Raw genomic sequence first — 57348 nt, 5'->3', positions numbered from 1 at the left:
GTTGCAGTTGCGGGCGACCTCGTTGGCGGTCGAGGCCATTTCGGTCACGGCGGTGGCGATCTGCTCCAGGGAGTCGCGTTGGTGCCCGATCGCGTCGGCCATCTGGCTGGCGCTGGCGTTGGTGCGCGCCGAAACCCGGTCCATGCTGGTCGAGGTTTCCTTGATGGCGCTCACCAGGTGCTGGGTCGAGGCCACGAACTGGTTGAACCAGCGCGCCAGCTCGCCGGTTTCGTCCCGGCTGTCGACATCGAGCCGGGTGGTGAGGTCGCCTTCGCCCTCGGCGATGGTTTTCAAACGGCCCTTGACCGCATTGATCGGATTGACGATACGGCCGGCGATCACCAGTCCCAGAACCCCGAACAGCAGCACCAGCACCAGGCTGACGATCAGGGTGGTCCGCGTCAGTTGCTGCGCGCCGGCGTACACTTCGTCGCGCTGCATAAAACCGACGAACTTCCAGCCCAGTCCGGGTGATTGGTAGACATTGGCCATATAGTCGACCCCGTCGATGGAGACTTCGGCCAGGCCGGCTTGCTGCGCCCCGAGCGCCTTGAAGTTTTCGAGTTCGGCCAGGGGCTTGAAGTTGTTGGCCGGATTGCCGCCATCGACCAGGACATTGCCGTTGCCTTCGACGATCATGATAAAGCCGGTCTCGCCGAAACGGATCCGCTGCACCATGTCGGTGAGCGCCTTCAGCGAAACGTCGATCGCCACCACCCCCTCGAAGTCGCCGCGCTCGTCCTGGAAGCCTTTCAGCAGGGAGACATAGACCGAATCGTCACCCTCCCAGTAATAGCCGTCGCGCCGTACCAGCTGGTAGTTGCCGTCGCGACCCAGGTCGAACCAGGGGCGCTTGCGCGGATCCCAGTTGCCGTAGTTGTCGCTGCCGGGCCATTCCAGATAGCCGCCGTGCCGGTCGCCCATATAGACGTACCCCAGGGTCGGGTTGTTGTTGCCGATGGCGCTGAACAGTTCGAACAGCCGCTGCTCGCGGCCGCCGTTGGCCATGGCGACCTCGGCGGGCTTGCGGCCCTCGTTGAAATAGGTGCTGATGGCGCCTTCGTGCGTCTGGCTCAGGATCGGATAGTCCGCCATCATCGACACCACGTGGCCCATGGTGTCGAAGAAGTTGCCGAAGGCCTGATCGACGATGGCGATGTCGAGGCTGCTGGCTTCTGCGAAGCGCTGCTTGGCGTCCAGGTTGACGTTGCGCAGCGTCAGCGCCACGACCACGATCACCGGCAACAGGGTGGTGCAGAGAAAAGCCGCGAGCAGTTTGGTTTTAATGCTGGTCATTGAACTGGACTCCGTAAGTAGAACGGCGGGAGCGGCGGAGCGCCTTCGTGCCCGAGCGGATGTTTTTTAAACAACTATCGTGCCCGAATTTGGGAATGGTTGGGTTCTTTTGGGATCCCGGTGTGCGGCGGAGCGAGAATGACGGGGCAGCCTGGGTGACGAGCCCGGCGATGGGCCGCCGATGGATGTTGCGGAGCCGTTCATATTCCTTTCTCCCTGTGAATGATTCACTGCGGTATTGAATAGGGGATCCTTACCCTGTGCCGTTCCATCGGCGGGGTCACTGTAATTAAGGTGCGGTGCCGAGTTCTTATCGAAGCCGGAAATATTTTGCTTCACTATCGGATTTACAACAAGCCCATCTGCGGATGATCGTCGATGGCGTACCCTGTTTCGGGAGGGAACCCCGCTTTCTCCCTGATTCCCGCATTTTTGAGCAGTTTGACTCCGGGCGGTTGCTTAAAAACGACATGGACATGTCCACCAGCCCCACGACTGGTCAGGGAATGACGGCCCCGAAGCAGGGCGGGCCGGCGGCTTCCCTTAGCGCCGGTTTACGATCCTTTGTACCCGGCCAGCGCGGACCAAGAGGCAGAACTCGGATGAAGCCGCTCCCGACCTGTGTCAGTATGGAAACCTGCTTTTTCGACAGTGGATTATCAGGGGGGATTAAGATGATAACCCTGCATTATCTGAACAACTCCCGTTCCCAGCGCATCCTCTGGCTGCTGGAGGAACTGGGACTGGAATACCGGGTCCAGCATCATGAACGGGATAAAGAAACCCAACTGGCGCCGGAAAGCCTGAAAAAGGTCCATCCACTGGGCAAGGCGCCGGTGATCACCGACGGCGACCTGACCCTGGCCGAGTCCGGCGCCATCGTCGACTACCTGGCCCAGACCTATGGCCGGGAAGCCCTGCTGCCGGCGGCGGACTCCCCCGCCTGGTGGGACTATGTGTACTGGCTGCATTACGCCGAGGGCTCGCTGATGCCGCCGCTCTTGATGCGCTACGTGTTCGACAGGGTCAAGGCGGCGCCGGTGCCCTTCTTCGTCCGGCCCCTGGTCAACAGGATAGTGACGGAGGTGGACAAGGCCTTCCTGCGGCAACAGATCAAGACCCATCTCGACTTTGTGGAGGATCACCTTTCCTGCCACGACTGGCTGGTGGACGGGCGCTTCGGCGCCGCCGACATCCAGCTGAGCTTTCCGCTGGAGGCGGCCCTGAGCCGGACCGGCATGGGCGGGCAGTATCCCCGTATCCGGGACTATGTGGCGCAGCTGCAGGCCAGGCCTGCCTACCTGCGCGCGCTCAAGGCCGGCGGCCCCTACGCCTACGGGCCGGCGGTCACACCACCATAACAACGGGAGTCGTGTATGCAGGCGCAAGTCATGAACTGGCTGGAAGCCTATCAACTGGAATTTTCCGATCTCATTGCCTTGCTGCTGGTGCTGGGTTTTATCCTGGCCACCTCGGTCATCATTCACCTGGTGTTGCACCGGCTGGTGCTCCGGGCGGTGGAGACGCTGGCCCGGCGCTCCCGCCACTGGTGGAAGCGGGTGCTGTTCGACAGCAAGCTGTTCAACCGTCTGGCCTTCACCCTGCAGGGGGTCATCATCCATGTGCAGGCCGGGCTCTGGCTGAGCGGTGGCGGCCTCACCCTGGCGGTGATCCAGACCCTCGCCCACCTGTGGATACTGCTGTTCGGCCTGCTGTCGCTGTTTTCCCTGCTCGACGCCCTGCTGGATATCTCGGTGCAGTCGCGCACCGCCCGCAACCTGCCCCTGCGCGGCCTGTTCCAGGGCATCAAGCTGGTGGGCGCCATCCTGGTCGTCATCCTGATGGTGTCGGTGCTGATCGGCAAGTCGCCGGTGATCCTGTTCAGCGGCCTGGGCGCCATGACCGCCGTGACCATGCTGGTGTTCAAGGATCCCATACTGGGGTTGGTGGCCGGCATCCAGCTCTCCGCCAACAACATGCTGTCGGTGGGCGACTGGCTGGAGATGCCCAAGTACGGCGCCGACGGCGAGGTGATCGACATCGCCCTGACCACGGTCAAGGTGCGCAACTGGGACAACACCATCACCACCATTCCCACCTATGCGCTGATCGCCGACTCCTTCAAGAACTGGCGCGGCATGAGCGAGTCCGGCGGCCGGCGCATCAAGCGCAGCCTGCACCTGGATGCCAGCAGCGTGCACTTCCTGGATGAAAGCGAACTGAAGCGGCTGCACAAGGCCCAGTTGCTGGCCCCCTACCTGGACGACAAGGTGCAGGAGCTGGGCCGCCACAACAGCGAGCAGCAGGCGGATCTGTCGTCCCTGGTCAACGGTCGCCGGCTGACCAACCTGGGCACCTTTCGCGCCTATCTCAACGCCTACTTGCGGGCCCATCCGCACATCCACCAGCAGATGACGCTGATGGTGCGCCAGCTGGAGCCGGGCTCGAACGGCGTGCCCATGGAGATCTACGCCTTTACCAACACCACCAAGTGGGTGGAATACGAGGGCATCCAGGGCGACATCTTCGACCATATCTTCGCGGTGCTGCCCGAGTTCGGGCTGCGGGTGCACCAGACCCCCACCGGCTACGACATGCGGGCCCTGGGCGAGGGGCTGGTCCAGATGACGGGCTACCGGGAAGCGGGCTGAGCGTCCGCCGGCGGACATGGGTCGTCCTGGCCGGCCCATGTCTTTACAGTTTCTTTATATCCGTCCCCGCAATCTAAACACCCTCCTTATGCGTGTTTTCGTAGGCTTGGCTCATGGCTTACGGAGACTTCAAACCATGGCAAAAAAACGTATTGCGGTGATCGGCCTGGGCCGGTTCGGCTCGGCCTTCTGCCGGGCGGCGCGGGGCGCCGGCCTGGAGGTGATGGCGATGGACTCGGATCAGGGGCGGGTGCACGCCATCGCCGATGATGTGGCCGAGGCCATCATCGCCGACGGCACAGACCCCAAGGTGACCGCCAGTATCGACTGGCGGCAGTTCTTCGCGGTGGTGGTGGCCATCGGCACCGATCTGCAGAGCAGCCTGATCACCATCCTCAACCTGAAGGAGGCGGGGGTGGAGGCGATCTGGTGCAAGACCCGCGACAGCTATCACCACAAGCTGGCGCTGAAGATGGGCGTGAGCCGGGCCATCAACCCGGAGCAGGCCATGGGCGAGATGGTGGCGGCCTGGCTGGGCCACCCGGAGCTGTGCAGCCGCCAAGTGCTGTCCACCGGCCAGGTGGTGGCCGAGATCGAGGTCACCTCGGCCCATATCGAGCGCAACATCATGTCCCTGCTCGGGCGGCACCAGGTGAAGCTGCTGTCCCTGTCCCGCTACAAGGACTACCAGCCCGAGCAACTGGCCCAGGCGGGCCGGCTGCAGCCGGGTGACAAGCTGCTGTTACTGGCCGGCGAGGAGCAACTGGAAGCATGTCTGCGCAGCTTGTCCTGACCCACAAACGGCTGGGCTCGCCGGCGCTGCTGCTGTTGCAGGGCTACCTGGCGCTGGCCCTGGCCGGCAGCCTGCTGCTGCTGTTGCCCGCGGCCCGGGTCACGCCGGTGGGCTGGCTCGACACCCTGTTCACCGCCGTGTCGGCGGTCACCGTTACCGGCCTGGTGGTGGTGGATACCGGCAGCGACTATTCGGCCCTGGGCCAGATCATCATCGGCTTGCTGATCCAGCTCGGCGGACTGGGCTACATGACCCTGGGGGCGGCGGCCATGCTGTCGTTCAACGCCAGCGTGGGGCTGCGCAACCAGGCCATGCTCAGCTCCTTCTGGCAGGTGGGGCCGGATCTGCGGCTGTCGGACGTGCTCCGCTTCTCCCTGCTGTTCAGCCTGGGGGTGGAAACGGTGCTGACGGCGCTGTTCGCCCTGCACTGGGTGCCGCTGCTGGGCTGGCAGCAGGGCCTGGGCACCAGCCTGTTCCATGCGGTGTCGGCCTTCAACAATGCCGGCTTCGCCCTGTTCGGCGACTCCCTGATGTCGGTGTCGCCGGGCTGGATGCTGCTGGCCCACGCAGCGGGCTTTATCATCGGCGGCCTGGGCTTCGCGGTGCTGTTCGAACTGCTGGTATTGCGCCGTTGCCGCAGCGTCCATACCCGGCTGGTGCTCTGGGCCACCCTGACCCTGTTGATGGTGGGTACCCTGCTGTTGCTGCTGTTCGAACAGGACCACAGCCTGGCCGGGCTGGGCTGGCGGGAACGCCTGCTGCACGCCTTCTTCCAGAACGCCACCGCCCGCACCGCCGGCTTCAACAGCCTGGACATCGCCGCCATGAGCCCGGCCGGGCAGAGCTGGCTGATGCTCAACATGGTGATCGGCGCCGGCCCCGGCTCCACCGCCGGCGGCATCCGCGTCACCACCTTCGTGCTGCTGATCACCGGGGTGGTGGCGGCCCTGCAGGGCCGCACCGAAACCCGCATGCTGGGTCGGATGCTGGGGGTGGAGTACATGCTGCGGGCCGCCGGCATCCTGGTGATCACCCTGATCCTGTTGCTGCTGGTGACCCTGCTGGCCTTCTACCTGATGCCCGGGGCGGATCCCTTCGCGATGATCTTCGAGCTGATCTCGGCCCTGGGCACGGTGGGGTTGTCGACGGGCATGACCGGGGAGTTGAGTCCGGGGGGCAAAGTGCTCATCATGGCAGTCATGATGATTGGCAAGCTGAGCCCGGTGTATCTGTTTACCGCCCTGGCGGGCAACCCGGAGCGTCCGCTGCGCTATGCGGGAGGCCGTATTGCCCTGGGATAATCCACGTCTGCCGCCCTGGCTTGTGAGCCTGGGCGGCCCCCTGCTGGCAGTGCTGCTGTTGCTGCCGCTGCGGGGCTGGCTCACCACCACCGACATCGCCATGGCGCTGCTGCTGGTGGTGGCGGTAATAGCGGTGCGCCAGGGCAGCCGCCGCGCCAGCCTGGCCACGGTGCTGAGCGTGCTGCTGTTCGATGTGCTCTTCGTCGAGCCCTACTACACCCTGCACGTGCACAACCTGGACTACCTGCTCACCTTCGCCGTCATGCTGGCGGTGGGCCTGCTGATCAGCCGGCTCAGCGGCCAGTTGCGCGGCCGGCTGGAGCGGGTGCGCCAGCTGTTGCGCCAGCTCAGGGGCATGTTCCTGCTGGCCCGGGGCCTGCCCGGGCACGGCCGGCCCGAAGCCATGTACGAGTTCGTGACCCAGCTGCTGGGCCGCCGGCTGGGCAGCCCGGTCAGCATCCACCCCGAGCCGCCGGCAGAGGGCGAGGCGCTGCCGGTGTTCGACAAGCAACGGCTGGTGGCCTACCTCTGCTGCGCCACCGGCCCCTACAAGGCCAACCGCACCCTGCTGCGGGTGGCGGCCTCGTTGCTGGGCCAGTCCCTGACCCGGGGCCGGCTGGCCCGGGCCGAGCAGGAGGCCCGGCTGGAGGCGGAGCTGGCCAGCGGCCGCAACGCCCTGCTGCGCTCCCTGTCCCACGATCTGCGCACGCCGCTGGCCAGCATCATGGGCAACGCCAGCATGCTGGCGGACCCCCAGGTGCGCCTGGGCGAGGCGGAATACCGGGAGATCGCCGAGGCCATCTACCAGCAGAGCCGGGTGCTGAGCAGCCATTTCGACAAGGTGATGGAGCTCAACCGGGTGCAGCGCCAGGAGCAGCCGAGCCTGCAGGTGGTGATGCCGGAGGAGGTGGTCAGTGCCGCCCTGCGCCGGCGTGGCAACCTGTTCGACGAGGTGCGCTTCGACTTTACCATCGACGACGACACCCCGGTGCAGGGCGACGCCACCCTGCTGGAGATCGCCCTGGCCAACATGCTGGAGAACGCGGTGCGCCACGGCCAGGCGCCCTTCCGGCTGGAAGGGCACTGGCACGGCGAACTCTACGCCTTTACCCTGAGCAACGGTTGCGGTGGCCGGGCGGTCCGGTTGCAGCGGGACGGCGGCGCCGGCCTGGGCGTGCCCATCTGCCGGGCGGTGGCGGACCTGCATCAGGGCGCCTTCTACCTGACCGAGAGTGATGACGGACACACGATGACGGCCCGCCTGGTGTGGCCGGCCTGGAGAAAAGCAGCATGACGGCCAACCAGCCCCATATCCTGATCATCGAAGACGACGCCTCCATGGCCCGTTTTCTGCAGACCCTGCTGCGCAGCCACCAGTACGGGGTGGAGGCGGCGGCCGGCGGCGCCGAGGGGTTGCGCTGCCTGAGTGGCCGTACCCCGGATCTGGTGCTGCTGGACCTGGGCCTGGGCGACATGGACGGGGTGGCGCTGCTGCGCGAGCTGAGAGCCTGGTCCGCGATGCCAGTGATCGTGATCTCGGCGCGGGAGCGGGAGGCGGAAAAGGTGGAGGCCCTGGACGCCGGCGCCGACGACTACCTGACCAAGCCGTTCGGTGCCCAGGAACTGCTGGCGCGGATCCGGGTGGCCCTGCGCCGCCCCGGGCGGGACGCCGAACTGCCCCTGCAGTTGGGGGACATCACCGTGGATCCGGCGGCGCGGCGGGTGTGCAAGGGCGGCGAGCCGCTGCACCTGACCCCCACCGAGTACAAGCTGCTGTTGTTCCTGCTGCGCCACGCCGAGAAGGTGGTGACCCACCGCCAGATCCTGAGCGCGGTCTGGGGCCCCGCCCACGTGGAGCACCACGAATATGTGCGGGTGCACATGTCCCAGCTGCGCCAGAAGCTGGAGGCCCAGCCCGCCCATCCCCGCATCCTGCTTACCGAGCCGGGCATCGGCTACCGGCTGGTGGTGCCCTGAGCGCGTGACCAGAGTACCCTTCAGTTTAAAAATTGACCAGCATGATGTTTCTTGGGGCGCGGGCGGCCCGCCCGCATGAGGGTGGCACCGAGGTGGGCGATGGCATAGCCCAATCTGCGATGCCTGTCCTGCCTCGCGCCTGTTAAACCTGCGGTGTGGTAAGCCAATCCTCGGGTTCGCGCTGCGCGCGAAGGCAGGCGGGCCGCCTGCGCTCCAAGGTGTCGAACGGCGCTGTTCCTGCGTTGCCGACGGGTTCCCGCGGCTGAAGCTGCGGCTAGGCCCCGCCCAGCAGCAATGCCAGCAGCAGGATATTGCCGAGCAGCAACAACAGCGACAGCCCCCGCCAGAAGGCGAGGGGGTGGCGTTCCACCAGCGGCAGCTGCTCCTCGCGCAGGTAGGCCGGGTTGGGTTTTCTGAGGTCGGCTTCCAGCTCGGACAGGGCCGGGTAGCGCTGGCCGGGCGACAGCGCCACCGCCCGGGCCAGGGCCCGGTCGACCCAGTGGGGCAACTGGGGCTGGTACTGGCGCAGGGAGGTGTAGCGCAACCGGTTGAGCTGGCCCCGGCCGCTGGCGGCGGCCAGCCGCTCGCCGTAGGGCAGCCGGCCGCTGAGCAACTGGTAGAGGATGCAGCCCAGGGCAAACTGGTCGGCGCGGGCGTCGACCGGCTCGCCCAGCAGGTATTCCGGCGCGGTGTATTGCTTGGTGCCGAGCAGGGCCTTGCGGGCGATGGGGGTGGCGATATCGGCGATGCCGGCGATGCGGGCGGAGCCGAAGTCGATGATCTTGGCCACCCCTTCCGTGGTCACCAGTATGTTGCCGGGCTTGAGGTCCTGGTGCAGCATGTCCAGCCGGTGAAAGGCGCGCAGCCCGGCCACCAGCTGGGGCAGCAGCCGACGCACCTGCTCCAGCGGCAGGGGGCCCTCGTCGTCCAGCAACTGCTCCAGGGTGCGGCCCTCCAGGTATTCCAGCACATAGTAGAGAAAGTGCCGGGGCCGGCGCTGCTCCAGTACCCGCACCACATGGGGATGGTTGATGCGCCGGCCCACCCATTCCTCCAGCTGGAACCGCTCCAGGTAGGCGGGATCGTCCTCGAAGTTGACCGAGGGGGTCTTGAGCACCACCTGCTCGCCGCCCTCGGTGTCCACCGCCAGGTAGAGCTGGCTGGTGGAGCTGGCGTGCAGCTCGCGCAGGATGCGGTAGCCGTCGAGCACCATGCCCGGCTCCAGCTCGGGCGGAAAGGGCAGGTCGGTGAGGCGGGCGACCACCTCGTCCATCTCCGGCCGCGGCAGGGCGTCGATGCACAGCAGCTGGCAGCTGAGGTTGTCGTCGCTGCCGCCGGCCAGGGCCGCCTCGCAGATGGCGGCGGCGCAGGCTTCCGGCTCCGGATGCCGGTGCAGCAACTGCCTGAGCTCGGCATCGGGCACGAACTCGTAGACGCCGTCGGTCAGCAGCAGGAAGCGGTCGCCGGGCTCGGCCGGCAGCGACTTGTAGTCGATCTCCAGGCCGTAGTCCACGCCCAGGGCCCGGGCCAGGTATTCCCGGCCCTGACCCAGGCGGATGCGGTGATCCTGGGTCAGGGGTTCCAGATCGCCGTTGCGCCACAGGTAGATGCGGCTGTCGCCCACGTGAAACAGGTGGGCGGTGGTGGACTTGAGCACCAGGGCGGAGAAGGTGGTGGCGGCGGAGCGGGATTCGTTCAGGAACTGGCTGCCTTGGCTGCACAGCCAGAGGTTGATGGCGGTGAGCACCTTGGCGCCGGACTGCTTGACCGACCAGCTGTCCGGGGTGCTGAAGTAGTCGGAGAGAAAGCCGCGCACCGCCGACTGGCTGGCCAGGGCGGCCTGGTCGCTGCTGCTGATGCCGTCGGCCAGCACGCAGGCCAGGCCCTTGGCGTCGAGCAACTGGGGGTTGTCCGGGGCGTAGAAGCCCAGGGCGTCCTGGTTTTCGGCCTTGCGCCCGGCCAGCGAGTGCTGGCCGCAGCGCACCTTGAGGCTGTTGGTCAAAGGGTATCCCTGGTTGGGTTGCTGGGCGGTGTTTTAGTGTACATCTATCATCTGCACGGTGCCGTCGGGCAGCACTTCCGCCATCTGGCCGCGCGGCTCGTCCATCAGCTGCACCACCACCATGGTGAGGGCGGCCACGGTGCAGATCACCCAGAAGAACACCTGGGGCGAGACGAAGGACAGCACGGTCAGGAACACCACCCCGCCCACGTTGCCGTAGGCGCCGGCCATGCCGGCGATCTGGCCGGTGAGGCGGCGCTGGATCAGCGGCACCACGGCGAACACGGCGCCCTGGCCGGCCTGCACGAAGAAGGAGCAGGCCATGGTGACCAGCACCGCCAGCACCAGCGGCCAGCTGCTGTCCATCTGCCCCATCAGGAAAAAGCCCATGGCGGCGCCGGCCAGGCTCAGGGTCAGGGTCCGTTTGCGGCCGAGCCGGTCGCTGAACAGGCCGCCGCAGGGACGGGACACCAGGTTCATAAAGGCGAAGGCCGAGGCCAGTATGCCCGCCTGCACCGCGCTGATGCCGAAGGTGTCGCTGAAGAACAGCGGCAGCATGGACACCACCGCCAGCTCGGCGCCGAAGGTGGCCAGGTAGCCCAGGTTGAGCACCGCCACCTGCTTGAACTTGTAGCGATGGATGGCCGGCACGGGCTTGTGGAAGATGTCCTTGTTGACCTTGACGATGTGATACAGCTGCCAGGCGAACAGCACGGCCAGCAGGGCGTAGATCAGCTGGCTGGCGGTGGCGGACAGCAGGGACACGCCGGCCGGCGACAGCTTCCAGGTGAGCAGGGCCAGGGCCGCGTACAGGGGGATGCTCATCAGGATGTAGAGCACGAAATCGCCCTTGCTGGTCACTTCCATGGCGCCGGTCTTCTTGGGCTTGAAGTAGGTGGAGCCCTTGGGGGTGTCGGACACGCTGAAGTAGTAGATGAAGGCATAGACCAGGGCGATGGCGCCGGTCAGGCCCAGGGCGTAGCGCCAGCCATTGTCGCCGCCGAACAGCAGGGCGATGGCCGGAAGCACCATGGCGGCGGCGGCGGAGCCGAAGTTGCCCCAGCCGCCGTAGATGCCTTCGGCCAGGCCCACCTGCTTGGCGGGAAACCACTCGGAAATCATGCGGATGCCGATGACGAAGCCGGCACCGACAAAGCCCAGCATAAAGCGGGCCAGGGCCATCTGCTCAAAGCTCTGGGCCAGGGCGAAGAAGAAGCAGATCAGGCTGGAAATCCCCAGCAGCAGCGAATACATGACGCGCGGGCCGAATTTGTCCACCAGCATGCCCACCACGATGCGGGCCGGTATGGTCAGGGCCACGTTGAGGATCAGCAGGGTGGACACCTGCTGGCTGGTCAGCCCCATGGAGTCGCGGATAAACACCATCAGGGGGGCGTGGTTGAACCAGACCACGAAGCTGATGAAAAACGCCAGCCAGGTTAGATGCAGGACGCGGCTGTTGCCGCTGAAGGACAATAGTTTGAGTTTGGAAGCAGACATGTGGGTGTTCTCGCTAAGCTCGTGACAATAATGTTGTACGGACCTAAGCCGGAATCATGCCAAGCTGGCAATGCCTTGTTTTTATTGCCTATTGTGTCCAAATGGCTGAGCGGTGGGCGGAGGCGGGAGCACCAAATCAAGGCGCTTTTGCAACGAAATGCACGATCACTGTGCAGAAAAAGGCCTATTGCACCAAAGTAGTACCTCTAAAGTGGTAGTTCTGCGCCATAAAGGTGCTTCAGGCGCTCTTCTGCTGGTCCCGCCACAGCAGCCAGAGCCGGGTGTCCAGCTCCAGTTGGTGATAGGTTGGTTCCATATGGCAGCACAGCTGGTAGAAGGCCTTGTTGTGCTCCTTCTCTTTGAAGTGGGCCAGCTCGTGGACCACTATCATGCGCAGGAATTCCGGCGGTGCCTCCCTGAACAGGGCGGCGACGGTGATGCTGTTGTGGGCCTTGAGCTTGCTGCCCTGCACCCGCGACTGGTAGGTGTGCATGCCGAGCGCCTGTTTGAGCACGTTGAGCTTGCTGTCGTAGCGCACCTGGCTGAGCGGCGGGCTCTTGCGCAGGTACTGGTTCCTGAGGCCGTTGATGTAGTCGTACAGCGCCCTGTCGCTCTGGATCTGATGGCGGGTCGGGTACTTGCGCTGCAGGTAACCGCCGAGCCGGCCGCTGTCGAGCAGCTCGCCGGCCTGGAGTTGGATGCTTTCCGGATAACCGGCGAGGTATTTGAGGGTATTCACCAGAGGCCCCGTACTGCTTGAACCGAGGCCCATTATACGCCGAAGCCGGGCGGCTTGTCCCCGTGGACTCAGGCGTAACGCCGGCCCAGGGCCACGCAGGCCACCACGGCCAGGCAGATCCAGATGGCCTGGGCCGAGATCGGCTCGCCCAGCAGCAGGGCGGCGAACCAGAGGGCGCCGAAGGGCTGCAGCAATTGCACCTGGCTGACCTGGGTCACGCCGCCCAGGGCCAGCCCCTTGTACCAGAAGAAAAAGCCCAGGAACATGCTGCAGCTGCCGAGGTAGATAAAGCTCAGCCAGCCCGCCGGGCTGGTGAGGGCCGGCTCGGGGCGGCTCAGCCAGATCAGCGGAGCCAGCAGCGGCAGCGACAGCACCAGCGCCCAGCAGATCACCTGCCAGCTGCCCAGCTCCCGGGTCAGCCGGGCCCCTTCCGCATAGCCCAGGCCGCACAGCACGCAGGCCAGCAACAGCCACAGATCCGCCAGCTGCCAATGGCCCTGGGCCTGCTGGCCGGCGTAGAGCAGCACCAGCGCCGTGCCTGCCAGGGCGCACAGCCAGAAGACGGGCTTTGGCCGGTGCCGGTGCAGCCAGGCGCCGGCCAGGGCAGTGCACAGGGGCAGCAGGGCGGTGACCAGCACGCTGTGGGTGGCCGACACCGTCTCCAGGGCGAGGGAGGAGAGGATGGGAAAGCCGAACACCACCCCGGCGGCCACCACCGCCAGCCGGGCCCACTGGCGGCCGCTGGGCAGGGACTGACGCGTCGCCGCCAGCAGCAGCAGGGCCAGCACCCCGCCCAGGCCGGCTCGGCCGGCACCCACGAACAGCGCCGGCATTTCCTGCACCGCGATGCGGGTGGCGGGCAGGCCGGCGGAAAAGGTCATGACCCCGAGCAGGCCCCAGGCCATGCCGAGCAGGGGGCGGGTATCGAGGGTAGGCTGGCTGCTGGTCTTCATGGCGGACTCCGGTTGCTTGCTTTTGGCCAGCTTAGCCGCTTTACTACCGGACAATCAGGACACTTCCTATAAAAATGACCCGAGTGTACAGGTAGCCACGCCATGACAATTTCCGCCGCCGATTGGGCTTTCGACAAGGCCGACAACCAGCCCTTCGTGGAGCAGCTGGTGCGCCACGCCACCCAGGCTATCGGCGAGGGGCGCTGGAAGCCTGGGGAAAAGCTGCCCTCGATCCGCGCCCTGGCCGAACAACTGGAAGTGAGCCGCTTCACCGTGGCCGACGCCTACGAGCGGCTGGTGGCCGCCGGCCTGGTGGTCAGTCGCCAGGGCAGCGGCGTTTACGTGGCGCGCAGCCCGCAAACCCGCCGGCTGGTGCTGGAGGTGGATGCCTCCGCCAGCGCCATGGCCCAGGAGGTGGCGCTGCTGCGCCAGGTGATGGATACCGAACGCTTCCGCTACAAGCCCGGCAGCGGCTGCCTGCCGGCGGACTGGCTGGGGGATCAGGACATCCGCTCCGCCCTGCGCGAGCTGGCCCGGCAGCCGGCGCCACTCACCGAATACGGCACCGCCCAGGGCCATCCCGCCCTGCGCAGCCAACTGGTGCTGCGGCTGGAGCAGCTCAATATCCAGGTGGATCCGTCTCAGATCCTGATGACCGCCAGCGCTTCCCACGGCCTGGACCTGGTGCTGCGCGCCCTGGTGCGGCCCGGCGATCGGGTGCTGGTGGACGACCCCGGCTTCTACAATTTCCTTACCCTGCTGCGGTTGATGGGGGCGGTGCCGGTGCCGGTGCCCCGGCGGCTCGAAGGGCCGGATCTGGCGCTGCTGCGCCAGGCCCTGGCCGAGCACCAGCCGGTGCTCTATATCACCAACTCGGTGCTGAGCAACCCGGTGGGGGCCAGCGTCGGCCGCGGCCGGGCCTACAAGGTGCTGAGCCTGCTCGCCGAGCACGGCTGCTGGCTGCTGGAAGACGACATCTACGCCGATTTCGACCCCCAGCAGAGCCTGCGTTATGCCAGCCTGGCCGGGTTCGAGCGCACCCTCTACCTGGGCAGCCTGTCCAAGACCCTGTCGGCGGACTTCCGGGTCGGCTTTATCGCCGGCAACCCGGCGATGATCGCCGAACTGACCGACATCAAGCTGATCACCGGCATGTCCACCCCCACCTCCACCGAGACCATCATGTACCGACTGCTCACCGGCGGCCGCTATCGCCGCCATGTGGAGCAGTTGCGTCGGCGGCTGGACGAGGTGCGGGAGCCGACCCTGGGGCGCTTCGAGGCGATGGGATTCCGGGTGGAGCACCGCCCGGCGGGCGGCTTCTTCTGCTGGCTGCGGCTGCCGGACGGCATTGGTGCCGGCCGGCTCACCAGCCTGGCCGCCGAGCAGAACCTGCTGTTGGCACCGGGGCGGCACTTCAGCCGCCAGCCCGAGGCGGACAGCCATGTGCGCATCAATATCGCCCACTGCCAGCACGAGGCGGTGTGGCGGGGGCTGGACAAGGCCCTGGAACAGGCCGCTCAGTCCGCGGCCAACTGAGCCCGTACCAGTTCGCGCAGGCGCCGGTCCCGGTTTTCCGGGTGTTCCCTGACGCAGGTGGCGCAGTAGCGGCCGCCCTGGGTGGTGTAGAAACGGCAGCAGCCGGCGCGGGTGCGGAAGCTGCGCCGGACCGGCTCGCGTCCGGGGTGGTCCGGGTCCGGCAGGACGATGTCGACAAAGCCGGTCTTGCGGTTGTACAGCGGGGAGCCGGGCTCCTTGAGCACGGCCAGGGCGAGGGCCCTGGCCCGCGCCTCGCAGCCGAGCCGCTGGCCCGCGTGCAGGAAGGCCAGCGCCACCGAGTCCGCCACCAGGCACCAGAGTCCGCGTTCGGGCAGGCCGCAGCGCCGGTGCAGCAGGCTCACCAGCGGGGTCATATGCTCCTCAAGCCCGTGCCGCAGCCGTCGCTCCGTCTCTTCTCCGGCATCGGCCGGGTAGCCGTCGGCAAAGCGCAACAGCAGGCGGTGAGCGGTGCCTTCCTGGTCCTGGTGCCGCCATTGGTACTCTTCCATCTTCAGCGCCAGCTGCGCCGGGCCGAATCCGGGCAGCCGCCCGCCCAGCAGCCGCAGCCCGGCCAGGGGCAGGGCCAGGTACCAGGCATAGCGGCCGAGCAGGAAAGCGCAGCGGGTCTTGAGATCGGTGTCGGGGTAATGGCTGCCCTCGTGTTCCAGCCAACCTTCCAGTAGCGCCGAGCCGGGCGTCATCAACGCCCCGGCCGGGGTCCAACCCGGGTCGGCGGCGCCGCACGACCAGCCGCTTTCTCCCAGCCGGGCCGACAGCTCGGCCAGTTCTTCGGCCAGGGAAGGGAGTGCCAGGGGGATCCGGAAGGAAGGGCTTGCCTGCATGGGGTCCTCGTCGGGAAAAGGGCGGCCGGATTGGACCAGCCTGAATCTGGCACAAATATTAACGATAATTGTTTTTATTTCAATGCTGGAGTTGGGAAGATTAGGCGGCGCCGCTCCGTTGGAGCGCGGGCGGCGCGCCCGCATCTGTGCGTTGTCGGTCAGCCCATCTGTGACTGCAGGTAATTCTCCAGCCCGATCTTGTCGATCAAGCCCAGTTGCTTTTCCAGCCAGTAGGCATGGTCTTGTTCCGTATCGGCCAGCATCTGTACGAGGATGGCCCTGCTCTGGTAATCCTTCTGCTCTTCACAGAGCTTGATCGCGCTTTTCAATGCCTTGTCGACGTCGTATTCGAGCTGCAGGTCGTTTTTGAGCATCTGCGGAACGTTCTTTCCGATTTTCAGGCCGGCACGCTGGGTCATGTCCGGCGTCCCTTCCAGAAACAGAATGCGTTCGATCAGCGCCGCCGCATGGCCTTTTTCATCGTCGAATTCGTGATCGATACGCTCGTACAGCTTGTTTAGCCCCCAGTCCTGATACATGCGGGAATGGATAAAATACTGATCCATGGCCGTTAACTCTCCGGCCAGCAGTTGGTTCAGGGTGTCGATGACCTTCTTGTTGCCTTTCATGCCCTAGTCTCCCTACATCTGTGCCTGCAGATAGTTCTTGATGCCGATGTCCCCTATCAGCCCCTGCTGGGTTTCCAGCCAGTCGACATACTCTTCCTCATATTCGAGGATATCTTCCAGCATGTCCCGGCTGACATAGTCCCCCTTGGACTCGCAGTAGGCGATGGCCTCGCGCAGCAGGGTCAGCTGTTCCAGCTCCAGGGCCAGATCGCACTGCAGCATCTCTTCTGCGTGCTCGCCGATACGCAGCGGGTCGAGCTTCTGGAGGTTCGGCAAGCCCTCGAGGAAGAGTACCCGCTCGATCAGCGCATCGGCCTGTTTCATGTCTTTGATCGATTTTTTGTACTCTTTTTCATCCAGCTCTTTCAGCCCCCAGTTCTTGAACATACGGGCATGGAGGAAATACTGGTTGATGGAGGTCAGCTCTGCCGTCAGGACCTGGTTCAGGTACTCAATGATCTTTTTGTCGCCTTTCATGGGAAAGCCTCTCGTGCCAATCGGGGTGAGGGTGTGGTGCTGTCGCCACTCAAAGCCTAGGCGGGAAATCGGAAGATCTCCATCGGATGAGGGGGGCGTACGGAAAACACCGGGATGGCACCCCAAGCCTTGGTGTCCACAAAATCAGAAAAAAGTTCCCTTGCATATTGCAATAGAAAATCAAATACAAAATAATGCTCAAACAAAAATTATTCTCATTTGATTTAAGGTTTCCTCTCTATGCCAAGGAACAGCGCGCCTTCATTCCCCTTCCGTCATCGCCGCCGCCTTGGTGCCCTCATCGACCGGGCTCGGTTGCCCGGCCGCACCCGTATGCCGGAAGGCTTTTTGACGTTCTGACCCATCGCAAAGGACGGGCGGAAGAGGAGGAAGGTCGCTCTTCGCCTGCCCATGGATATCGGCCTTCAGCACAGAGCAAGGATTATATGAGCAAGATAAGCAAGGTATCGCCGGTGCTGGCGATGATGGTGGCGGCCCCGCTGGCGGTGGTGGCCCAGGCGGCAGAACCCTACGAGCTGGAGACGGTGGTGGTCAGCGCCACCCGCCAGGGCATGGAGGCGAGCGAGCTGGCCCATGCGGTGACGGTGATCGACCGCGAACAGCTGGATACCCAGTTGCAAACCGCCCGCAACCTGGGGGAAGTGCTGGCGAAGACGGTGCCGGGCATGGCGCCGGCCAGCCAGACCCTGACCAACTTCAACCAGACCCTGCGCGGGCGCAACCTGCTGGTATTGATCGACGGTATTCCGCAGAACACCAGCCGTAACATCAGCCGCGACCTGATGAACATCGACCCCGCCAATATCGAGCGCATCGAGGTGCTGCGCGGTGGCAGCGCCGTCTACGGCAGCGGCGCCGCCGGTGGCGTGGTCAATATCATCACCCGGCGCAACAAGGGCGAAGCCGTGACCAAGCTGGGGGTGCAGAGCTCCCTGTCCAGGGTGACGGGTGACGGCCTGGGCTATCGCGGCGAACAGTCCCTGGGGGGCGGCAACGAGACCTTCGATTACGGTTTCAACCTGGCCTGGGAACACCAGGGCGCGGCCTTTGACGGCAATGGCGATCGCATTGCGCCCGAGCCCAGCCAGGGCGACCTGTCGGATACCGACAGCCTCAACCTGGCCGGCAAGGTCAGCTGGCACCTCGACGCCGGCACCCTGACCCTGTCCGCCAACTATCTCGACGCCAAGCAGGACACCGATTACGCCTCGGATCCGGCGGTCAATGCCGTGGCACCGGGAGATGTCCGGGCCAGGGCCATCTCCGGGCTGCAGCTGGACGAGCAGAACCGCACCCGCAACAGCCTGGTGAACCTGGCCTGGAATGCCGACCAGACCCCGCTGGGGGTGGTGGACGCCCAGCTGTACTACCGCGACTACCACGCCCGTTTCACCCCCTTTGATTCCCGTACCTTGCCCTCATCTGCTGCTGTCGCTTGGGGCAACAATGTGGCACAGACCTACCTGGACAGCGAAACCCTCGGCAGCCGGCTGACCATCAACTCGGATCTGAACGACAATACCCTGCTGCGCTGGGGGCTGGATCTGAGCCGGGAAAAATCGGAAATGCCGGTGACCACCTATGACATCGCGGCCTACGACAACAGCGGCGGCCTGGTGTTCGTCGATACCGGAGACCAGTTGTTCATGCCGCCGCTGACCCAGCGCAATATTGGCGCCTTCGCCCAGCTGGAGTACGACTTCAGCGAGCGCCTGCGCGGCGAGGCCGGCACCCGCTACGAGCACGCCAAGGCCTCCTTCGACGACTTCACCACCCTGGGCGGCAACGCCATCGAGGGCGGCGACGTCAGCTTCGACGACGTCCTGTTCAATGCCGGCCTGGTATACAGCCTGACCGACAGCATGGAACTCTACGGCAACTTCTCCCAGGGCTTCGAGCTGCCGGATCTGGGGCTGCAGCTGCGCGTCGCCCCCTCCGGCTTCAACGTGAACGACTCCGAGCTCAAGCCGCTCAAGACCGACAACTACGAGCTGGGCTGGCGGGGCGACTGGGGCTATACCCAGGGCAGCCTGGCCTTGTTCTACAGCACCTCGGATCTGGGCCCGGTAGTGATTCAGGACTTCGCCTTTGCCCAGCGCCGGGCGAAAGAACGGATCTACGGGGTGGAAGCGACCCTGGATCACCGGCTCAACGAACAGTGGCAACTGGGCGGCCTGCTGACCTGGATGGAAGGCGAGAGCTACAACGAGGCGGCGGGCGAGTGGAAGGCGCTCAACGGCTACCGTATCCCGCCGCTGCAGGTGCGCGCCTATGTGGAGTACCGTCCCTTTGAGCAGTGGCTGCACCGGTTGCAGGCCAACTACAGCGGCTCCCGGGACGACGCCTTCAAGGACAAGGTGGGCTTCGGCAGCCGCCAGGTCGACAGCTACACCACCCTGGATTACAGCACCCGCTATGATCAGGGCCGGCACGGCTTCAGCATGGGGGTGGAAAACCTGCTGAACAAGGACTACTACCATGTCTATGGCCAGTTGTTGCGGGACGGCAAGAACACCAGCCATATCCCCGCCAGTGGCGCGACCCTGAAGCTGGGTTACCAGTACCGGTGGTAAGGCGCTTTTTCCTGCCGTTGCTGGTGCTGCTGCACCCGCCGGCCTGGGGCGAAACGGCGGCCGGGTGCCGCCTTTTGCCCCATGCCATGGGCGAGAGCTGCGTGCCCGCACAGCCCCGGCGGGTGGCGGTGCTGGATACCGGCGAACTGGACATGGCCCTGGCGCTGGGGGTGACGCCCATCGCCGCCACCACCCCCTATCAGGTCGGGCAGTTTCCCGCCTACCTGGCGCCGGCGGTACCGCCGGCGTCGCTGGGGGTGGTGCAGGAGCCGGATCTGGAACGGCTGCTGCAACTGCAGCCCGATCTGATCCTGGGCAGCCGGCTGCGCCATGGCCGGCTTTATCCCCTGCTGTCCGGCATGGCACCCACCGTGTTCAGCGAGAGCGTCGGCGCCGGCTGGGCGGAGAACTTCCTGCTGTTTGCCCGGGCCCTCGACCGCGAGCCGCAAGCGGAACGGCGGCTGGCGGCCATCGATGCCCACTGCCGGCGCATCGCCGCCCTCCATGCCCGCAAGGGTCATCCCACCCTGTCGCTGGTACGCTCCATGCAGACCCACGTCCGGCTGTACCTGCGCGATTCCTTCGTCGGCAGCCTGCTGGCGCGTTGCGGGCTGGACCGGCCGGCGTCCCAGGCGGGCGGCGGCTTCGCCCGGCAACTGGCGTCGCCGCGCCATATCGCGGCCCTGGACGGCGATATCATACTGTTGAGCGAATACGCCCCCGAGAAGGGCTCCCTGATCCGGCGCTGGCGGGATTCCGCCTTCTGGTCGTTGCTCGGTGGACGGCTCTACGAGGTGGACGACGGCTACTGGATGCTGGGCATAGGCCCGCTGGCGGCGGAAAAGGTGCTGATGGATCTGGAGCGGATTATCGATGACTACTCGCCCCGTTAGTCCCTGGCGGCGTTGGCTGCCGCTGGCCGTGTTGCTGCTGTTGCCGCTGGCCCTGCTGCTCGGCGGGGATAACCTGGCCGGGTCCGGCTGGCGCTGGCTGTTGGGTGGCGGCGAGGCGATGTCGCCCGTCGATTACCTGGTGCTGACCGAACTGCGGCTGCCCCGGCTGTTGGCGGCCCTGCTGATCGGCGCGGCCCTGGGCACCGCCGGTTGCCTGCTGCAGCGGCTGACCCACAACCCCCTGGCCAGCCCCGGCCTGCTCGGGCTGAACCAGGGCGCGGCCCTGGGGCTGGTGTGCCTGCTGATCTCGCCCCTGCCCTTTACCCTGTGGCATGCCTGCCTGGCCGCCCTGGGCGGGGCCGCCCTGGCCATGGTGCTGGTGTTCGGCGTGGTCAGGCTGGCCACCGGCCGGCTGGCGGCCGACAGCCTGCTGCTGTTCGGCGCCCTGCTCAGCACCCTGCTCGGCGGCCTGGGAACCATGCTGCTGCTGCTGGATCAGCACGCGCTGGACGTGATCCGCTTCTGGTTGGCGGGCTCCCTGTCGCTGGTGGTGCCGGCCCAGCTTCCCCCCCTGGCCGCCCTGGTCTTTCCCGCCCTGCTGCTGGCGCTGCTGTGCGGCCGGCCACTGGAAATACTGGAAACCGGGGGCGACACCGCCCGCAGCCTGGGACTGAACCCGGTGCTGGTGCTGCTGGCGGTGTCGGCCGTGGTACTGCTGCTGACGGCGGCCTCGGTGGCGGTGAGCGGCCCCATCCTGTTCGTGGGCCTGGTGGTGCCGCACATGGCCCGTTTCTGGCTGGGCGAGCGGTTGCACCGGCAACTGATCGGCAGCATGGTGCTGGGCGCCGGCCTGCTGGCGGCGGCGGATGGCCTGGTGCTGGCCGTCGACGAACAGGACCGGCTGCCGCCGGGCATGGCGCTGGCCCTGCTGGGGGTGCCCTGGTTCCTGTGGCTGGTGCGACGGAGGTACCTCGAGCGGTGAAGCGACATCTGCGTCATTACGGTTATCTGTGGCTGCTGCCGCCGGTGCTGGCCTGGTGTCTGCTCAACGGCAGCGTCGACACCCTGTCGCTGCTACTGGCGCCGGAGCATCGCGGCCTGACGTTGCAACTGATCGGCGAGCTGCGCCTGCCTCGGATACTGACCGCGGCGCTGGTGGGAGCCGGGCTCGGGCTGGCGGGGCTGCTGCTGCAGACCCTGTCCCGCAACCCGCTGGCCGATCCCGGCATCATCGGCATCAACCAGGGCGCGGCGCTGGCGGTGGTGCTGGCGTTGCTGCTGATACCCGGCCTTTCCCCCCAGTGGCTGCCGTTGCTCGGGCTGCTGGGCGGCCTGGCCAGCACGGCCCTGCTGTGGTGGTTGAGCCGGGGCACGGCGGCGGTGGCCCTGATCCTGATGGGAATCGGCTTGAGCAGCCTGCTGAGCGCCCTGATCGGCTGCCTGCTGATCCTGGCCGACAGCCAGCAGATCGCCATGGTGATGACCTGGCTGGCGGGCAGTTTCGCCGGCAGCCACGGCGACCCGGCGCTTACCACCCTGGGCTGGGCGGCGCTGCTGCTGCCCGCCGGCTGGCTGCTGTGCCGGCAACTGGCGCCGCTGCAGCTCGACCCCCTGAGCAGCCGCATGCTGGGCACCCCCGTCGCCCTGCTGGAAAGCCTGTGCCTGCTGCTGGCCTGTGCCCTGAGCGCCATGGCGGTGGCGGCGGCCGGTACCCTCGGCTTCGTCGGCCTGCTGGCGCCCCATCTCGCCCGGGCTCTGCATCCGCCCCAGCCCGGCAAACTGGCGCTGCCGGTGATGGGCTACGGCGCCCTGCTGACCCTGCTGGCCGACTGGCTCGGCCGCAGCCTGTTCGCACCGGTGCAACTGCCGGCCGGCCTGCTGCTGGCCTTGCTGGGGGTACCGGTGTTCGTGCTGTTGCTGCTCTGGCAACAACGTTTGCGAGGAAAATAAGAGATGAACGAGGATGCCATCAGGGCCGAGGGTCTGAGCGTCGGCTACCGTGGCCAGCCGCTGATCGAGCGGCAGAACGTGGCGATACCGGCGGGCCGCATCACGGTGCTGCTGGGGGCCAACGGTTGCGGCAAGTCGACCCTGCTCAAGACCCTGGCCGGGTTGCAGCCCGCCCGGGAAGGGCGCATCCGGATCGGGCAAGAGAAGCTCGCCGCCATTCCGGGGCGCCGGCTGGCCCGCCGGCTGGCGTTTTTGCCCCAGCATCCCGCCGCGCCCGATACCCTGACGGTGGCGGAGCTGGTGATGATGGGGCGTTACCCCTACCGCCGTCCCCTGTTGCCGCCGGCCCCGGCGGACCATGGGGCGGTGGCCGAGGCGCTGCGGCAGACGGACATGGCGCCCCTGGCGGAGCGCCGCCTTGCCGCCCTCTCCGGCGGACAGCGGCAGCGGGCCTGGCTGGCCATGGTGCTGGCCCAGCAGACCGACATCCTGATGCTGGACGAGCCGACCAGCTACCTGGATCTCAGCCACCAGTACGAGCTGCTCAACCTGCTCCGGCGGCTGAACCGGGAGCAGGGCAAGACCCTGGTGCTGGTGCTGCACGATCTGAACCAGGCCTTCGAGTTTGCCGACCACCTTATCTACATGAAGCAGGGCCGGCTGGTCGCCGAAGGCTCGCCGGCCGAGACCGCCACCCCCGCACTGGTCGACGCCATCTTCGGCCTGCACTGCGACATCCGGCCCCATCCCCAGGCAGGCTGCCCGCTGCTGATCCCCCTGGCGGGATGCCGCTAGCCGGCGGACGAGCGCATCGAGAGGAGCGTGTGTGATGATGGTCGCGGCGCAATGCCGCGGCCGGGAGGCGCCTCAGGGGCGGAAGGGGGCGATGGGGTTGGCCAGGTTGCCGGCGAACTTGAGGTTCTGGGCGGGGTCGGCCAGGTTGATCATCTGCTGGTTGTTGCCGAGCTGGAGCCGGTTCAGGCAGGAGTGGAGGAACTCGGGCGCGAACAGGTCGTAGCGGGCGAACTTCTCCGCCAGGTGCGGATGGGCCTGCTGGTAGGCGCGCGCGCAGTCGGCCACCAGCTCCCAGAAGCGCTGCTCCGGATAGCCGGCGTGGGCCACCAGTATCTGGTTGAGGTAGCGGAAGATGCCGTCGAACACGTCGGTGAAGATCGACAGCAGCTTGAGCTCGTCGGGCACCGACACCGCGATGCGCCGTACCCCTTCCGGTAGCGTCGCCTCGGGGTCGAGCACCGCTATCTCCTCGGCGATGTCCTTCATGATCGCCTTGACCGGTACCTGGCCGTCGAGCACCAGGATCAGGTTCTCGCCGTGGGGCATGAAGGCCAGATCATAGGTGTAGAAGGCGTGCAGCAGCGGGCTCAGGTAGCAGTCCAGGTAGCGGCGCAGCCAGTCGTCGCCGTCCAGCCCCGAGGCTTCGATCAAGGCCGGCAGCAGGGCCCGCCCTTCTTGATCCACATGCAACAGCGCCGCCATGGTCATCAGCCGCTGCCCCGGGCCGGCCTGGGGCAGCGGGCTTTCGCGCCAGAGCGCGGAGAGCATCTTCTTGTAGGGACTGTCCTGTTTCACCGCCTGGTCGTAGTGGGAGTGGCGATAGCCGATGGAGGCCACCTCCCGCAGCATGGTGAAGCCCTTGGCGGCGAAGTAGGGATCGGCGGCGAGCAGGGCGTGCAGCCACTGGTTGATGGCCGGGGTGGCGCTCATGTAATAGGGCGACAGGCCGCGCATAAAGCCCATGTTGAGGATGGACAGGGCCATCTTCACATAGTGCCGGTCGGGCCGGCTCAGGTTGAAGAAGGTGCGGATCGACTGCTGGGCCTGGTAAGCGTCCGGCCCAGTACCCAGGTAGACGATATGGCGGGCGGCGATGTCGGGGGAGAAGATGCTGACTACCTTGTTGTGCCACTGCCAGGGATGAACCGGCATCAGCAGGTAGTCGGCGGCATGCTCCACCTGGGCCGCCAGGCGCTCGTCGAAGGCGGCCAGGGTGTCGGGGTCGAACTCCCGGCGCAGCAGCTGCTCGTAGCTGAGCTCGTCGAGGCAGGCGAACCGGGCCCGACTCTTGTGCACTCCTATCCAGATCAGGCTCACCGGCGACGCGGCCTCGGGGGCGTAGGCGGCGTAGTCGTTGCCGTCGAAGCCGATGCGGCCGTTGTTGGCGACGAAGGCGGGGTGGCCCTCCATCATCGCCGCCTCCACCTGCTGGAAGTCGGCCTCGAGCAGTTCGGCCACCAGCGGGCCGCCCTTGGCGTGCTTGTAGGCGCTGCCGTACAGGGTGCTGGTGATCTCTTCCATGTAGGTGGGCAGCATGGCGTCCGCAATGCCGAGCCGGTGCTGGAACTCGGCGATGAAGCTGAGCGAGTCGAGGGGGGCGGGCGCGCCCGCCACCCGTTTTTCGATGGACTCGGCGTCGATGTCCCAGTGTTCCAGGCTCAGCAGCCGGGCGCGGAAGCGGTATTCCACCTCGCCCTCGTCGGCGGCCAGCCGGTAGTGGCCCCAGCCGTCCCGGTCGCGCCGCCACTCGGGGGCGAGCAGGCGCTCGTGGGAGAATTCGCTCAGCGCCTTGCGCAGGTGCAGGCGGTTGACCCTGGCCCAGCGCTCGGGTTGCAGGTGGACCACGGCCTGGGCCGGGGAAAAGAAGGGTTGTGCGGTCATGGGATCAGTCCTCGATCAGGGCGGAGTGGTATTGGTCACGGGTACAGAAGGCGAGATGGGCCGTCTTTTCCGGCAGCGGTATCTGCCGCTGGTAGACGAAGCCGGCGCGCCGGTTCAGGGCATGGATCTTGTCGTTGCGCACGTCCGGCTCGACCACCACCCGCTGTACTTCGGGCTGGCTGAACAGGAAGTCCATGATGGTGCGGAACACCTGCCAGGTGAAACCGCGGATCGGCCGTTCGGCCGGGGCCACCAGCACGTGCATGCCGTGGTCCCCGGGTGCCACCGGGTAGTGCTGGCCGATGCGGTCATGGCGGGGATCGTAGCATTCCACCAGGAAGGCGGGGCGGCCGTCGTGCAGCCCCAGCAGGGCTTCGGCGTGGTCGCAGGCGTCCATCTCCCGGTAGAAGGCCGCAACCTGCTCCGGGGTGTGGTCCTGCATGCCCCAGAAGCGGGCGTAGTCCCGGCTCAGCCAGTCGTGGAGCAGGGCCGTGTCCTGCTGCGGGTCGAGCGGGCGCAGGGCCAGTTCGCCCAGGCCGGGCACCCTCTTGCGAAAGCGAATGTCGGTCATGATGTCTCCTCTTGGCGGGGCGGAATCAGGGCGTGGCCACCGCGGCGGGGGCGGCGCGGGTGGCCGTCCTCAGGGTGAGTGAATAGAGCGCCATGCTGGCCAGGAAGCCGAGGGCGGCGGCGAAGAAGGTCACCGTCAGGCCCTGGGCCACCACCAGGCTGCCGGCGGCGAAGGACGACAGCAGTACCCCCAGGTTCTGGCAGAAATGCACCTTGCTGAAGTCGGTGGCATAGTCGGCCGGGGTGCTGAAGCGGAACAACAGCAGGTCCAGCCGCACCATGGCCTGGAACAGCGCCCAGCCGTACAGCACGCGGCCGGCCAGCACCACCGCCGGCTGGGGGGCGGCCTGCAGCAGCAACCCGGCCAGGCCCAGGGCGATGGCCGAGACGATGGCGCCATGGCTGCAGTCCTGGCCCTTGCCGGTGCGGTGATTGACCCAGAGCGCGACGAAGGCCACCAGCCCGGGGATGGCGTACACCGCCCCCGACACCATGGGGCTGGTCAGGCCCGACACCGCCTCCCAGTAGCGGGAGAAGAAGGGGCGTACCAGGAAGGCGCTGAAGTAGAACACCAGCATGATGAGGCCGAGGCGCAGCACCAGCCCGGGCACCTTGGGGGTGCTGGGGGCGTCTTCCGCCGGGGCGGCCTTTGCCGCTTCCAGATGACGGCCCTGGCTCAGCAACAGCAGGCAGATGCCGACCTGGATGAAGTCCCCCAGGGGCATCACCAGGAACAGGTCCCGGGGCGCCATAAACTGCAGCACGGTGCCGCCCAGCACGGCGCCGGCGATGCTGCCCAGGTGCACTATCACCGACAGCAGGCCGATGGTGCCGCCGTGTTTGTCCCGGTGCTCCAGGCTCATCACGTAGGGGTAGATCAGCAGGTAGCTGGCCTTGAACACCAGCATGGTCAGCGACAGCACCCAGAAGCCGGCCAGGGTTTCGGCGAAATAGCACCAGATGCCCAGGGTGCCGGCCACCAGCTGGGTGTACACCAGCAGCTTGAGCACGGCGATCTTCTTCGCCACCCGGGCCCAGACCGGAAAGGCCAGCATCACCGTCAGGCAGATGGCCCCGATATAGAAGCCCACATGGTGCGGGCTGCGCTCCCCGTAGGCGCCTTCGAAGAACTGGGGATAAAAGGGCAGCAGCATAGTGTCGAACACCACCGCCAGCAGGGTGATGGCGATCAGCGCGGGTTTGAGTTTCATAGGGTGATCGCTTCCCGCTCGGGCACCGCCGCCGTGGGGGCGGCAAACTGCTGGAAGGCGATGCGCCTTTCCACCGGATAATGCTCCTGGCCGGTCAGTTCGCGGATCAGCCAGGAATTGCGGTAGCAGGCCATGCCCAGATCCGGGGTCACCAGGCCGTGGGTATGGGACTCGGCATTCTGCACGAAGATCTGATTGCCGCCGTGGTCGATGCTGTAGTTGCGGGCCACGTCGAAACGACCGCACCCGTCCCAGCGGATGCGCCTGGCGATGCCCTGCACAAATTCGGGCAGGCAGGGCCGGTAGCCGGTGGCCAGCACCAGCGCCTGGGTGCGGTGACGGTAGTCGACGCCCTGCTCGGTTTGGCGCAGCGTCAGCGCCAGGTCGCCGTCCACCGGGGTGACCGCCTTCAGCTCGGAGTTGGTGTGCAGCTGCACCCGGATGTCGGCGAGCAGCCGCTTCTGGTAGAGCAGATCGTAGATGTCGTCGATCAGGCTGGCGTTGATGCCCTTGTACAGCCCCTTCTGGCTCTGCAGCAGGCTGTCCCGCTGGTGCGGCGGTAGGGCGTGGAAATAGTCCACGTATTCCGGCGAGGTCATCTCCAGGGTGAGCTTGGTGTACTCCAGGGGGAAGAAGCGGGGCGAGCGGGTGATCCAGCTCAGCTGGTAGCCGCGGCCGTCGATGTCCTGCAGCAGGTCGCGGAAGATCTCGGCCGCGCTCTGGCCGCTGCCGACCACGGTGATCGCCTCCCGCTGCTGCAGCTCCGCCTTGTTTTGCAGGTAGTGGGCGGAGTGGATGACGGGGCCCTCCACCTCGCGGCAGCACTCGGGCAGGTAGGGCCGGGTGCCGGTGCCGAGCACCAGCTTGCGCGCCAGGAAGCTGAGGGCGTCGCCGCTCTGGCGATCGGTCGCCCGGATGCGGTAGCACCGCTGCGGCTCCAGGTACTCGATATGCTCGACCCGGGTGTTGAAGCGCAGGTTGGGCAGCCGGCTCACCGCCCACTGGCAGTACTGGTTGTACTCGTTGCGCAGCAGGAAGAAGTTCTCCCGGATATAGAAGGAATAGATCCGGCCCTGCTCCTTGATGTAGTTGAGGAAGCTGAAGGGGCTGGTGGGATCCGCCAGGGTCACCAGATCCGCCATAAAGGGGGTCTGCAGGGTGGCGTCTTCCAGCAGCATGCCGGGATGCCAGTCGAAGCCCGGTTTCTGATCCAGGAAAATACCCTTGAGCCCTGCTATGGGGGCGGTCAGGCAGGCCAGGCCCAGGTTGAAGGGGCCTATGCCGATGGCGGCAAAGTCGTGGATGCTGTCGTTCATGCGGGGATCTCCGTGGCCAGCCGGGGCTGGCAGGGTTCCGGCTGGGCCAAGGCCTCGCCGTGGTGCGCGATCAGGGTGGCGACGGCGTCGATGTCCGCCAGGGTGGTGGCCGGGTTGAGCAGGGTCAGCTTGAGGTACTGGCGCCCCTCGACCTTGGTGGCGGCGATCACCGCCTCGCCGGAGCGGAAGATGGCCTTGCGGATCTCGGCGTTGATCCGGTCGAGCTGGTCCGGGTCCGCCCCGGCCGGCACATAGCGGAACACCAGGGTGCTCAGGGTGGGCTTGTGCAGCAGCTCGAATCCCGGGCGCCGGGCCAGCAGGCGGTGGGCGTCCCGGGTCAGGGCCAGCAGCTGGTCGAAGGCCTCGCCGAGCCGCGCCGCGCCCATGGTGCGCAGGGTCAGCCAGAGCTTGAGCGCGTCGAAGCGGCGGGTGGTCTGGATACTCTTGTTGACCAGGTTGGGGGTGCCCTCGCGCAGCTGGCTCAGGGGGTTGAGGTAGTCGGCGTGGTGGGTCACCACCGCCAGCTGGCGCTTGTCCTTGACGAAGAAGGCGCCGCAGCTCACCGGCTGGAAGAAGGACTTGTGGTAGTCCACGGTGACCGAGTCGGCGTATTCGATGCCCTTGAGCAACTGCCGGTGGCGGGACGATACCAGCAGGCCGCAACCGTAGGCGGCGTCGGCGTGCAGCCAGAGATCGTAGCTGCGGCAGATGGCGGCGATGTCCTCCAGCGGATCCAGGCTGCCGAAGTCGGTGGTGCCGGCGGTGGCCACCACGGCGATGGGGATCAAGCCCCCGGCCAGGCAGGCGTTGATCTCCCGCTCCAGCTCCAGGGTATCCATGCGGAAGTCGGCATCGCAGGGGATGGACACCACCGCCTGATAGCCCAGGCCGAGGATGGCCGCCGACTTCTGCACGCTGAAGTGGCTGGCGGCGGAGGTGAAGATGCGGAACTTGCCGGCATTGTCCGGCAGGCCGTGGAGCTTGTTGTCGTGCCCCTGCTGCTTGCGGGCGCAGTGGCTGTCCCGGGCCAGCAGCAGCGCCATCAGGTTGGACTGGGTGCCGCCGCTGGTGAAGATGCCGTCGGCCTCGGGGCCGAGCCCTATCTTGCCCAGGGTCCAGTCGATCAGCTTCTGCTCGATCAGGGTGCCGCCCACGCTCTGATCCCAGGTGTCGAGGGAGGAGTTGACTGCCGTCAGTATCTGCTCCGCCAGCAGCGCCGGCACCACCACCGGGCAGTTCAGGTGCGCCACGTAGCGGGGGTGGTGGAAGTAAACGGCATCGTCGAGGTAGAGCCGTTCCAGCTCCGCCAGCGCCGCCTCGGTGCCGGACAGAGCCTGGTCCAGATCGATGCCGGCGAAGTCGGGCGCCAGCTCCCGGGGCAGTATGCCGGTGAAGGGGCGGCCGGCGCCGGCGGTTTTCCGCTGCACCAGTTCGATGCCGCTGTGCAGGCTGTCCCGGTAGTGGGCGAGATTGCGGTGGTTGAAGAGAAAGTCGGTGGGGGACGCTGTCGTCGGATCCGCCGCCGCGGCCCGGGTGGTCCCGTGCTGAATTGTGTCCGTCATGGTGTTTTCCTTGTGCTCCGCCCTCTCTGAGGCCTTGTGCCTGGTTCTGTTCGTCACTGTCGCCGATGGTGTGGGGCCCTATCGGCGCCCAGCAAGATAATTAAATGCAAAGATAAATGCAAATGGTTATCAATAAGTATTGCGTCTGTTTTCGACGCCTGACCGGCCGCCCGCGCTCCAGCAGCAAGGTGCCAGCCTGCAAACGGCGGAGGTTCAGTGCCCGGCTGCCTGATTTTTAAACCATGTGGTGCTCTGGGCTAAGGAAGAGGAAAGCGCGCCAGGGGGCTGGAGGAGGTAGGGTTGTGAACCCCGGCGCCGGGGCCGGGGAGCTGCGCTCAGCCGGCCTGCCAGCCGCCGCCGAGGGCCTTGAACAGGTTGAGGGCGCCGTCCAGCCGGTTCTGGCGCAGGCCGGCCAGTTGTTCTTCGGCGCTGAACAGGGTGCGCTGGGCATCGAGCAGGGCCAGCAGCTCGTCGGCGCCTTCCCGGTAGCGGGCCTCGACCAGGCGCAGGGTTTCCCGGGCTTCGTCGACGATCAACTGCTGCTGGGCTTCCTGGTCCCGGTACAGGGCGGCGTTGCCGAGGGCGTCTTCCACCTCCTTCAGGGCGGTGAGGGCGGCCTTGCGGTAATTCTCGGCCAGCTCCCGCCGGCGGGACTCGTTCAGCCGTACCTGGGCGCGCAGCCGGCCACCGTCGAACAGCACCTGGCCGAGCGAGGCCCCCAGGCTCAGGGTGCGGGTGGGATCCGCCAGCGACAGCAGGGCATTGCTTGCCAGGCCACCGCTGCCGGTGAGGCTGATGGCAGGCAGCAGGGCGGCGCGGGCCGCCGCCAGGTTGGCGTCGGCCGCCAGCAGCGCGGCTTCGGCGCTGGCCAGATCGGGGCGGCGGCTCAGCAGCTCCGACGGCAGGCCGGGGCCGACCGCCGGCACCGCCAGCGCCATCAGCGCGCCGGCGCCGAGTTCGAACGACTGGGGCGTGCGGCCCAGCAGTATGGCCAGTGCCGAACGGCTCTGGCGGGCCTGTTCCCGCAGCGGCAGCAGGGCCGCCTCCTGGCTCAGCACCAGGGTGCGCTGGCGGCGCAGGTCGCTCAGGGCGGCGGCGCCGTAACGGTACTTGGCGTCCACTATCGCCAGGTTGTCCCGGGCCAGGGCCAGGTTGTGCTCGTTGATGCGGATGCGCTCCCCGGTGGCCAGCCACTGGAACCAGGCGCTGGCCACGGCGGCGGTGAGGGTCAGGCGGGCGCTCTCGTAGTCGTGGCGGCTGGCGTCGAGGCCGGCGTCGGCGGCCAGCCGTTCGGCCCGGTTCTTGCCCCAGAGATCCAGCTCGTAGCCCAGGGTCAGCCCCAGGCTGCTGCGCTCGCCCACGTCGCCCGGGTCCGACCAGGTACGGTTGCTGGCGGCGCTGGCGTTGAGGCTGGGGAAGAGCGAGGCGCCGGCGGCGGTGAGCTGGGCCTCCGCCTGGGCGATGCGTTCGGCGGCGATGCGCAGATCCGGTGCTTCGGCCAGGGCTTGCTCGATCAGCGCGTCCAGGGTGGGCGAGCCAAAGCCCCGCCACCACTGGCGATCCAGCTCGGCGCCGTCCTCGGCCGGGCTCAGCCACTGTCCGGCCAGGGGTAGCGCCGGCGGGGCACTGGCGTCGGGCAGGGCGCAGCCGGTCAGGCTCAGCAGCAACAGCAGGGACAGGGGACGCAAGGGGGTGGCAATCATGATTACTCCGAAGCCAGGGCGATAACGGGATCCAGCCGGGCCGCCTTGCGCGCCGGCAGCCAGCCGAACACCAGGCCGGTGACGAAGGCGCAGCCGAAGGCGAGCAGCACCGGCGACAGGGAGACATACACGGGGAGATCGAAGCGGGCCACCAGGGCGGCGGCGCCCAGCCCCAGCACCACGCCGATGGCGCCGCCCAGGGCCGAGACCACCAGCGCCTCGGTGAGGAACTGCTGCAGTATGTGGCGAGTGCGGGCGCCGGTGGCCATGCGGATGCCGATCTCCCGGGTGCGCTCGGTCACGCTCACCAGCATGATGTTCATCACCCCGATGCCGCCCACCAGCAGCGAGATGGCGGCGATGGAGCCGAGCAGCCAGGTAAAGGTCCGGGTGGTGGCGGAGACGGTGTCGATGATGGAGGACATGTTGCGGATCTGAAAGTCCTCCACCCCGTGGCGGGCCAGCAGCAGCCGGTGGATCTCGGTTTCGGTGTCGCCGATACGATTCACGTTGTCCACCGCCACCACCAGGTTGCGCAGGAAGCGCTGGCCGAACAGGCGCAGGCCGCCGGTGGTGTAGGGCACGAACACCACGTCGTCCTGATCCTGGCCCCAGGGCGAGGCGCCCTTGGGCGCCATCACCCCTATCACCTGGAACAGGATGTTGTTGACCATGACGTACTGGCCCAGGGGATCCCTGTCCGGAAAGAGGGCGTCCACCACCGACTGGCCCAGCACCGCCACCGTGGCGTAGCTCTGCTCGTCGTCCTCGGTGAAGAAGGTGCCGGCGCTCAGGGCCCACTGGCGGGCGAAGGGGAAGTCGGCGGAGGTGGCGTTGATCTCGGGGCTGTGGTCCAGGTTGCCGGCGCGCAGGGTGGCGGTGCCGCCGATCTCCGGCACCGCCGCCGCCACGTTGGCCACTTCCCGGATCGCCTCCATGTCCTCCGCCACCAGGGTGGAGGCGCCCCGCCGGCCCCACTGGTTGGGGGCGCCGGGGCGCACCACCAGCAGGTTGCTGCCCATGGCGCTGATGCTCTGCACCACCTGTTGCTGGGAGCCGTTGCCGATGGCCAGCATGGTGATCACCGAGGCCACCCCGATGACGATGCCGAGCAGGGTGAGGGCGGCACGGAACAGGTTGCTGCGCAGGGAACGAAAGGCGGTGCGCACCGCCTCCAGCAGTTCGGTGGCAAGCGAACTGCCGGCGCGGGAACGGGCGGGGGGCGCATGCTCCCGCCGCCCCTGGGCCGGGCCCGGATCGGCGATGATGCGGCCGTCGCTGATCTCGATGATGCGGTCGGCCTGGGCCGCCACCTTGGGGTCGTGGGTGATCAGTATCACGGTGTGGCCCTGGCGGGCCAGGCCGGTGAGCAGGGCCATCACCTCGGCGCCGCTGTGGCTGTCGAGCGCGCCGGTGGGCTCGTCGGCGAGGATGATGTCGCCGCCGTTCATCAGGGCCCGGGCGATGGACACCCGCTGCTGCTGGCCGCCGGAAAGCTGGCTGGGCCGGTTTTTCAGGCGGTTTTCCAGCCCCAGGGTAGTGAGCAGTTGCTCCGCCCGGGCATGGCGCTCGGCGCGGGGCAGGCCCGAGTAGAGGGCCGGCACCTCAACGTTTTCGCGGGCGCTCAGGCCGCCCAGCAGGTGGTAGCTCTGGAACACGAAGCCGAAGGTGTCCCGGCGAAGCGCCGCCAGCTCGTCGCCGCTCAGGCTGGCGACGTCCCGGCCCATCAGCCGGTACTCGCCGCCGCTGGGCTGGTCCAGGCAGCCGAGGATATGCATCAGGGTCGACTTGCCCGAGCCGGAGCTGCCCATGATGGCGACGAACTCGCCCCGGTGGATGACCAGATCGATGCCGTGCAGCACCCGGGTGGCCAGTTCGCCGCTGCCGTACTGCTTGGTGATGCCATGGAGGGAGATCAGTGGCGTGTTCATCAGAAACGCATCCTTATGCCGCCGCCGGAGCGACTGTCCGCCGTGGCTGGCGCCACGTTCAGCACCACCTGCTCATTCAGGGCCAGGCCGTCGCGGATCTCGGCCTGGATGCGGTTGCTCACGCCCACCTCGACCCTTCTGGTTTCCAGGATTCCCGCCGCAGTGAGCACTCGCACCTCGGCCTGGCTGCGGTCGCGCCGGTCCGGAAAGGTCAGCGCCGACATGGGCACCAGCAGCACGTCCTCGGCCTCGGCCAGCACGAAGAACACCTGGGTGGTCATCTGGGACATCAGCCGGCCCTGGGGGTTGTCGATGTCGAACAGGGCGTTGTAGAGCACCACGTTGTTCTCCACCACCGGGCTCGGCTCCACCTTGCGCAAGGTGCTGTACCAGCGCCGGCTGGGCTCGCCCAGGGTGGTGAAGTACACCTTCATCCCGGGGCCGAGCTTGCCCACGTCGGCCTCGGATACCCTGGCCTGCACCGTCATGGTGGCCAGGTCGGCGATGCGCATCAGGGTCGGCGCCTGCTGGGTGGCGTTCAGGGCCTGGCCCTGGCGCGCCTCTATGCTCACCACGGTGCCGTCCATGGGGGCATAGATGCGGGCGTAGTCCAGGTTGGCCTCGTCGGCGCGCAGGCTGGACTCGGTCTGGCTGATCTGGGCCTTGAGCGCCTCTATCTGGGCCTCCGCCGAGCGCAGGCCGGCCTCGGCGGTCTGCAGCGCCTCGCGGGAGGTGGCGTTTTCCGCCATCAGGTTCTGCTGGCGCCGGTGCTGGAGGCGGGCCAGGGTGAGCTGGGCTTCCCGGTCCTTGAGCTGGGCCCGCTGGTTGCGCAGCTGGGCGCGGCTGGCGTCCACCTGGGCCAGGTAGACGGTGGGGTCTATCTCCGCCAGCAGGTCGCCGGCGCGGACCTTGTCGCCCACTTCCACGTGGATCACCTTGAGCTGGCCCGAGACCTGGGCGCCCACGTCCACGTAGTCGCTGGGCTGGAGCACGCCGGTGGCGGTCACCTGGTCGACCAGCTCGCCCTGCAGTACCGCCACCGTGACCGGGGCCGAAGCGGCCTTGCCGCCGAACAGGCGGTCGGAAAACACATAAGCGCCGAGGGCGACAGCCAGCAGGGGCAGGCCCAGCCAGAGCAGGGTGGTTCTCTTCATATTGTGCGGATCCCGGGTAAACACCGGTGGTGTTGGACCATGGTGGATGGGTGATGTTCGGCTATTCAAACACTTAAATGTCACCAGAGTTTGTCAATGTTTCACAAATCCGGTTCTTTGACAAAGTTGCCCGTTGAGATGGAAAAATCGGCCCATCGTTTTCCTTTCCCGACAGGCTTTGTCTCGAGCACTATATAGCCTAAAACCTGGGCAGTGACGATTCCTGGTGCGTGGGCTGTCGCCATGGCTTGGGTGTTGCGCGTCACCTTGGGGCGCGGGCGGCCCGCCCGCATGATGATGGCACCGAGATGGACGAAGGCACACCCAACCCGCGATGCCTGTTCTGCCTTGAGTCTTTTTGAACCTGTTGTGTGCTATGCCAGCCCGAGGGTTCGCGCTACGCGCGAAGGCAGGCGGGCCGCCTGCGCTCCACCGGCAAGGCGCACACGCCAGAAAGCTTGATTTTTAACCATGTGGTGCTCTGGGGTTGGAGGAGGTTGGTCGGGTGCCTCACCTTCTATACTGGGGCTGAACAGGCTGAGCGAGGAGGCCGCCATGGACAACCAGACTCCCGATTTCGTCGACCAGGATGCCTTCACCCTGGACCAGGCGCTGGTGGAGGGGGTGATGCGCGAAGGCGCCGCCTGGGCCCGGCCCGGGCTGGAGCAGTACGGCCGCTGGATCACCCGTCCCGACATCATCGCCGCCGGCTTTGCCGCCAACCGCTGGCCGCCGGTGCTGCACGGCCTGGACCGGCAGGGTCGGCGGCAGGACAGGGTGAGCTACCACCCGGCCTACCACCAGCTGATGCGCCACGCCCTGGAGGCGGGCCTGCACGCGGCCCCCTGGCGCGAGCCCGGCACCGGCGCCCAGGTGGCCCGGGCGGCGCGCTATTACCTGCACAGCCAGGTGGAGGCCGGCCACTGCTGCCCGCTGACCATGACCTTCGCCGCCGTGCCGGTGCTGCAGCGCTACCGTCCCGACTGGCTGGGCAAGGTGCTGGCCCTGGCCTACGACGGCGACGACAAGCCCCCCGAGCGCAAGCCGGGCCTGACCCTGGGCATGGCCATGACCGAGCGCCAGGGCGGCTCGGACCTGCGCGCCAACACCAGCCGGGCCGAGCCGCAGCGGGACGGCAGCTACCTGCTGCGCGGCCACAAGTGGTTTATGTCGGCGCCCATGTCCGACGCCTTCCTGGTGCTGGCCCAGGCGCCGGCCGGGCTCGGCTGCTTCCTGGTGCCGCGCTGGTGGCAGGGCGGGCGCAACGGCCTGGAGCTGCAGCGGCTGAAGGACAAGATGGGCAACCGATCCAACGCCTCCGCCGAGGTGGCCCTGGCGGGGGCGAAAGGCTGGCTGCTGGGGGAGGAGGGCCGTGGCGTGCACACCATCATCGAGATGGTGGCGCTCACCCGCTTCGACTGCATCCTGGGCTCGGCGGCGGGCCAGCGGCAGGCGGTGGTGCAGGCGGTGCACCATGCCCGCCACCGCAAGGCCTTCGGCGAGCGGCTGATCCGCCAGCCGCTGATGCGCCGGGTGCTGGCGGACCTGCAGCTGGAGGTGGAGGGCAGCCTGGCATTGGGGCTGCGGCTGGCGCGGGCGCTGGACGACAGCACGGTGCCGGGCGAGGCGGCCCTGGTGCGCCTGGGCACGGCCATCGGCAAGTACTGGGTATGCAAGCGCACCCCCCAGCACGCGGCCGAGGCCATGGAGTGCCTGGGCGGCAACGGCGCCATGGAGGACTTCATCACCGCCCGGCTGTACCGGGAGGCGCCGATCAACGCCATCTGGGAGGGCTCGGGCAATATCCAGGCGCTGGACGTGCTGCGGGTGCTGGATAGCAATCCCGATGCCCTGGCGGCGCTGCGCGGCGAACTGACCCCGGTGTTGGCGGCCTTTCCCCGCCTGGGCCGGACCTGGCGGGCGCTGGAGCCGCTGCTGAAGCATCCGGCGCCGGAGTTGGCCCGCCATGTCACCGAGCGGCTGGCGCTGCTGTGGCAGGGCGCCATCCTGGCCCGGGGCGCGCCCGAGGGCGTGGCCCGGGCCTTTATCGACAGCCGGCTGGGGGAAGGCGGCCTGACCTTCGGCACCCTGGCGCCGGGCTGCGACCTGGAGCTGCTGCTCGGCCGGGCCCTGGCCGGCGACTGATCAGGCCGGTTCCTGGCCGGGCGAGAAAGGCGGAAATGAAAAAGGCCCTCGGCAGAGGGCCCCGGCAGGCAAGCGTCAGGAAGGATCAGAATTTTACGTCCAGCCCCACCCAGTAGGTACGGCCGTCCAGCACCCGGTTGTGCCTTTCTTCGCTGATGTCGGTGTCGGTCAGGTTGTAGATGCCGAACAGCAGGGTGGTGGCGTCGTTGACCAGGTAGTTGCCGCCCAGGTCCAGGGTCTTGTAGGCCGCGAACTTCTCGCCGGCGGCGCCGCCGCGATCGATTTCGAATTCGGAGCCCTTGTAGCTCAGGGTGGTCCACAGGTTGAGCTGTCCGGTGGCGTCCCAGTCGAGGGTGGCGGAGGCCTGGTGGCGGGGAGTGTCGTTCAGGGGATCGCCCTGGTTGGCGCCGCTGCGCTGCTCCGAGTCGGTGAAGCTGTAGCTGCCGGACAGGCGCAGCGCCTCGTTCAGGGGCAGCTTCAGGCCGAGTTCGGCGCCCTGGATGCGGGCCTTGTCAACGTTTCTCCGCTCCTGGATAAAGGTGTAGGAGGCGCCGGACGGGGTGGTGCAGTTGTTGTCGCGGCAGATGTCGTAGATCAGGATCTTGTCTTCAAAGTCGGTGTTGAACAAGGTCAGCGAGCCTTCGACGCCATTCTCGCCCTGGTAGATCAGCGACAGCTCCTCGTTCAGGGTCTTCTCCGGCTTGAGGTCCGGGTTGCCCAGGATCACGCCCGAGCCTTTGCCGGTGATCTGGCCCCATTCGGGGGTGACTTCCCGCAGGCCCGGCGCGCTGAAGCCGGTGGACACGCCGCCCTTCAGGGTCCAGTTGTCGTGCAGGCGCCACACGCCGTAGAGGCGCGGGGTGACTTCGTTGCCGTAGTTCTGATCGCGGTTGAAGCGGGCGCCGCCGGTGAGGGCGAAGCGGTCGGTCAGTTGCCATTCGTCCTCGATGAAGAGGGCGCCGCGCCAGCGTTCGAGCTCGCTCACGCTGGGGTTGAACTGGTTGCCCGTATCGCTCAACGCTTCTTCGAAGTATTGGCCGCCCAGGGTGACCAGGTGGCTGCCCAGGGGCAACAGCAGGCTGGCGTCCACCACCCGGTTCTCGATTTCCATCTCGCGGGTTTCGTTTTCCGCCTGCTCGTGGCTGTAGCTCAGCTGGCTGGTGCCCAAGCGCCAGCGGCCCTCGTGGGACAGCGCGTACTGGGTGCGGGCATAGTCGGCATCGGAGAGGTCGGCGCCGGCCTCGGCGCTCTTGCCCGGGGTGGCGGTACGGCTCTGGGTGCTGTGGCCGAGATCCAGGCGGATATCCTGGGTGTCGGTGGGGGTCAGGTCGAGCCGCAGGCTGGCGCTGTTCATCTCCTGTCTGGGGTAGTAGCCGACCCGGTCATCCTCGTCGCGGCGGGCCGCCTTGCCGGCAAGCTGCACGCCCAGCAGGCCCTCGATCAGCGGGCCGGAGACGGCGGCGCTGGCCTGCTGGGCATCGCCCGCATAGCCCCGGTTGCGGAAGCTGTTTTCCAGGCGGACCGAGCCGCCCCAGCGCTCGCCCACCTTCTTGGTGATGATGTTGATCACCCCGCCCATGGCGTCGGAGCCGTAGAGGGACGACATGGGACCGCGCACCACCTCGATCCGCTCAATCCTGTCCAGCGGCGGTATCCAGCCCTGCTCTATGCCGGGGCCGTCGCTGTTGGGGCGGGTCTGGCGGCTGCCCTGGCGCTTGCCGTCCACCAGGATCAGGGTGTACTTGGCCCCCAGGCCGCGGATGCTGATGTCCTGGCTGGCGCCACCGCCGGTGATGGTCACGCCGGGCACGCCGCGCAGGGCATCGGTCAGATCCCGGAACGACTTCTTCGCTATCTCCTCGGCGGTGATCACGCTGATGCTGGCCGGCGCGTCCGTCACGTCCTGCTCGAACCCCGAGGCGCTGACCACCACGGTATCGAATACCTGGGTTTGCTGGGCCTGGATCGGCAGGGCGGTGCCGAGCAGGGCGGCGGAAACGGCACAGGCCAGGCGACCGGGACAGGGCAGGGGCATGGAATCTCTCCTTTTATTTAATGCGAATGGTTATCAAAATCGAGTGCGATTATAGTGACAAACCTCGCCCGAATAGGAGAGTGGCGGCTGGAACATGCCGTTCCATTTAGTTGAACGGGTGGGATGCATCGGCGCTTAAGGCTGTTAATACTAACGATTCTCATTGGCGGGTGGTAGACTGCCGGCCACCTGTCACCGATAAACGCATTCCCCATGCACGACTTGCTGGAACTAGAAGGGTTTACCGCCGTCATGGCCTGCGGCAGCCTGACCGAGGCCGCCCGGCAACTGGGCATGCCCAAGTCCACCCTGAGCCGGCGGCTGAGCCAGCTGGAGGAGCGGCTGGGCCAGCCCCTGCTCAACCGCCAGGGCAACCGGCTGCAGGCCACCGAGGCCGGATTGCTGTTCGAACAGTACAGCCGGCAGATACTGCGGCTGGCCGAACAGAGCCGGCAGGCGATGGACGATCTGCGCGAGGAGGTGAGCGGCGAGCTGGTGGTGCGGGTGCACAGCTGCTGCTGCCGGGGCTGGTTTCCCCAGGCGCTGGAGTGCTTTCTCGCCGCCTACCCGGGCATGCGCATCTCGCTGCATACGGTGACCCGGCCGCCGGCGCCGGGCGAAGGCCAGGGGGAGATCTGGCTGTGGGTGGGCAAGGATCCGGAATGCGGCCTGCGCCACGAGGTGCTGAGCTTCTGGCCTTGTGGCCTTTACGCCAGCCCGGGCTACATCGCCGCCCGTGGCCTGCCGGACCATCCCCGCGAGCTGCCGGCCCACGCCTGGGTCGACTGGCTGGGCGAGGCGGGCGAAGGGCTGGCGCTGCGGCACGAGGCCGAGGGCGAATACCTGTTCCAGCCTTCTCCTTCCCGCCTGATGGTGGACAACCTGGTGTTGCAGCTGGACGCCATCACCCGCGGCCAGGGCATCGGCATACTGCCGGTGCAGTTCGCCGAGGGGTACATGGCGGCCCATCCGGGCAAGCTGGAACGCTGCCTGCCCGACTGGCGGCTGCCGTCATGGCCGGTGGGGCTGCTGTATTCCTTCGGCCGCCAGCCGCGCAAGGTGGGGGCGCTGCTGGCCCATATCCGCAAGTCGATGCCGGACGCCTGGCGCTACCACGAAGAGCAAGGCTGCTAAAGCGGCACCTACAGCGGCACCGATAGGGGCTTAGGCAGCGCCGGCTCTTGGGGCGCGGGCGGCCCGCCCGCATGAGGGAGTAATACGAAGGTTGTCAGCGGTCTCAGCAGCACAGCCGCTGGCGTTCGGGCCTGTTGCCCATGTGCGCCAGCCGGGCGCGGGCCGGGGCGATGTAGTCCTGATAGTGGTCGAAGGTGTGCCGCAAAATGGCCAGGGCGCCCGCGTCCAGCACCGGCGACAGCCGGTAGTAGACCCACTGCCCCTCGCGCCGGTCCGCCAGCAGGCCGCTCTGACGCAGCAGCGCCAGGTGGCGGGAGATCTTGGGCTGGCTCTCGTTCAGGGCGTGGGTCATTTCGCACACGCACATCTCCTGCTCGGCCATGATCATCAGCACCAGCTGCAGCCGGGTATCGTCCGACAAGGCCTTGAACAGGGAGAGGGGGAGGCGCTCGGCTACCACAGGGGCTTCTCCTGGCGATCCTGCACCAGCACCAGCAGCTTGATGCGCTCGTAGATTTCGTGGGCCACCTTGGTGGCCTCGGGCTGGGAGCAGCAGGAGGTGTCTTCGAAGTGCCAGGCCATGAAGCGCGCCGCCGGCACCGCCTGGGCGGCCTGCTCGACCTGTTCGCACAGGCTGATCACAATGTCGAAATACTGGTCGGCAACCCTGTCCAGCCCTTTGCTATGGAGCCCCTCGGTGTTCACGCCAAGCCGGTGCAGGGCGGCCAGCGCATTGGGCTCTATATCAGAGGGCTGGAGGCCCGCGCTCGTCACCTCGTAGCGGTCGGCGGCAAGGTGCCTGAGCAGGGCCTCGGCGATAGGAGAGCAGACGGCATTGCTGTGGCAGACAAAAAGCACACGAGTCATGGCGGAATCTGGATCCTGAAAGATGGCAACATCATATATTCGGACTTTCGTATGTCAACGCCGGTTTCATGCAATTGTCATCTGGCTGGGCTATAGCCGGCGTGCCAGGGCCCCGGCCAGGGCAAGCCCGCTGGTAAAGGCCGCCTCCACCCGGCCGCCCAGGCACCAGTCGCCGCAGGCCGCCAGCCGGGCCTGCGGATCCAGCAGGAAACCCGGTGCCGGCTGCTTCACCTCGGCGCTGAGGGCGTAGCGCCAGCGATGCAGGCGGGCGCCGGTGATGGCCGTGGGCGCGACCCCGGTGAGGGTGCAAAAAACCTCGAGCAACTGCGCCTGCACCTCGGCCTGATCGTCCTCCAGCCGCTCCGCCGCCCATTCGGGCGTGGAATGCACCACCAGGGCCCCCGCCCGGCGGTTGCGCCCCGGCAACCGGTGGTTGCAGGCAATCCAGCGCACCGGCGCCTCCCTGACCACGGCGGCGTCCCAGCCGGGCAGGCTGCCGTCGTCCACGGCCAGCAGCAGGGCGTAGCAGGGCTGCATGGCAAAACCGTCGAAGATCCGGTCGGGCAGGGGCAGCAGGGCCCGGGCCTGGGGCAGGGGGGCGGCGCTTACCACCCAGTCGTAGTCGCCCAGGTGGCTGCCGTGCTCGTCCCACAACCGCCAGCCAGCCGGCCGCCGCTCCAGCTCCGCCACCCGGGTTTGCAGGCGGATGTCCAGCCCGCGGGCCAAGCCCTTGACCAGGGCATTCATGGCCGGCACCGCCACATAGTGGGGCTCGAACCAGGGCCGTGGATAGGGCGGCCTGTCCGGGCTCAGGGTGGTGATCCTGGGGTGCCATTGCGCCACGGTGCCGTCGGCGATAAAGGGGGCCAGCCACTCGCGAAAGGCCGGGGTGCGGGCGGTGAAAAACTGGGCGCCGTGATCCCACTGGCGGGCGTCGTCGCGGCGGGTGGACATGCGCCCGCCCAGGCCGCGGGCCTTTTCAAACAGGGTGATCCGGGCGTGGGGCGCCAGTGCCCGGGCCAGGGTGATGCCGGCCAGGCCGGCGCCGATGATGGCGATGCTGGTCATGGTGTGCTTGTATGCGGACTGATGGGTGCCACTCTTGACCGGGCCCAGGCCGGGGGTCTTTCATTGAAGAAGGCGAAAGGCCGGCGGATTTTTTAACGCTCAAACGTTTGCGCGTTTTTTGTACCGGTGAGCCGGGCGCGGCTTTTTGCTAGACTCCGCCGACCGTTGCTTTGAGGTAAAGACAAATGAAGTTTCCCGGCCAGCGCAAGCACAAGCATTTCTTTCCGGTGGAGGCCCGCGACCCGCGCCTGAGCGAACTGCTGCCCCAGAACAAGCCGGTGTCCGGCCACATCTGCGGCATCGACCAGGTGCTGGTGGACATCGAGGCCCAGGTGGACGACAACTTCCTCGCCCGCCACGGCCTTTCCAAAGGGCACTCCATGCTGCTGCCGGAAGACAAGGCCGAGGCCCTCTACCGGGAACTGCTGGAGCGGGAACTGATCGTGTCGGAGTTCGCCGGCGGCACCATCGGCAACACCCTGCACAACTACTCGGTGCTGGCCGACGACCGATCCGTGCTGTTCGGGGTGATGAGCGAGAACATCCGGGTGGGCAGCTCGGCCTACCGCTACCTGTGCACCACCTCCTCGCGGGTGGATCTGAACTACCTGCAGCCGGTGGCCGGCTCCATCGGCCAGTGCATCACCCTGATAAGCCCCGACGGCGAACGCAGCTTCGCCATCAACAAGGGCATGATGGACCACCTGGCGCCCGCCCACCTCGACCAGGCGCAGATCCAGAGCGCCTCGGCGCTGGTGCTGACCGCCTACCTGATGCGCTGCGAAGAGCACGAGCCCATGCAACAAAGCGCCCTGCAGGCGGCCGAGTGGGCACGCCAGGCGGGGGTGCCGGTGGTGCTGACCATGGGCACCCGCTTTATCGTGGAAGACCGCAAAGACTGGTGGCAGCAGTTTATCCGCGACCATGTCACCCTGGTGGCGATGAACGAGGAAGAGGCCCTGGCCCTGACCGGCATCGCCGACCCGCTGCTGGCCTGCGAGCGGGTGCTGGAGTGGGCCGACATGGTGCTGTGCACCGCCGGCCCGGCCGGGCTCTACCTAGCCGGCCATGTGGATGACGAACACAAGCGGGAAACCAGCCGGCCGCTGCTGCCCGGGGCCATTGCCGAGTTCAACCGCTACGAGTACTCCCGCCCCATGCGCAAGGCCGACTGCGCCGCGCCGCGGAAGATCTACACCCATATCTCGCCCTACATGGGCGGCCCCGAGCGCATCAAAAACACCAACGGCGCCGGCGACGCCGCCCTGGCCGCGCTGCTGCACGACCTGGCCGCCAACGACTACCACAGGGCCAACGTGCCCGGCAGCGCCAAGCACCGGGCCCGCCACCTGACCTATTCCTCCCTGTCCCAGGTGAGCAAGTACGCCAACCGGGTGAGCTTTGAGGTGCTGGTGCAGCATTCGCCCCGGCTTTCCCGTGGCCTGCCGGAGCGGGAAGACTCGCTGGAAGAGGCCTACTGGGACCGATGAGCCGCTCGCCCGGCTTGTTGCCGGACCGGGTTATCTGTTACAAGTGAACGGCGCGTACCGGCATTAAGGCAACAAGATGGATTTTCCCGCACGAGTGAAGCAGCAGAGCTGCATGGATTGCCTGAGCGGCCAGTCGCTGGGGTTTGACATCAGGATGGCGTTCCAGCCCATCATCGACTGGCAGCGGCAGGAGGTGTTCGCCTACGAGGCCCTGGTGCGGGGCCCCGACGGCCAGGGCGCCGGCTGGGTGTTCGAGCGCATCACCGACGACAACAAGTACTATTTCGACCAGTCCTGCCGGGTCAAGGCGATAGAAACCGCCAGCCGGCTGGGCTGCGACAAGCTGCTCAGCATCAACTTCCTGCCCAACGCGGTGTACAACCCGGAAACCTGCATCCGCGCCACCATAGAGGCGTCCACCCTGTTCGGCTTTGATCTGCGCAAAATCATCTTCGAAGTGACCGAAGGCGAGCAGATCCTGAGCCAGGACAAGCTCAGGCGCATTTTCGAATCCTACGCCCGGCACGGCTTTTTGACCGCCATCGACGACTTCGGTGCCGGCTTTGCCGGGCTGGACTGGCTGCACAGCCTCAAGCCCGCCATCCTCAAGCTTGATATGAGCCTGATCCGCGACATCCACCGGGACCCGGCCAAGCAGCAACGGCTGGCCGAGGTGCAGCGGATCTGCCACGAGCTGGGCGCCCTCATCCTGGCCGAAGGCATCGAAGTGGAGGAGGAGCGGGATTTCCTGGTTAACGCCGGGGTGCGCTACCTGCAGGGCTACCTGTTCGCCCGCCCGGCCCTGGAGCACCTGGCCGGCCGGGACGAGATCAACGGCTGGCGCTAGGGGCCGTTTCAACGGACCATCCCCCCACCGGCGCCGTGGTTTGGTCTGATGTAGGGTCCACTTCAGTGGACCAACCCACCACCGGCGCCGTGGTTTGGTCCGATGTAGGGTCCACTTCAGTGGACCAACCCACCAACGGCGCCGTGGTTTGGTCCGATGTAGGGTCCACTTCAGTGGACCAACCCGCCACCGGCGCCGTGGTTTGGTCCGATGTAGGGTCCACTTCAGTGGACCAATCCACCACCGGCGCCGTGTTTGGTCGAATAAATTCGACCCTACAAGCCCCGCCGTAGATCCATACCAACGGACCATCCCGCCACCGGCGCCGTGGTTTGGTCCGATGTAGGGTCTATTTCAGTGGACCAACCCACCACCGGCTCCGGGGGTTGGTCCGATGTAGGGTCCACTTCAGTGGACCAATCCACCACCGGCGCCGTGTTCGGTCGAATAAATTCGACCCTACAAGCCCCGCCGTAGATCCATATCAATGGACCAATCCGCCACCGGCCACAACAAAAAGCCCCGGCGCCATTGGCGCCGGGGCTTGGTTTTAAGGCTTATGCCTTTGCAGGAGCGACGTCGGTCGACCGCCTCCGTTTACTTGGCCAGCTCGGTCACGCCTTCGGCTTCGGCCTTGCGCGGCCAGAGGCCGATGACCACCTGCCAGCTGACCGCCAGGGCACCGATGATAAACACGATGTCACCGAAGGTGCGCACCCAGCGCAGGGTTTGCAGCAGGCCCTGCTGCATAAAGCTCTCGCTGCGGGCGTACCACAGGCCTTCGCTGGCGCTGGCCACGAACTGGATGATCCCCACCGGCAGCACGCTGGTGAACAGCATCAGCACCAGGCCGCCGTTCAGCCACCAGAAGGCGGTTTTCATCAGCGACTCGTTGAACACCATGTTGGGGCGGATATAGCGCAGCACCAGCAGGGCGAAGCCCAGGGCCAGGAAGCCGTACACCCCGAACAGCGCCGCGTGGGCGTGGGTGGGCGTGGTGTTCAGGCCCTGGATGTAGTAGAGCGCGACGGGCGGGTTGATCATAAAGCCCAGTACGCCGGCGCCCAGCATGTTCCAGAAGGCCACGGCCACGAAGAACATCAGCGGCCACTTCACGTTTTCCATCCAGGGGGCGCGGTGCTTCAGGCGCCAGTTTTCCCAGGCCTCGTAGCCCAGCACTACCAGGGGTACCACTTCCAGGGCGCTGAAGGTGGCGCCCACCGCCATCACCGGGGTGGTGGTGCCGGAGAAGTACAGGTGGTGGAAGGTACCGGGGATGCCGCCCAGCATGAACAGCGAGGCCGAGGCCAGGCTGGCGGTGGTGGCCACCTTCTTGGACACCAGGCCCATGCTGCAGAAGATAAAGGCCAGGGCGGTGGTGGCGAACACCTCGAAGAAGCCTTCCACCCACAGGTGCACTATCCACCAGCGCCAGTATTCCATGACGGAGATGTGGGTGCGCTCGCCGTAGAAGAAGCCGGCGCCGTAGAACAGGCCGATGGCGGCGCAAGAGGCGGTGAGCAGGGCCAGCAGGTGCTTGTCGCCGGGCTGGCGCAGGGCGGGGACCACGCCGCGCAGCATCAGCACCAGCCACAGCACTATGCCCACGAACTTGCCGATCTGCCACAGGCGGCCCAGATCCACGTATTCATAGCCCTGGTGACCCAGCCAGAAGTTGAGGTTGGCGGGCATGATCTGGGCGATGGCCAGGTAGTTGCCGATAAAGCTGCCCGCCACCACGGCGACCAGGGCCCAGAACAGCACGTCCACCCCCAGTTTCTGGAACTTGGGATCCTTGCCGCCGTTGATCATCGGTGCCAGGAACAGGCCGGCGCCGAGGAAGCCGGTGGCAATCCAGAACAGGGCGCTTTGCAGGTGCCAGGTACGCACCAGCGAGTAGGGCAGCCACTTGGACAGCTCAAAACCGTAGAAATGCTGGCCTTCCACCGTGTAGTGCGCGGTGAGGCCGCCCATCATCACCTGGAAGGTGAACAGGGCCACCACCAGGAACACGTACTTGCCCAGCGCCTTCTGCGAGGGAGTGAGTTTAAAGCTGGTGAGCGGATCCCGGGCCGGGGCGGCGGGTTCGTGCTCTTCTTCCTTGCGCAGGAAGGACCAGCCCCAGATCAGCCCGCCCACGCCGGCGATCAGCAGCACCACGCTGACGATGGACCAGACGATGTTCTCGGCGGTGGGCCTGTTGTCGATCAGCGGCTCGTGGGGCCAGTTGTTGGTGTAGGTGGCGTCTGAGCCGGGGCGTTCGGTGGCGGCGGCCCAGGCGGTCCAGAAGAAGAAGTTGCTCATGTCCGCCCGGCGCTCGGCGCTGGGCAGGGTGTTCTCCTTCATGGCGTAGCTCTGGCGGGTGCCGCGCAGGGCCGGATCGTTGCCGAACAGCTGGTCGTAGTAGGCGGCGGTGTCGGCCATGGCCTGGGCCCGGCGGTTGGAGATCACCAGCACGTCGGCGTTGGCATCGTAGCTGTTGAACCGGTATTCCCGCTTCAGCCGGTGCTCGAGCACGGCCTGCTGTTCCCCTTCCAGGTTATGGAAGGCGGTGCCGAACTCGTCTTGCGCGGCCAGTTCCAGCCAGGCTTCCAGCTCCCGGTGCAGCCAGTCGGCGGTCCAGTCCGGCGCCTGGTAGGCGCCATGCCCCCAGACCGAGCCCAACTGCATGCCGCCGACCGATTGCCAGGCGGTTTGGCCGTCGAGGATGCCGTCCTTGGTGGTGAGCAGGGTACCGCTCTCGGTGACCACCTGGGCGGGGATGGGCGGCGCCACCCGGTAAACTTCGCGGCCAAAATAGCCGAGAATGGCGAAGGTAATGCCGAGAACGACGAGCAGTATCGTCCACAGGCGACGATAGTTAGCCATGGTGCACCTCCTGGCGCGGGGATGGTTGGAACAGGATGTTGTTTTCCAGATGGATGTGTTGCATTAAATCGGTGTGCAGCTCTTCCAGGCCGGTGTAGAGCGCCTCCCAGGTGGCGCAGGCCTCCGCCGGCAGGGTGAGGTTATCGGTCAGTTCCAGCAGCCGGGCCAGGGCCTGGCCGTGGTCGTCGTGCTCCATGCGCATCACGGTGATGGGGCCGCGAGCCGGATCGAACAGGCCCCGGCGCAGCATGGGGAACAGGATCTGCTCTTCCTTCTGCATGTGGCTTTCCAGCTCCTGGCGCATGGCGTCCAGGTGATCGGCCAGGCCGTTGGGGCAGTCGGGGCTGTCGCCGTGCACCGCTTCCACCCGGCGGGCCAGGCGCAGCAGCTCCACCAGCTGCTCCCGGTGCACATCGTGGTAGCGGGCCAAGATATGATCGATCAGCGCGTCGGTGTCGGCCTCGGCCCAGTTGCACTCGCCGGTCTGGTGCGCCGGCAGCGCCTCCAGCCGGGCCAGCAGCTCGGCGGCGTTCAGGCCGCGCTCGGCCAGGGCGTCGCGCAGCAGAGTCTGGCCACCGCAGCAGAAGTCCAGCCGGTACTGGTGAAAGACGCGGGTAGCGCCGGGAATGTCCCTGGCCAGCGAGCCGAGGGAATGGTCAAGCAGGCTCATGGTATTGCTCCTTGATTGGGGTATTATGGTTACCTATTTAGCAATGCCTGTGCCAGTTTTTAATTTATTGATTTTTAAGTAATTAATATTTTTATGGTAAAAAATACCCTATTCCATTAGGGTAAATAAAACCCTGTTAAGGTAAAAAATACCCATGCTCTACGAGATCCTGCTCGCCGACCTCACCACCGAACTGCCCAGCGCGGTACGGCTGCAAAGCCTGGTGCGCACCCTGCGCGAACACTTCCGCTGCGGCGCCGTCTGCCTGCTCAAGCTGCAGGAGGAGGTGCTGAGCCCGGTGGCGGTGGAGGGCCTGGTGCGCGAGGCCCTGGGCCGGCGCTTTGTAGTGGCCCAGCATCCGCGGCTGGCGGCCATCCTGGCCAGCCGCAGCACCGTGGCCTTTCCGCCCGACTCGACCCTGCCGGACCCTTACGACGGCCTGCTGGAGCACCATGTGGGCGAGGCGCTGCCGGTGCACGACTGCATGGGCATCAGCCTGTATCTGGAAGGGGATTTATGGGGCGCCCTGACCCTGGACGCCCTGGAGGCGGGCACCTTCGACCAGGACGCCCGCGAGCAGTTGCAGCGGCTGGCGCTGACGGTGGAGGCGGCGGTGCGGGTGACCCGGCTGGAGCAGGACATCCGCGGCCTGCGGCTGGCACGGCAGGACGCCCCGGCGTTGCAGAGCGAGCGGATGGAAGGGGAGATACTGGGCCAGAGCGCCCAGTTGAAGCGGCTGCTGCAGGAGCTGGATCTGGTGGCGGACTCGGAGCTGCCGGTGCTGCTGACCGGCGAAACCGGGGTGGGCAAGGACTTGTTCGCCCGCCGGCTGCACCAGAAATCCCGCCGCCGCGACCGGCCGCTGGTGCAGGTGAACTGCGCCGCCCTGCCCGAGTCCCTGGCCGAGAGCGAGCTGTTCGGCCATGTAAAGGGCGCCTTTTCCGGCGCCGGCAACGCCCGGCCCGGCCGGTTCGAGGCCGCCGACGGCGGCACCCTGTTCCTGGACGAGGTGGGCGAGCTGCCGCTCGGCATCCAGGCCAAGTTGCTGCGCACCCTGCAGAACGGCGAGATCCAGCGGCTGGGGGAGGACGAACCGCGCAAGGTGAACGTGCGGGTGATTGCCGCCACCAACCGCCAGCTGCACGACAGCGTGCGCGACGGCCACTTTCGTGCCGACCTGTATCACCGGCTGTCGGTGTATCCGGTGCCGATACCGCCGCTGCGCGAGCGGGGCAGTGACGTGCTGGTGCTGGCCGGCCACTTCCTGGAGCTGAACCGGGGCCGGCTGGGGGTGCGCAGTTTGCGGCTATCGCCGGCCGCCGAGCAGGCCCTGTGCCAGTACGGCTGGCCCGGCAACGTGCGCGAACTGGAGCATGTAATAAGCCGCGCCGCCATCAAGGCCCTGGGCCGGGGGGCGGCGCGGGAAGACATCATCACCCTGGAGCCGGAGCTGCTGGACCTTACCGGCGACCTGCACCGGCCGGAGAACAACGCCACCACGCCAGCGGCGGCCCCGGCCGGCCAGGCGCCAAGCCAGCCCCCGGCCAGCCTGCAGGAAGCGACCAACCAGGCCCAGCGCCAGGCCATAGAACAGGCGCTAAACGCCAGCAACCGCAACTGGGCCGCCGCCGCCCGCCTGCTGGAAATAGACCCCAGCAACCTGCATAAACTGGCGAAAAGGTTGGGGATGAAGTGAGGGGGATTTTAGGAGAGGGCCCCGCTGCGGGCAGCGGCGGGATCGGGGATGAACTGGTGTGGTTTTGGAGTGAAGGGCGGCTCTTGTGGGTAGGACTATGCTATAACGTCGCATTAAGGGGCTGACATGGCTTATATCATGTCGTGTCGAGGTGTGTCCGTGAAAGCGGGTGAGGTCCACGAGCGACTTAATGCGATTGTTATGTGCCCTTTGTAAATGACGTCAAGATCGGGTTGCTAGTCAGGGCTGACGCACCAGAGTTCATAATTTGAACAGACCCATGGATTCGAGCAAGTAATCGTCATTCAGGCAGCACAGCTTCCGCTTATTCGCCATGCTCAGGGTACGTGACGTATTGCGTTTCAACATGTTCAGGATCCATTGCCTGATGACAGCCAGGTTTTCGCCCGCATGGCCCACCCTGGCTTGTAGCCTATCTTCGTCAAAGGCGATGTCCAGTGTCCAGTGCAGCAGATTTTCCACCGACCAGTGCAAGCGGGTTGCCTTCAGGGCCAGGTTGGCATCCAACGTTCGACTACTTATATAAAAGCGAACAAAATCATGGCCTTTCCCTTTGTTAACCCGTTCGGCTTGCACTGCGATGATGGTCTTGGCTTTCCACGTCTGGCAAATCGGCAGGTGCTCATCGACTGCAAGAGTCCAACACCGCCGATGCTCTTTCCGGCCGTGTTGTGCGTCGAACTGCTCGCTGAAGCCAGGGCCCGGAGTATCGGTCGTTGTACTGTCCCAGTAGGCTTGGAACCTGGCCTGGACCTCGGCACTGAGCGTAGGTTGATTATCTTTCACCGCCAGCAGGTAATCGGCCGATTTCTTGAGGATGGTGTCAACCGTGTTCATTTGAGTGCCAGCCGCATCGATACTGACCAGGCAGCCCTCGAGTTCAAGCAACTTGAGCAGGGCCGGTATGGCCGTTATCTCGTTCGATTTCTGGTCAACTTTTTGCTGCCCGATGCACATGCCCAGTTCGGTTGACCAGGCATTAACCATGTGCACGGGGTTGGCCCCCTTGCCTTTGGCCGTGGCACGTAGCGCCTTGCCATCAATGGCGAGCTGCCCTGATAAGGTGTCGTTGTCCAAGATATCGCTAACCCATTCTTGGAAAATGGATTTCAGGCTATCGGGCGGCAGGATGGCAAAGACGCGGTTGAAGGTATCGTGCGAGGGAACGCCCCCCGGCAGAGACAACCATCGCCGAAACCATTGCTCCCGTTCTTTGGCAAACAGGGTGATCTCACTCCAGGTGTCGAATCCGCACATCATGGCGCAAGTGGCCATGAACACGACTTCTGACAGGACATGGGAGCATTTTGCTTGCAGACGCGGATCAGGGAGTGTTTCGAGATAATCAAGCAAGGGTTTCTGGGCCATCACAGAACAAGGGTTGGTCAAGATCTCCACTATGTACTCTCTTGCAGCGTAAGACACAATCAAAATGAGCAACCTTGCCGCTGGACCGATCGATGCTTGATCAGGTTGGGCGAAAAATGATCATGCGTCGGCCCTGGGTTGCTAGTAATTAGTTGACATCTTTTAATGATGGGATTGATTTCTTACCATTTTCTAGTGTAAGTGGCGATCTAGCATCCAGGGCAAGATTACGAAACCCCCAGTCCTGCCAAGACTTGCGACAGGTAGGCGTTGTTTCGGCTTGCCCGCTTTTGCTTGCGTTTCATGCCGGCCTTGAAGCTGGTCTCTCCCTTCAACGCATTGAAGGCGATATGCCGGATGGTGGCCATGTTTTCGCCGGCCTGCTCTCGGCGGATGCGGCAGTCGTCTTCCCGCATGCCCACATCCAGTTGCCAGTGCAGCTGGGATTCTATCGACCAGTGGGAGCGGCTCGCTTCCAGCAGCTCCTTGGCCGACAGCTTGGCCGAGCTGATGTAGTAGCGCACCTTGATGTCCTTGGCCGGTTCGCCGCCCACTTCCCGGACTGCCGCCACTATCCCCAGCGTCTTCAGCTCCGGCCATTCAAACACCAGGTCGCTCAGGATGGACAGATCGTCCACCGCCAGGCTCAGCCGGGTTTCCTTGCGGCCATGGCCACTTTCCTGCGTGCTGTAGCTGTCACTATCGGGATGTTGGAACATCTCCATGCGGAAGTAGTTGTTAAAGGCTTCCTCCAGCTTCGGTTGGTTGCCTTTCACCGCCAGCAGGTAGTCCGCCCCCTTGTTGATCACCTTCTGGGCGATGGCCCGCTGGCAGCCCATGGCATCGATGGTTACCACAGGGCAAGATTACGAAACCCCCAGTCCTGCCAAGACTTGCGACAGGTAGGCGTTGTTTCGGCTTGCCCGCTTTTGCTTGCGTTTCATGCCGGCCTTGAAGCTGGTCTCTCCCTTCAACGCATTGAAGGCGATATGCCGGATGGTGGCCATGTTTTCGCCGGCCTGCTCTCGGCGGATGCGGCAGTCGTCTTCCCGCATGCCCACATCCAGTTGCCAGTGCAGCTGGGATTCTATCGACCAGTGGGAGCGGCTCGCTTCCAGCAGCTCCTTGGCCGACAGCTTGGCCGAGCTGATGTAGTAGCGCACCTTGATGTCCTTGGCCGGTTCGCCGCCCACTTCCCGGACTGCCGCCACTATCCCCAGCGTCTTCAGCTCCGGCCATTCAAACACCAGGTCGCTCAGGATGGACAGATCGTCCACCGCCAGGCTCAGCCGGGTTTCCTTGCGGCCATGGCCACTTTCCTGCGTGCTGTAGCTGTCACTATCGGGATGTTGGAACATCTCCATGCGGAAGTAGTTGTTAAAGGCTTCCTCCAGCTTCGGTTGGTTGCCTTTCACCGCCAGCAGGTAGTCCGCCCCCTTGTTGATCACCTTCTGGGCGATGGCCCGCTGGCAGCCCATGGCATCGATGGTTACCAGGCAGCCACGAATGCTCAGCAACTCCAGCAGTTCCGGAATGGCGGTGATCTCATTGGACTTTGCATCGGTTTTGACCTGGCCCAGCACCACCTGATTGGCGGCGCTGAACGCCGACACCATGTGGATGGCGCCTTGCCGGCGGCCCTTGTCGTAGCTGCGCCGCAGGGTTTTACCGTCGATGGCAATCACTTCGCCTGCGGTGGCCTCATGGCATTCTTTCATCCAAGTGGCAAAGCTCTTTTGCAACTGCGTGGCCGAGAGCATGCCCATCACCCGGGCGATGGTATCGTGCACCGGCACGCCGTTCTCGAAGTCGCCATACTGGCGCAGCCAGTCGAGGTGATCGACACCGAAATCCTCGATTTCCTCCCACCCTTCGGCGCCGCCAATGACGGCCACGATAGTGAGGAAAAGGATGTCCGAGAGCTTGTGCTCCACCTTCCATTGCTGGCGTGGGTCACTGATGATGGAGAGGTGCTGCAAGAGGCCGAGTCCGTTCATGGCGATCATCTGTCGTTGAAAAGACAGCATATGATCACAGCTGATATTGATCGTCAAAGCGATCCTTCCCCATCGAGATTTTTCTTCAAAAAGTGTGCGCTCCGCTGTACAACATGGCTGTTAGTGTTTAAATTTTTAACCCGCTGAAAGCCTTGTCCCATAAGGCTTTTTCATGATCTTGCCCTGATCTAGCATCTGTGATATGGAAACGCTCTAGGTGATTTTCAATGAACTTTTGACCTTGGTTAGTCAATCTATCAATACTTTGGTTAAGACTAACAATGTCTCTGTTTAGTTCTTCCAAGAAGCGAGTTGATGTATCAATGATATTACCCATTTTTGTATCAACGGCTCTAATAAGAATATCTTTAGCTCTTTCATTATCACCGAATTTTTCTTCAATTCTGATGAAGTCATTCATGGCTTCTTCAATTGCTGTATCTTGTAGCTCTTTGTACTGAATCGTTTTTTCGTAGACAAGTTGTTGGGCTCGTTCTTTTAGTTCTAGCTGCATATGGCCAATAGCGTTAATCGTTTCTATGTTTAACTTTGTCAATTTTTCTAGATAAAGAGCGATTGCAGCCGTGGTGCGTTCCATTCTTTCAAACTCTTTTTCCTTTTTCCATTCTTGGATCTCGGCAACGGCCATTTCAATTTCACGAACTCTTCGAACTTCAAGATCCACATCAAGTTCTTTCTCTTTTGCTCTAAGTTTGTGTTCAAGCTCCATCTCTTTTGATCTGATTTCGTATTCACATCTAGATTGAGCTGTTAACGTCTCCATATTTCTTTGATGTACGGAATCTCTAGTTTCTTCACTTCGTTCGTGAGATCTAGTTTTTAAAGGTTCTGAAGCCCAATCACATAAAACTTCAACTGGTTTGCTGATGCAATTGAGAAGAGCGCCACCAACTTTACTTAGCCAACCCATTTTGTTCCCCTAATAAACGATTAAACTCTCTTTCAAAAATAACTTGATCTTTGCTTATCATATAATTGACTTCCTGAAAGCGATTCTTTTCTTTATCGAAGATGGAAAATATTTTTTCTATTTGTTTGACTTTATCATCAAGAAAGAATGAGTCTATAAAAGATGTAGTTTTAGACTGCTTAAAGCTAACAAACTCTTCGGTAATGATTTTCAATTTATGCTTCGTACCCTCATCTTCTATATCGGTGACATTATTTGAAAATCTTTCCAGATTATCGTTAATAAAAATGGAAAACTCTCTTTCAAAAGAAAGAGACAAGAGGTTCTCATTATTTTCATACTTAAAGAGCGATTCAAAAAGCTGTGGATCTTCATTAAGTGTCCGAGAAACGAGATTTTCCCTTGCCTCTCTCAATGACGTCAATAGTTCTTGCGTTGCTTTGGGAGTTAATCGGATTTTTGACGTTTTTTTGTGCATGACAAGGTGTAATACTCTGAGCAAGGCTATGACGGCATTTCTGTTCAATGTAATTTCAGAAGCTTTTCTTTGCTTAATTAAGAAAAGAGAATGAATTAATCGCTCTATTTGAGTATTCTTACACATTGACTAGCTATCACTAGGTCCAACAGTTGGTTTGTTGGATTTGGCTTCTGCACGTATCTTACCAATAGTATCAAGTGTATGCTCTTCGATTAGGCTGCTACTAAGATCTAGACTTTTTGTGTAACTATCTACAAGCTCTTTTAGCCACTTTGATGCTACATCATTATCTACTTGAGATTTATTTAGCGTATCAGAAACTTCCTTTAGAGTTTCAGAGAAGAACTTTGAACGCTCTTTGCGTAGATCTTCCTGCAAGGTACTAGCAAATTTTATTTCTTCTTTGTACTCTTTCACAAGCTCAAGATAATTCTTCTCGAAGTTATATAACACTTCTAATTTTGTCTTTAGCAGTTCAAGATTTATATAACCGCTTAGTTCTTTTTTCAGGGCTTCTGTTAATTGAGAGTTGATCGAATCATCTGCGCCCGATGCTTTCACTGCGGAAGATATTAGATTGTTAAGGTCTGTCATTAGCTGCATTCCATTGATGAAAATATTTTTAGGGTTTTATAATAAGCTCAACGAGCATGAAAATCAAATCATAGAACAACTTAATTTGATCTTGTTCATACTCGGCGATGTCGTTAGAACAATAATCAACCTACAGAAAATAAAGTTAACACTCAAATAGAAAAACTGTTCGGGGTTCTGTTCAGGCAATGTTATTGTCTACATTGCATAGTCAGGGCAAGATTACGAAACCCCCAGTCCTGCCAAGACTTGTGACAGGTAGGCGTTGTTTCGGCTGGCCCGCTTTTGCTTGCGTTTCATCCCGGCCTTGAAGCTGGTGTCTCCCTTCAACGCATTGAAGGCGATATGCCGGATGGTGGCCATGTTTTCGCCGGCCTGCTCACGGCGGATGCGGCAGTCGTCTTCACGCATGCCCACATCCAGTTGCCAGTGCAGTTGAGATTCTATCGACCAGTGGGAACGGGTCGCTTCCAGCAGATCCTTGGCCGACAGCTTGGCCGAGCTGATGTAATAGCGCACCTTGATGTCCTTGGCCGGCTGGCCGCCCACTTCCCTTATGGCCGCCACTATCCCCAGCGTTTTCAGCCCCGGCCATTCAAACACCAGGTCACCCAGGATGGACAGATCATCCACCGCCAGGCTCAGCCGGGTTTCCTTGCGGCCATGGCCGCTTTCCTGCGTGCTGTAGCTGTCACTATCGGGATGTTGGAACATCTCCATCCGGAAGTAGTTATTGAAAGCTTCCTCCAGCTTCGGTTGGTTGCCTTTCACCGCCAGCAGGTAGTCCGCCCCCTTGTTGAGCACCTTCTGGGCGATGGCCCGCTGGCAGCCCATGGCATCGATGGTCACCAGGCAGCCACGAATGCTCAGCAACTCCAGTAGTTCCGGAATGGTGTCAACAACACCCCAGTTTGACCGCTTTTCATCAACATAGATTGTCCGGTTTTCATCAGTGTTCAGTGTCCGGTTGTTGAGCTTCGGTATCGTCAGTATCCTCCTGTCGTGGGAGTGTTCCGGGAACGAGACCGGCCTTACGTTTGTCTTTAAGCCGGTAGCTTTCCCCCTTGATGTTCAGCGTCGTTGAGTGGTGCAGGAGTCGGTCGAGGATCGCCGTGGCTATGACCTGATCTCCGAACACCTCGCCCCAGTCCATAAAGCTCTTGTTCGACGTCAGGATGGTGCTGGCCCGCTCATAGCGCCGATTGATCAACCGGAAGAACAGGCTGGCTTCCTCCCGGGTCATCGGCAGGTAGCCTATCTCGTCGAGCACCAGTACCTTCGGGTAAGTCAGTTGCTGGAGTTGCCGGTCCAGTCGGTTTTCCTGCCGGGCTTTGACCAGGGTGCTCACCAAGCGATCCAATGTCATGAACAGCACGCGGTGGCCTGCCTCGGCAGCCTTGACGCCAAGGGCGACCGCCAAGTGGGTTTTACCCACCCCCGGTGGTCCCAGCAGGATCACGTTCTCATTGCGTTCCACGAACCCCAGGCCGGAGAGTTCCCGCACCAGCTTACGGTCAATGCTCGGCTGGAAGCTGAAGTCGAACTGCTCCAGGGTTTTGATCCAAGGGAGGCGGGCCTGCTTGAGGCGCGTGTCCAGGCCTTTTTGGTGACGGCCACCCCATTCCTGGGCCAAGGCCTGCTCCAGGAATTCCCGGTAGTTCAGCTCCTTCTTGCTGGCGTGTTCACACAGGGAGTCCAGGGAGGCTTGCAGGTGCTCCATCTTGAGCCGGTCGAGCAGTTGGGCCAGGTTCATCTCAGCACCTCCTCATACACGGCCAGGCTCCGCTGTTGCACGGGCATCACCTCCTGCCACAGCGGTTCGTGATGCTCGGCCACCGTTTGCCAACCCTGTTTCCGATCGATCATCCGGTGGCGGGCGACCTCTTGTCCCCGGATATCGTAGATGGTGAGCTCACCGTCCAGGCTGATGCGGATGGTCACCCGTTGGCCGCAACACTCGGCCGGTACGCTGTAGCGATTGCCACGCACGTCGATGTAGGCATCCCAGCCGACATGGCGGATGTCGTAATAACGGGTATCGAAGTCCGTTGCCGGTCGAGGCTTGAGTGAGTGACGTTCCTCTTCGAAACGCTGGGCCGGAGACTGCTGGAACTGGCGCAGTATCCGCTGGCTGGCATAGCTGTTCAGCCACTGCTCCAGTAGTTGATTCAGATGAGCGTAGCTGTCGAAGCGGCGATAGCGTTGGAAGAAGTGGTGCTTCACGTAGCCCACCATCCGTTCGGTCTTGCCCTTGGTTCGAGGCCGCTGTGGCCGGCATGCCCTGGCGGTAAAGCTATAATGGTTCGCCAGCGCCAGGAAGCCTGGATTGAAGGTCACCTGGCCGCCACTGTCATGTCGAAGCACGGCGGCCTTCTGGTTGTCGACCAGCACACGGTTGGGCACTCCCCCGAAGTACCGGAAGGCCTGAACCAGGGACTCGTAGGTGTGCTCCGCGTCCTGGCTGGGTCCGGCCCAGACGTGGAAGTGGCGGGAATAGCCAAGGACATTGACCGCGAAGTTGACCGTGCAGAGTCGGCCCGCCATTTCGGTGCGGATCTGCCCCCAGTCATGCTGGAGCTGCTCTCCCGGAATGGTTTCATACCGCACCGTTTGCTTGCAGGCCCGAAGGCTGCGCCTGGGTTGGATGTAACGGCGGATCAGGGTGATACAGCCATCATACCCCCGTTCCAGCAGCAGCTGACGGATGACCTCTGCATTCCAGACGTCCTGGCCCAGCAGCGCATCGATGTACGGCTTGAAGGGATCGAGCTTGCTGCCCCGAGGGGTCCGCGGTTTAGCGGTGGGTGGTGCCGGCAAGGCCAGGTAACGGCGCACGGTCCGCTCGGAACAGCCAATCCGGTGAGCGATGTCCACAAT

Annotated in this window: 46 protein-coding genes and 2 pseudogenes (2 of these 48 only partly in view); 17 read left to right on the top strand and 31 right to left on the bottom strand. The window is 64.7% G+C overall.

Features of this window, described 5'->3' with window-relative positions; genetic code table 11:
- Nucleotides 1-1296, bottom strand: partial view of a methyl-accepting chemotaxis protein gene (locus tag AN401_RS17645; RefSeq protein ID WP_096780076.1) — the 5' portion only. 666 nt of this gene lie to the left of the window's left edge; only the first 1296 of its 1962 coding nucleotides appear in the window; the start codon lies at nt 1294-1296; its stop codon lies off the left edge, out of view.
- Nucleotides 1297-1970: 674 nt separating this feature from the next.
- On the opposite strand from AN401_RS17645, the gene AN401_RS17640 reads away from it, so the two are divergent.
- From AN401_RS17640 to AN401_RS17615, 6 genes are all read left to right on the top strand, one after another.
- Entirely contained in the window at nt 1971-2657 is a 687-nt protein-coding gene (locus AN401_RS17640; protein ID WP_096780075.1) for a glutathione S-transferase, read from the top strand.
- 15 nt (nt 2658-2672) lie between these two features.
- Nucleotides 2673-3947: a mechanosensitive ion channel family protein gene (locus tag AN401_RS17635; protein ID WP_096780074.1), complete on the top strand. Its 1275-nt coding sequence runs from the start codon at nt 2673-2675 to the stop codon at nt 3945-3947.
- A gap of 136 nt (nt 3948-4083) precedes the next feature.
- The gene (locus AN401_RS17630) at nt 4084-4740 is read left to right on the top strand and encodes a potassium channel family protein (RefSeq protein WP_096780073.1); all 657 of its coding nucleotides are present in this window, start codon (nt 4084-4086) and stop codon (nt 4738-4740) included.
- Nucleotides 4719-6041, top strand: coding sequence for a TrkH family potassium uptake protein (locus tag AN401_RS17625; protein ID WP_094039585.1), 1323 nt, complete (start codon nt 4719-4721; stop codon nt 6039-6041). Before AN401_RS17630 ends, AN401_RS17625 begins: the two co-directional genes overlap by 22 nt.
- Complete coding sequence (locus AN401_RS17620) at nt 6028-7335, top strand: DUF4118 domain-containing protein (RefSeq protein ID WP_094039605.1); 1308 nt, start codon at nt 6028-6030, stop codon at nt 7333-7335. Before AN401_RS17625 ends, AN401_RS17620 begins: the two co-directional genes overlap by 14 nt.
- Nucleotides 7332-8018, top strand: a complete 687-nt coding sequence (locus tag AN401_RS17615; RefSeq protein WP_094039606.1) for a response regulator — start codon at nt 7332-7334, stop codon at nt 8016-8018. The genes AN401_RS17620 and AN401_RS17615 overlap by 4 nt, the downstream gene beginning before the upstream one ends.
- Nucleotides 8019-8292: 274 nt before the next feature.
- Here the strand turns inward: AN401_RS17615 and AN401_RS17610 are convergent, their stop codons facing one another.
- The 4 genes from AN401_RS17610 to AN401_RS17595 all read right to left on the bottom strand — a co-directional run bounded on the left by AN401_RS17610 (nt 8293) and on the right by AN401_RS17595 (nt 13212).
- On the bottom strand, nt 8293-10020 hold the full coding sequence (locus tag AN401_RS17610) for a bifunctional protein-serine/threonine kinase/phosphatase (RefSeq protein WP_096780072.1): 1728 nt from the start codon (nt 10018-10020) through the stop codon (nt 8293-8295).
- A 33-nt stretch (nt 10021-10053) separates the two neighbouring features.
- On the bottom strand, nt 10054-11520 hold the full coding sequence (locus AN401_RS17605) for a NarK family nitrate/nitrite MFS transporter (RefSeq protein WP_094039587.1): 1467 nt from the start codon (nt 11518-11520) through the stop codon (nt 10054-10056).
- A 238-nt stretch (nt 11521-11758) separates the two neighbouring features.
- The gene (locus AN401_RS17600) at nt 11759-12259 is read right to left on the bottom strand and encodes a M48 metallopeptidase family protein (RefSeq protein WP_094039588.1); all 501 of its coding nucleotides are present in this window, start codon (nt 12257-12259) and stop codon (nt 11759-11761) included.
- Between the two features lie 68 nt (nt 12260-12327).
- Nucleotides 12328-13212, bottom strand: a complete 885-nt coding sequence (locus AN401_RS17595; RefSeq protein WP_096780071.1) for a DMT family transporter — start codon at nt 13210-13212, stop codon at nt 12328-12330.
- A gap of 102 nt (nt 13213-13314) precedes the next feature.
- On the opposite strand from AN401_RS17595, the gene AN401_RS17590 reads away from it, so the two are divergent.
- Nucleotides 13315-14751: an aminotransferase-like domain-containing protein gene (locus AN401_RS17590; RefSeq protein ID WP_094039591.1), complete on the top strand. Its 1437-nt coding sequence runs from the start codon at nt 13315-13317 to the stop codon at nt 14749-14751.
- Here AN401_RS17590 and AN401_RS17585 read toward each other — a convergent pair.
- The 3 genes from AN401_RS17585 to bfr (AN401_RS17575) all read right to left on the bottom strand — a co-directional run bounded on the left by AN401_RS17585 (nt 14733) and on the right by bfr (AN401_RS17575) (nt 16699).
- Nucleotides 14733-15593 (bottom strand): (2Fe-2S)-binding protein, encoded by an 861-nt coding sequence (locus AN401_RS17585; protein WP_096780070.1) that lies wholly within the window; start codon nt 15591-15593, stop codon nt 14733-14735. The two genes, AN401_RS17590 and AN401_RS17585, sit on opposite strands and share 19 nt — an antisense overlap.
- 158 nt (nt 15594-15751) lie before the next feature.
- Nucleotides 15752-16222, bottom strand: a complete 471-nt coding sequence (gene bfr, locus AN401_RS17580) for a bacterioferritin (protein WP_096780069.1) — start codon at nt 16220-16222, stop codon at nt 15752-15754.
- Between the two features lie 12 nt (nt 16223-16234).
- The gene (bfr, locus tag AN401_RS17575) at nt 16235-16699 is read right to left on the bottom strand and encodes a bacterioferritin (RefSeq protein ID WP_096780068.1); all 465 of its coding nucleotides are present in this window, start codon (nt 16697-16699) and stop codon (nt 16235-16237) included.
- A gap of 446 nt (nt 16700-17145) precedes the next feature.
- Here bfr (AN401_RS17575) and AN401_RS17570 point away from each other — a divergent pair, with 446 nt between their 5' ends.
- Genes AN401_RS17570 through AN401_RS17550 form a run of 5 tightly spaced genes read left to right on the top strand, consistent with a single transcriptional unit; the run spans nt 17146 to nt 22931 of the window.
- Nucleotides 17146-19293 carry a TonB-dependent receptor gene (locus tag AN401_RS17570; RefSeq protein WP_157772321.1) on the top strand — a complete coding sequence of 716 codons (2148 nt, stop codon included), beginning with the start codon at nt 17146-17148 and terminating at the stop codon, nt 19291-19293.
- The gene (locus AN401_RS17565; RefSeq protein ID WP_157772319.1) at nt 19287-20186 is read left to right on the top strand and encodes an ABC transporter substrate-binding protein; all 900 of its coding nucleotides are present in this window, start codon (nt 19287-19289) and stop codon (nt 20184-20186) included. The genes AN401_RS17570 and AN401_RS17565 overlap by 7 nt, the downstream gene beginning before the upstream one ends.
- Nucleotides 20167-21168 (top strand): FecCD family ABC transporter permease, encoded by a 1002-nt coding sequence (locus AN401_RS17560; protein ID WP_096780065.1) that lies wholly within the window; start codon nt 20167-20169, stop codon nt 21166-21168. The genes AN401_RS17565 and AN401_RS17560 overlap by 20 nt, the downstream gene beginning before the upstream one ends.
- The gene (locus AN401_RS17555) at nt 21165-22136 is read left to right on the top strand and encodes a FecCD family ABC transporter permease (protein ID WP_157772317.1); all 972 of its coding nucleotides are present in this window, start codon (nt 21165-21167) and stop codon (nt 22134-22136) included. The genes AN401_RS17560 and AN401_RS17555 overlap by 4 nt, the downstream gene beginning before the upstream one ends.
- 3 nt (nt 22137-22139) lie before the next feature.
- Nucleotides 22140-22931 (top strand): ABC transporter ATP-binding protein, encoded by a 792-nt coding sequence (locus AN401_RS17550; RefSeq protein ID WP_094039599.1) that lies wholly within the window; start codon nt 22140-22142, stop codon nt 22929-22931.
- Nucleotides 22932-23003: 72 nt separating this feature from the next.
- Here AN401_RS17550 and AN401_RS17545 read toward each other — a convergent pair whose 3' ends face one another.
- From AN401_RS17545 to AN401_RS17510, 8 genes are all read right to left on the bottom strand, one after another.
- On the bottom strand, nt 23004-24812 hold the full coding sequence (locus AN401_RS17545) for an IucA/IucC family protein (protein WP_096780063.1): 1809 nt from the start codon (nt 24810-24812) through the stop codon (nt 23004-23006).
- Between the two features lie 4 nt (nt 24813-24816).
- On the bottom strand, nt 24817-25383 hold the full coding sequence (locus AN401_RS17540) for a GNAT family N-acetyltransferase (RefSeq protein WP_094039601.1): 567 nt from the start codon (nt 25381-25383) through the stop codon (nt 24817-24819).
- 25 nt (nt 25384-25408) lie between these two features.
- Nucleotides 25409-26593, bottom strand: a complete 1185-nt coding sequence (locus AN401_RS17535; protein WP_096780062.1) for an MFS transporter — start codon at nt 26591-26593, stop codon at nt 25409-25411.
- Nucleotides 26590-27909, bottom strand: a complete 1320-nt coding sequence (locus tag AN401_RS17530; protein ID WP_096780061.1) for a lysine N(6)-hydroxylase/L-ornithine N(5)-oxygenase family protein — start codon at nt 27907-27909, stop codon at nt 26590-26592. Before AN401_RS17530 ends, AN401_RS17535 begins: the two co-directional genes overlap by 4 nt.
- Nucleotides 27906-29471 carry a pyridoxal phosphate-dependent decarboxylase family protein gene (locus AN401_RS17525; RefSeq protein ID WP_096780060.1) on the bottom strand — a complete coding sequence of 522 codons (1566 nt, stop codon included), beginning with the start codon at nt 29469-29471 and terminating at the stop codon, nt 27906-27908. Before AN401_RS17525 ends, AN401_RS17530 begins: the two co-directional genes overlap by 4 nt.
- Before the next feature lie 335 nt (nt 29472-29806).
- A complete protein-coding gene (locus tag AN401_RS17520; RefSeq protein ID WP_096780059.1) occupies nt 29807-31174 on the bottom strand; it encodes an efflux transporter outer membrane subunit in 1368 nt (455 codons plus the stop codon).
- A gap of 2 nt (nt 31175-31176) precedes the next feature.
- Complete coding sequence (locus AN401_RS17515; RefSeq protein ID WP_096780058.1) at nt 31177-33105, bottom strand: MacB family efflux pump subunit; 1929 nt, start codon at nt 33103-33105, stop codon at nt 31177-31179.
- Nucleotides 33105-34259, bottom strand: a complete 1155-nt coding sequence (locus AN401_RS17510; protein WP_096780057.1) for an efflux RND transporter periplasmic adaptor subunit — start codon at nt 34257-34259, stop codon at nt 33105-33107. The genes AN401_RS17515 and AN401_RS17510 overlap by 1 nt, the downstream gene beginning before the upstream one ends.
- A 555-nt stretch (nt 34260-34814) precedes the next feature.
- Here AN401_RS17510 and AN401_RS17505 point away from each other — a divergent pair.
- Nucleotides 34815-36404: an acyl-CoA dehydrogenase family protein gene (locus tag AN401_RS17505; RefSeq protein ID WP_096780056.1), complete on the top strand. Its 1590-nt coding sequence runs from the start codon at nt 34815-34817 to the stop codon at nt 36402-36404.
- Between the two features lie 85 nt (nt 36405-36489).
- Here the strand turns inward: AN401_RS17505 and AN401_RS17500 are convergent, their stop codons facing one another.
- Nucleotides 36490-38439 (bottom strand): TonB-dependent receptor domain-containing protein, encoded by a 1950-nt coding sequence (locus tag AN401_RS17500; RefSeq protein WP_096780055.1) that lies wholly within the window; start codon nt 38437-38439, stop codon nt 36490-36492.
- Between the two features lie 213 nt (nt 38440-38652).
- On the opposite strand from AN401_RS17500, the gene AN401_RS17495 reads away from it, so the two are divergent.
- Nucleotides 38653-39573, top strand: coding sequence for a LysR family transcriptional regulator (locus AN401_RS17495; protein ID WP_094040677.1), 921 nt, complete (start codon nt 38653-38655; stop codon nt 39571-39573).
- A 103-nt stretch (nt 39574-39676) separates the two neighbouring features.
- On the opposite strand, the gene AN401_RS17490 is transcribed toward AN401_RS17495, so the two are convergent.
- From AN401_RS17490 to AN401_RS17480, 3 genes are all read right to left on the bottom strand, one after another.
- Nucleotides 39677-40033, bottom strand: a complete 357-nt coding sequence (locus tag AN401_RS17490; protein WP_096780054.1) for a metalloregulator ArsR/SmtB family transcription factor — start codon at nt 40031-40033, stop codon at nt 39677-39679.
- Nucleotides 40027-40440, bottom strand: coding sequence for an arsenate reductase/protein-tyrosine-phosphatase family protein (locus tag AN401_RS17485; protein WP_094040679.1), 414 nt, complete (start codon nt 40438-40440; stop codon nt 40027-40029). Before AN401_RS17485 ends, AN401_RS17490 begins: the two co-directional genes overlap by 7 nt.
- Before the next feature lie 90 nt (nt 40441-40530).
- Nucleotides 40531-41508, bottom strand: coding sequence for an NAD(P)/FAD-dependent oxidoreductase (locus AN401_RS17480; protein ID WP_096780053.1), 978 nt, complete (start codon nt 41506-41508; stop codon nt 40531-40533).
- A gap of 185 nt (nt 41509-41693) precedes the next feature.
- Here AN401_RS17480 and AN401_RS17475 point away from each other — a divergent pair, with 185 nt between their 5' ends.
- Both AN401_RS17475 and AN401_RS17470 read left to right on the top strand, forming a co-directional pair.
- Entirely contained in the window at nt 41694-42998 is a 1305-nt protein-coding gene (locus AN401_RS17475) for an inosine/guanosine kinase (RefSeq protein ID WP_096780052.1), read from the top strand.
- Nucleotides 42999-43074: 76 nt separating this feature from the next.
- Nucleotides 43075-43845, top strand: a complete 771-nt coding sequence (locus tag AN401_RS17470; protein WP_096780051.1) for an EAL domain-containing protein — start codon at nt 43075-43077, stop codon at nt 43843-43845.
- A 597-nt stretch (nt 43846-44442) separates the two neighbouring features.
- On the opposite strand, the gene AN401_RS17465 is transcribed toward AN401_RS17470, so the two are convergent.
- Nucleotides 44443-46713: a nitric-oxide reductase large subunit gene (locus AN401_RS17465; RefSeq protein ID WP_096780050.1), complete on the bottom strand. Its 2271-nt coding sequence runs from the start codon at nt 46711-46713 to the stop codon at nt 44443-44445.
- Entirely contained in the window at nt 46706-47383 is a 678-nt protein-coding gene (ytfE, locus tag AN401_RS17460) for an iron-sulfur cluster repair protein YtfE (RefSeq protein WP_096780049.1), read from the bottom strand. The genes AN401_RS17465 and ytfE overlap by 8 nt, the downstream gene beginning before the upstream one ends.
- A 154-nt stretch (nt 47384-47537) precedes the next feature.
- On the opposite strand from ytfE, the gene norR reads away from it, so the two are divergent.
- Nucleotides 47538-49079, top strand: a complete 1542-nt coding sequence (gene norR, locus AN401_RS17455) for a nitric oxide reductase transcriptional regulator NorR (protein ID WP_096780048.1) — start codon at nt 47538-47540, stop codon at nt 49077-49079.
- A 261-nt stretch (nt 49080-49340) separates the two neighbouring features.
- Here norR and AN401_RS17450 read toward each other — a convergent pair whose 3' ends face one another.
- From AN401_RS17450 to istA, 9 genes and pseudogenes are all read right to left on the bottom strand, one after another.
- Complete coding sequence (locus tag AN401_RS17450) at nt 49341-50468, bottom strand: ISAs1 family transposase (RefSeq protein WP_096780283.1); 1128 nt, start codon at nt 50466-50468, stop codon at nt 49341-49343.
- Between the two features lie 227 nt (nt 50469-50695).
- Nucleotides 50696-51325: pseudogene (locus tag AN401_RS17445) on the bottom strand (ISAs1 family transposase); the annotation flags it as partial.
- Between the two features lie 9 nt (nt 51326-51334).
- Entirely contained in the window at nt 51335-52465 is a 1131-nt protein-coding gene (locus AN401_RS17440) for an ISAs1 family transposase (protein WP_096780403.1), read from the bottom strand.
- A gap of 127 nt (nt 52466-52592) precedes the next feature.
- Nucleotides 52593-53396, bottom strand: coding sequence for a hypothetical protein (locus tag AN401_RS17435; protein WP_198401767.1), 804 nt, complete (start codon nt 53394-53396; stop codon nt 52593-52595).
- Nucleotides 53380-54000: a hypothetical protein gene (locus tag AN401_RS17430; protein ID WP_096780046.1), complete on the bottom strand. Its 621-nt coding sequence runs from the start codon at nt 53998-54000 to the stop codon at nt 53380-53382. The genes AN401_RS17435 and AN401_RS17430 overlap by 17 nt, the downstream gene beginning before the upstream one ends.
- A 3-nt stretch (nt 54001-54003) precedes the next feature.
- The gene (locus tag AN401_RS17425; RefSeq protein WP_096780045.1) at nt 54004-54471 is read right to left on the bottom strand and encodes a nickel transporter; all 468 of its coding nucleotides are present in this window, start codon (nt 54469-54471) and stop codon (nt 54004-54006) included.
- A gap of 222 nt (nt 54472-54693) precedes the next feature.
- Nucleotides 54694-55371 (bottom strand): annotated as a pseudogene (locus AN401_RS17420) (ISAs1 family transposase); the annotation flags it as partial.
- 49 nt (nt 55372-55420) lie between these two features.
- Entirely contained in the window at nt 55421-56224 is an 804-nt protein-coding gene (gene istB / locus AN401_RS17415) for an IS21-like element helper ATPase IstB (RefSeq protein WP_096778974.1), read from the bottom strand.
- Nucleotides 56221-57348 carry the 3' portion of an IS21 family transposase gene (istA, locus tag AN401_RS17410; RefSeq protein ID WP_096778973.1) on the bottom strand. 57 nt of this gene lie beyond the right edge of the window, so 1128 of the gene's 1185 nt are visible here — the last part of the coding sequence; its start codon lies off the right edge, out of view — the gene reads right to left on this strand; its stop codon occupies nt 56221-56223. Before istA ends, istB begins: the two co-directional genes overlap by 4 nt.

Source organism: Zobellella denitrificans (assembly GCF_002407485.1).
Lineage (GTDB): Bacteria > Pseudomonadota > Gammaproteobacteria > Enterobacterales > Aeromonadaceae > Oceanimonas > Oceanimonas denitrificans.
Note: the sequence above shows the minus strand (reverse complement) of the source record. Positions and strands in the feature narration are given on the sequence as shown.

Bases quoted from the DNA above. Each gene is read 5' to 3' on its own strand.
- AN401_RS17500 (WP_096780055.1), bottom strand. From the start codon at position 38,439: ATGCCCCTGCCCTGTCCCGGTCGCCTGGCCTGTGCCGTTTCCGCCGCC.
- AN401_RS17560 (WP_096780065.1), top strand. From the start codon at position 20,167: ATGACTACTCGCCCCGTTAGTCCCTGGCGGCGTTGGCTGCCGCTGGCC.
- AN401_RS17440 (WP_096780403.1), bottom strand. From the start codon at position 52,465: ATGAACGGACTCGGCCTCTTGCAGCACCTCTCCATCATCAGTGACCCA.
- AN401_RS17590 (WP_094039591.1), top strand. From the start codon at position 13,315: ATGACAATTTCCGCCGCCGATTGGGCTTTCGACAAGGCCGACAACCAG.
- AN401_RS17435 (WP_198401767.1), bottom strand. From the start codon at position 53,396: ATGGGTTGGCTAAGTAAAGTTGGTGGCGCTCTTCTCAATTGCATCAGC.
- AN401_RS17475 (WP_096780052.1), top strand. From the start codon at position 41,694: ATGAAGTTTCCCGGCCAGCGCAAGCACAAGCATTTCTTTCCGGTGGAG.
- AN401_RS17470 (WP_096780051.1), top strand. From the start codon at position 43,075: ATGGATTTTCCCGCACGAGTGAAGCAGCAGAGCTGCATGGATTGCCTG.
- AN401_RS17510 (WP_096780057.1), bottom strand. From the start codon at position 34,259: ATGAAGAGAACCACCCTGCTCTGGCTGGGCCTGCCCCTGCTGGCTGTC.
- AN401_RS17520 (WP_096780059.1), bottom strand. From the start codon at position 31,174: ATGATTGCCACCCCCTTGCGTCCCCTGTCCCTGCTGTTGCTGCTGAGC.
- norR (WP_096780048.1), top strand. From the start codon at position 47,538: ATGCTCTACGAGATCCTGCTCGCCGACCTCACCACCGAACTGCCCAGC.
- AN401_RS17625 (WP_094039585.1), top strand. From the start codon at position 4,719: ATGTCTGCGCAGCTTGTCCTGACCCACAAACGGCTGGGCTCGCCGGCG.
- AN401_RS17550 (WP_094039599.1), top strand. From the start codon at position 22,140: ATGAACGAGGATGCCATCAGGGCCGAGGGTCTGAGCGTCGGCTACCGT.
- AN401_RS17585 (WP_096780070.1), bottom strand. From the start codon at position 15,593: ATGCAGGCAAGCCCTTCCTTCCGGATCCCCCTGGCACTCCCTTCCCTG.
- AN401_RS17430 (WP_096780046.1), bottom strand. From the start codon at position 54,000: ATGTGTAAGAATACTCAAATAGAGCGATTAATTCATTCTCTTTTCTTA.
- ytfE (WP_096780049.1), bottom strand. From the start codon at position 47,383: ATGAGCCTGCTTGACCATTCCCTCGGCTCGCTGGCCAGGGACATTCCC.
- bfr (WP_096780069.1), bottom strand. From the start codon at position 16,222: ATGAAAGGCAACAAGAAGGTCATCGACACCCTGAACCAACTGCTGGCC.
- AN401_RS17495 (WP_094040677.1), top strand. From the start codon at position 38,653: ATGCACGACTTGCTGGAACTAGAAGGGTTTACCGCCGTCATGGCCTGC.
- AN401_RS17515 (WP_096780058.1), bottom strand. From the start codon at position 33,105: ATGAACACGCCACTGATCTCCCTCCATGGCATCACCAAGCAGTACGGC.
- AN401_RS17485 (WP_094040679.1), bottom strand. From the start codon at position 40,440: ATGACTCGTGTGCTTTTTGTCTGCCACAGCAATGCCGTCTGCTCTCCT.
- AN401_RS17545 (WP_096780063.1), bottom strand. From the start codon at position 24,812: ATGACCGCACAACCCTTCTTTTCCCCGGCCCAGGCCGTGGTCCACCTG.
- AN401_RS17530 (WP_096780061.1), bottom strand. From the start codon at position 27,909: ATGAACGACAGCATCCACGACTTTGCCGCCATCGGCATAGGCCCCTTC.
- bfr (WP_096780068.1), bottom strand. From the start codon at position 16,699: ATGAAAGGCGACAAAAAGATCATTGAGTACCTGAACCAGGTCCTGACG.
- AN401_RS17570 (WP_157772321.1), top strand. From the start codon at position 17,146: ATGAGCAAGATAAGCAAGGTATCGCCGGTGCTGGCGATGATGGTGGCG.
- AN401_RS17425 (WP_096780045.1), bottom strand. From the start codon at position 54,471: ATGACAGACCTTAACAATCTAATATCTTCCGCAGTGAAAGCATCGGGC.
- AN401_RS17615 (WP_094039606.1), top strand. From the start codon at position 7,332: ATGACGGCCAACCAGCCCCATATCCTGATCATCGAAGACGACGCCTCC.
- istB (WP_096778974.1), bottom strand. From the start codon at position 56,224: ATGAACCTGGCCCAACTGCTCGACCGGCTCAAGATGGAGCACCTGCAA.
- AN401_RS17525 (WP_096780060.1), bottom strand. From the start codon at position 29,471: ATGACGGACACAATTCAGCACGGGACCACCCGGGCCGCGGCGGCGGAT.
- AN401_RS17640 (WP_096780075.1), top strand. From the start codon at position 1,971: ATGATAACCCTGCATTATCTGAACAACTCCCGTTCCCAGCGCATCCTC.
- AN401_RS17535 (WP_096780062.1), bottom strand. From the start codon at position 26,593: ATGAAACTCAAACCCGCGCTGATCGCCATCACCCTGCTGGCGGTGGTG.
- AN401_RS17465 (WP_096780050.1), bottom strand. From the start codon at position 46,713: ATGGCTAACTATCGTCGCCTGTGGACGATACTGCTCGTCGTTCTCGGC.
- AN401_RS17605 (WP_094039587.1), bottom strand. From the start codon at position 11,520: ATGTCTGCTTCCAAACTCAAACTATTGTCCTTCAGCGGCAACAGCCGC.
- AN401_RS17505 (WP_096780056.1), top strand. From the start codon at position 34,815: ATGGACAACCAGACTCCCGATTTCGTCGACCAGGATGCCTTCACCCTG.
- AN401_RS17480 (WP_096780053.1), bottom strand. From the start codon at position 41,508: ATGACCAGCATCGCCATCATCGGCGCCGGCCTGGCCGGCATCACCCTG.
- AN401_RS17635 (WP_096780074.1), top strand. From the start codon at position 2,673: ATGCAGGCGCAAGTCATGAACTGGCTGGAAGCCTATCAACTGGAATTT.
- AN401_RS17630 (WP_096780073.1), top strand. From the start codon at position 4,084: ATGGCAAAAAAACGTATTGCGGTGATCGGCCTGGGCCGGTTCGGCTCG.
- AN401_RS17595 (WP_096780071.1), bottom strand. From the start codon at position 13,212: ATGAAGACCAGCAGCCAGCCTACCCTCGATACCCGCCCCCTGCTCGGC.
- AN401_RS17540 (WP_094039601.1), bottom strand. From the start codon at position 25,383: ATGACCGACATTCGCTTTCGCAAGAGGGTGCCCGGCCTGGGCGAACTG.
- AN401_RS17450 (WP_096780283.1), bottom strand. From the start codon at position 50,468: ATGGCCCAGAAACCCTTGCTTGATTATCTCGAAACACTCCCTGATCCG.